48 protein-coding genes (1 of these 48 running past the window's edge) are annotated in these 57,671 nt (G+C 42.2%); 29 read left to right on the top strand and 19 right to left on the bottom strand.

The window, feature by feature from the left end:
- The 6 genes from HY063_01790 to gldN all read left to right on the top strand — a co-directional run.
- Positions 1–169: the 3' portion of a T9SS type A sorting domain-containing protein gene (locus tag HY063_01790; protein ID MBI3500498.1), read on the top strand. Its footprint begins 818 nt before the window's first position; the window shows 169 of its 987 coding nt (coding positions 819–987); the start codon falls outside the window, past its left edge; its stop codon occupies positions 167–169.
- A 285-nt stretch (positions 170–454) separates the two neighbouring features.
- Positions 455–1,396 carry a type IX secretion system membrane protein PorP/SprF gene (locus HY063_01785; GenBank protein ID MBI3500497.1) on the top strand — a complete coding sequence of 314 codons (942 nt, stop codon included), beginning with the start codon at positions 455–457 and terminating at the stop codon, positions 1,394–1,396.
- 157 nt (positions 1,397–1,553) lie between these two features.
- On the top strand, positions 1,554–3,041 hold the full coding sequence (locus tag HY063_01780; protein ID MBI3500496.1) for an SUMF1/EgtB/PvdO family nonheme iron enzyme: 1,488 nt from the start codon (positions 1,554–1,556) through the stop codon (positions 3,039–3,041).
- A gap of 56 nt (positions 3,042–3,097) precedes the next feature.
- On the top strand, positions 3,098–4,126 hold the full coding sequence (gene gldL, locus HY063_01775) for a gliding motility protein GldL (GenBank protein MBI3500495.1): 1,029 nt from the start codon (positions 3,098–3,100) through the stop codon (positions 4,124–4,126).
- A gap of 45 nt (positions 4,127–4,171) precedes the next feature.
- Positions 4,172–5,827 (top strand): gliding motility protein GldM, encoded by a 1,656-nt coding sequence (gldM, locus tag HY063_01770; GenBank protein MBI3500494.1) that lies wholly within the window; start codon positions 4,172–4,174, stop codon positions 5,825–5,827.
- Positions 5,828–5,849: 22 nt separating this feature from the next.
- Positions 5,850–6,782 carry a gliding motility protein GldN gene (gene gldN / locus HY063_01765; protein ID MBI3500493.1) on the top strand — a complete coding sequence of 311 codons (933 nt, stop codon included), beginning with the start codon at positions 5,850–5,852 and terminating at the stop codon, positions 6,780–6,782.
- Positions 6,783–6,901: 119 nt separating this feature from the next.
- Here the strand turns inward: gldN and HY063_01760 are convergent, their stop codons facing one another.
- Positions 6,902–7,102, bottom strand: a complete 201-nt coding sequence (locus tag HY063_01760; protein ID MBI3500492.1) for a hypothetical protein — start codon at positions 7,100–7,102, stop codon at positions 6,902–6,904.
- Between the two features lie 188 nt (positions 7,103–7,290).
- Here HY063_01760 and HY063_01755 point away from each other — a divergent pair, with 188 nt between their 5' ends.
- The 7 genes from HY063_01755 (at position 7,291) to tsaB (ending at position 13,775) form a co-directional block, all read left to right on the top strand.
- Positions 7,291–7,896: a superoxide dismutase gene (locus HY063_01755; protein MBI3500491.1), complete on the top strand. Its 606-nt coding sequence runs from the start codon at positions 7,291–7,293 to the stop codon at positions 7,894–7,896.
- 45 nt (positions 7,897–7,941) lie between these two features.
- Entirely contained in the window at positions 7,942–8,637 is a 696-nt protein-coding gene (locus HY063_01750; protein MBI3500490.1) for a 50S ribosomal protein L25/general stress protein Ctc, read from the top strand.
- Between the two features lie 66 nt (positions 8,638–8,703).
- Positions 8,704–9,288, top strand: coding sequence for an aminoacyl-tRNA hydrolase (locus tag HY063_01745; protein ID MBI3500489.1), 585 nt, complete (start codon positions 8,704–8,706; stop codon positions 9,286–9,288).
- Between the two features lie 44 nt (positions 9,289–9,332).
- Positions 9,333–10,118, top strand: a complete 786-nt coding sequence (locus HY063_01740) for a T9SS type A sorting domain-containing protein (GenBank protein ID MBI3500488.1) — start codon at positions 9,333–9,335, stop codon at positions 10,116–10,118.
- Positions 10,119–10,208: 90 nt separating this feature from the next.
- Positions 10,209–11,630 (top strand): TolC family protein, encoded by a 1,422-nt coding sequence (locus tag HY063_01735; GenBank protein MBI3500487.1) that lies wholly within the window; start codon positions 10,209–10,211, stop codon positions 11,628–11,630.
- A gap of 3 nt (positions 11,631–11,633) precedes the next feature.
- A complete protein-coding gene (locus HY063_01730) occupies positions 11,634–13,001 on the top strand; it encodes an efflux RND transporter periplasmic adaptor subunit (GenBank protein MBI3500486.1) in 1,368 nt (455 codons plus the stop codon).
- Between the two features lie 18 nt (positions 13,002–13,019).
- Entirely contained in the window at positions 13,020–13,775 is a 756-nt protein-coding gene (tsaB, locus tag HY063_01725) for a tRNA (adenosine(37)-N6)-threonylcarbamoyltransferase complex dimerization subunit type 1 TsaB (GenBank protein MBI3500485.1), read from the top strand.
- Here the strand turns inward: tsaB and HY063_01720 are convergent.
- From HY063_01720 to HY063_01705, 4 genes are all read right to left on the bottom strand, one after another.
- Positions 13,739–14,941 (bottom strand): sigma-54-dependent Fis family transcriptional regulator, encoded by a 1,203-nt coding sequence (locus HY063_01720; protein ID MBI3500484.1) that lies wholly within the window; start codon positions 14,939–14,941, stop codon positions 13,739–13,741. The two genes, tsaB and HY063_01720, sit on opposite strands and share 37 nt — an antisense overlap.
- A 1-nt stretch (position 14,942) precedes the next feature.
- Positions 14,943–16,397, bottom strand: coding sequence for a tRNA (N6-isopentenyl adenosine(37)-C2)-methylthiotransferase MiaB (gene miaB / locus HY063_01715; protein MBI3500483.1), 1,455 nt, complete (start codon positions 16,395–16,397; stop codon positions 14,943–14,945).
- A 103-nt stretch (positions 16,398–16,500) separates the two neighbouring features.
- Complete coding sequence (mscL, locus tag HY063_01710) at positions 16,501–16,902, bottom strand: large conductance mechanosensitive channel protein MscL (protein MBI3500482.1); 402 nt, start codon at positions 16,900–16,902, stop codon at positions 16,501–16,503.
- A gap of 74 nt (positions 16,903–16,976) precedes the next feature.
- Positions 16,977–17,966 (bottom strand): aspartate-semialdehyde dehydrogenase, encoded by a 990-nt coding sequence (locus tag HY063_01705; protein ID MBI3500481.1) that lies wholly within the window; start codon positions 17,964–17,966, stop codon positions 16,977–16,979.
- 195 nt (positions 17,967–18,161) lie between these two features.
- Here HY063_01705 and HY063_01700 point away from each other — a divergent pair, with 195 nt between their 5' ends.
- From HY063_01700 to uvrC, 5 genes are all read left to right on the top strand, one after another.
- Positions 18,162–18,752: an RNA polymerase sigma factor gene (locus HY063_01700; GenBank protein MBI3500480.1), complete on the top strand. Its 591-nt coding sequence runs from the start codon at positions 18,162–18,164 to the stop codon at positions 18,750–18,752.
- 3 nt (positions 18,753–18,755) lie between these two features.
- Positions 18,756–19,712 (top strand): gliding motility-associated C-terminal domain-containing protein, encoded by a 957-nt coding sequence (locus tag HY063_01695; GenBank protein MBI3500479.1) that lies wholly within the window; start codon positions 18,756–18,758, stop codon positions 19,710–19,712.
- 86 nt (positions 19,713–19,798) lie between these two features.
- On the top strand, positions 19,799–20,380 hold the full coding sequence (locus HY063_01690) for a sigma-70 family RNA polymerase sigma factor (protein MBI3500478.1): 582 nt from the start codon (positions 19,799–19,801) through the stop codon (positions 20,378–20,380).
- A complete protein-coding gene (locus HY063_01685; protein MBI3500477.1) occupies positions 20,377–21,099 on the top strand; it encodes a hypothetical protein in 723 nt (240 codons plus the stop codon). Before HY063_01690 ends, HY063_01685 begins: the two co-directional genes overlap by 4 nt.
- Positions 21,100–21,119: 20 nt before the next feature.
- Positions 21,120–22,931 (top strand): excinuclease ABC subunit UvrC, encoded by a 1,812-nt coding sequence (gene uvrC / locus HY063_01680; GenBank protein MBI3500476.1) that lies wholly within the window; start codon positions 21,120–21,122, stop codon positions 22,929–22,931.
- An 11-nt stretch (positions 22,932–22,942) separates the two neighbouring features.
- Here the strand turns inward: uvrC and HY063_01675 are convergent, their stop codons facing one another.
- The 6 genes from HY063_01675 to HY063_01650 form a co-directional block, all read right to left on the bottom strand.
- Positions 22,943–24,544, bottom strand: a complete 1,602-nt coding sequence (locus tag HY063_01675; GenBank protein MBI3500475.1) for a S41 family peptidase — start codon at positions 24,542–24,544, stop codon at positions 22,943–22,945.
- A gap of 53 nt (positions 24,545–24,597) precedes the next feature.
- Entirely contained in the window at positions 24,598–25,029 is a 432-nt protein-coding gene (locus HY063_01670; GenBank protein MBI3500474.1) for a dCMP deaminase family protein, read from the bottom strand.
- A 107-nt stretch (positions 25,030–25,136) separates the two neighbouring features.
- Positions 25,137–26,093 carry a methylenetetrahydrofolate reductase [NAD(P)H] gene (gene metF / locus HY063_01665; GenBank protein MBI3500473.1) on the bottom strand — a complete coding sequence of 319 codons (957 nt, stop codon included), beginning with the start codon at positions 26,091–26,093 and terminating at the stop codon, positions 25,137–25,139.
- Positions 26,094–26,116: 23 nt separating this feature from the next.
- Positions 26,117–27,118 carry a PorP/SprF family type IX secretion system membrane protein gene (locus HY063_01660; GenBank protein ID MBI3500472.1) on the bottom strand — a complete coding sequence of 334 codons (1,002 nt, stop codon included), beginning with the start codon at positions 27,116–27,118 and terminating at the stop codon, positions 26,117–26,119.
- Positions 27,115–28,668, bottom strand: coding sequence for a PD40 domain-containing protein (locus HY063_01655; protein ID MBI3500471.1), 1,554 nt, complete (start codon positions 28,666–28,668; stop codon positions 27,115–27,117). Before HY063_01655 ends, HY063_01660 begins: the two co-directional genes overlap by 4 nt.
- A 9-nt stretch (positions 28,669–28,677) precedes the next feature.
- On the bottom strand, positions 28,678–36,729 hold the full coding sequence (locus HY063_01650) for a PKD domain-containing protein (GenBank protein ID MBI3500470.1): 8,052 nt from the start codon (positions 36,727–36,729) through the stop codon (positions 28,678–28,680).
- A 709-nt stretch (positions 36,730–37,438) separates the two neighbouring features.
- Between HY063_01650 and HY063_01645 the strand changes: the two genes are divergently transcribed.
- Positions 37,439–37,618, top strand: coding sequence for a T9SS type A sorting domain-containing protein (locus HY063_01645; protein MBI3500469.1), 180 nt, complete (start codon positions 37,439–37,441; stop codon positions 37,616–37,618).
- 136 nt (positions 37,619–37,754) lie between these two features.
- Here the strand turns inward: HY063_01645 and HY063_01640 are convergent, their stop codons facing one another.
- The 5 genes from HY063_01640 to HY063_01620 all read right to left on the bottom strand — a co-directional run bounded on the left by HY063_01640 (position 37,755) and on the right by HY063_01620 (position 46,192).
- Positions 37,755–41,594 carry a gliding motility-associated C-terminal domain-containing protein gene (locus HY063_01640; GenBank protein MBI3500468.1) on the bottom strand — a complete coding sequence of 1,280 codons (3,840 nt, stop codon included), beginning with the start codon at positions 41,592–41,594 and terminating at the stop codon, positions 37,755–37,757.
- A gap of 250 nt (positions 41,595–41,844) precedes the next feature.
- Positions 41,845–43,656, bottom strand: a complete 1,812-nt coding sequence (locus HY063_01635) for a tetratricopeptide repeat protein (GenBank protein ID MBI3500467.1) — start codon at positions 43,654–43,656, stop codon at positions 41,845–41,847.
- 4 nt (positions 43,657–43,660) lie between these two features.
- Positions 43,661–44,299 (bottom strand): MBL fold metallo-hydrolase, encoded by a 639-nt coding sequence (locus tag HY063_01630; GenBank protein MBI3500466.1) that lies wholly within the window; start codon positions 44,297–44,299, stop codon positions 43,661–43,663.
- A gap of 119 nt (positions 44,300–44,418) precedes the next feature.
- The gene (locus tag HY063_01625) at positions 44,419–45,186 is read right to left on the bottom strand and encodes a thiazole synthase (protein ID MBI3500465.1); all 768 of its coding nucleotides are present in this window, start codon (positions 45,184–45,186) and stop codon (positions 44,419–44,421) included.
- A gap of 103 nt (positions 45,187–45,289) precedes the next feature.
- Positions 45,290–46,192 (bottom strand): T9SS type A sorting domain-containing protein, encoded by a 903-nt coding sequence (locus tag HY063_01620; GenBank protein ID MBI3500464.1) that lies wholly within the window; start codon positions 46,190–46,192, stop codon positions 45,290–45,292.
- Between the two features lie 275 nt (positions 46,193–46,467).
- Between HY063_01620 and HY063_01615 the strand changes: the two genes are divergently transcribed.
- Positions 46,468–48,111, top strand: a complete 1,644-nt coding sequence (locus tag HY063_01615) for a T9SS type A sorting domain-containing protein (GenBank protein MBI3500463.1) — start codon at positions 46,468–46,470, stop codon at positions 48,109–48,111.
- 40 nt (positions 48,112–48,151) lie between these two features.
- Positions 48,152–48,757 carry a 16S rRNA (guanine(527)-N(7))-methyltransferase RsmG gene (gene rsmG, locus HY063_01610; protein MBI3500462.1) on the top strand — a complete coding sequence of 202 codons (606 nt, stop codon included), beginning with the start codon at positions 48,152–48,154 and terminating at the stop codon, positions 48,755–48,757.
- Here rsmG and HY063_01605 read toward each other — a convergent pair.
- Both HY063_01605 and HY063_01600 read right to left on the bottom strand, forming a co-directional pair.
- A complete protein-coding gene (locus tag HY063_01605; GenBank protein ID MBI3500461.1) occupies positions 48,739–49,284 on the bottom strand; it encodes a hypothetical protein in 546 nt (181 codons plus the stop codon). The two genes, rsmG and HY063_01605, sit on opposite strands and share 19 nt — an antisense overlap.
- 9 nt (positions 49,285–49,293) lie before the next feature.
- Positions 49,294–51,111 carry an ATP-binding cassette domain-containing protein gene (locus HY063_01600; GenBank protein MBI3500460.1) on the bottom strand — a complete coding sequence of 606 codons (1,818 nt, stop codon included), beginning with the start codon at positions 51,109–51,111 and terminating at the stop codon, positions 49,294–49,296.
- A gap of 77 nt (positions 51,112–51,188) precedes the next feature.
- Here HY063_01600 and rpmH point away from each other — a divergent pair, with 77 nt between their 5' ends.
- From rpmH to HY063_01565, 7 genes are all read left to right on the top strand, one after another.
- A complete protein-coding gene (gene rpmH / locus HY063_01595; GenBank protein ID MBI3500459.1) occupies positions 51,189–51,347 on the top strand; it encodes a 50S ribosomal protein L34 in 159 nt (52 codons plus the stop codon).
- A 43-nt stretch (positions 51,348–51,390) separates the two neighbouring features.
- Complete coding sequence (locus tag HY063_01590; protein ID MBI3500458.1) at positions 51,391–51,924, top strand: DUF177 domain-containing protein; 534 nt, start codon at positions 51,391–51,393, stop codon at positions 51,922–51,924.
- Between the two features lie 41 nt (positions 51,925–51,965).
- Positions 51,966–52,151 carry a 50S ribosomal protein L32 gene (gene rpmF, locus HY063_01585; protein MBI3500457.1) on the top strand — a complete coding sequence of 62 codons (186 nt, stop codon included), beginning with the start codon at positions 51,966–51,968 and terminating at the stop codon, positions 52,149–52,151.
- Positions 52,152–52,230: 79 nt separating this feature from the next.
- Positions 52,231–53,175 (top strand): phosphate acyltransferase PlsX, encoded by a 945-nt coding sequence (gene plsX / locus HY063_01580; GenBank protein ID MBI3500456.1) that lies wholly within the window; start codon positions 52,231–52,233, stop codon positions 53,173–53,175.
- A 54-nt stretch (positions 53,176–53,229) separates the two neighbouring features.
- On the top strand, positions 53,230–54,342 hold the full coding sequence (locus HY063_01575) for a ketoacyl-ACP synthase III (protein MBI3500455.1): 1,113 nt from the start codon (positions 53,230–53,232) through the stop codon (positions 54,340–54,342).
- Between the two features lie 72 nt (positions 54,343–54,414).
- Positions 54,415–55,140 (top strand): DNA repair protein RecO, encoded by a 726-nt coding sequence (recO, locus tag HY063_01570; GenBank protein ID MBI3500454.1) that lies wholly within the window; start codon positions 54,415–54,417, stop codon positions 55,138–55,140.
- A 48-nt stretch (positions 55,141–55,188) separates the two neighbouring features.
- On the top strand, positions 55,189–55,785 hold the full coding sequence (locus tag HY063_01565) for a T9SS type A sorting domain-containing protein (protein ID MBI3500453.1): 597 nt from the start codon (positions 55,189–55,191) through the stop codon (positions 55,783–55,785).
- 25 nt (positions 55,786–55,810) lie between these two features.
- On the opposite strand, the gene HY063_01560 is transcribed toward HY063_01565, so the two are convergent.
- Positions 55,811–56,845 carry a dipeptide epimerase gene (locus HY063_01560; protein MBI3500452.1) on the bottom strand — a complete coding sequence of 345 codons (1,035 nt, stop codon included), beginning with the start codon at positions 56,843–56,845 and terminating at the stop codon, positions 55,811–55,813.
- A 107-nt stretch (positions 56,846–56,952) separates the two neighbouring features.
- On the opposite strand from HY063_01560, the gene HY063_01555 reads away from it, so the two are divergent.
- The gene (locus tag HY063_01555) at positions 56,953–57,486 is read left to right on the top strand and encodes a hypothetical protein (GenBank protein ID MBI3500451.1); all 534 of its coding nucleotides are present in this window, start codon (positions 56,953–56,955) and stop codon (positions 57,484–57,486) included.
- Positions 57,487–57,671: the final 185 nt, after the last annotated feature.

Here is a 57,671-nt window from a genome sequence, read left to right as displayed (position 1 = left end):
AGTTGTTTTTGATTTAACCGGCCGTGTGCTTTTCAGTTCATCTGAAAATCTGAGCGAGGGCACGCACGAACTAAAAGTTCCGCTGAAAAATCTTTCCGCAGGAAATTATTATTACACTATTCGAACAGATAAAGGAACGCTCACCAGCAAATTTTCGGTGGCGAAATAAAAACACATTGGAAGAAGAAGGGAAGAGTGGAAGATTGGGTTGTTCCCAACTTTCCATTCTTCCATTCTTCCATTCTTCCGTTCTTCCATCCTTCCTTATTATTAATAGACGCAAATTGCAAAATTCTTTAAAAACCAAATAAAAAAAAGAGGTTAAAAATATATTTGCACAGAATTTTCAAAATACTTACCTTAGCCCCCTGATTAAAATTGGGTGTGTAAGGTTGCATGCTCACAAAAAAGTTTTTAACAAAAATTAGTAATTAACAAAATTGCTTTTTACACCATGAGAAAAATTTTACTGTCGCTTAGTTTATCTTTTGCAGCAATGCTCGCCTTTGCTCAGCAAGACCCGCAGTTCAGCCAGAACATGTTTATCAAACTTCCGATTAATCCCGGCTTTGCAGGAACCAATGGCGCTATTTGCGCTACTGCCGCTTACCGCACGCAATGGGTGGGATTTCCCGGTGCGCCCAAGTCCATTTTATTTACTGCCGATGCTCCCGTTGCCGCGTTGCATGGCGGAGCCGGATTAACGGTGATAAATGATAAACTCGGAAACTTTAATTTCATTCAGGCGCGCGGTGCGTATTCTTTTCATAAGCCAATCGGGCAAACCGGATTGCTCGGCATCGGGCTTGAGTTGGGAATTCTTCAAACCTCTGTTCAATACAACTGGCTTGCTCCCGATGGAACGAACGGGCAAAGCGATAATGCAATTCCTGCAGCCGCTTTGGGAAAAATGACATACGATTTGGGTTTAGGCGCGTATTACAGAACCGACCAGTTGTTTGTGGGAATTTCTTCTTCGCATCTTCCGCAGCAAAGCATCCAGGCTAAAAAATTTGATTACCAGGCAGCGCGCCATTACTATGTGTTAGCCGGATATGATTTTATTCTTTCAAGCAAAATAAAACTTTGTCCTTCGGTGCATGTGAAAAGTGATGCCGCAGTTACCACCTTCGATGCAAACCTTCGCCTTATATATAATGATATGTTATGGCTTGGCGCATCCTACCGCCTGCAGGATGCCATTGTTCCGCTGGTGGGATTTGCATGGAGCCCCAATGCAAGGTCAACCCTGAAAATAGGATATGCGTATGATTTCGGAATTTCAGGATTAAAAACATATCACAGCAACACGCATGAAATACTTCTTAACTATTGCGTGAAACTTGCTCCCAAATCCAAAACACAAAGTCATATCAACCCAAGATTTTTGAGATAAAAAATTAATTTTCCCAAGAAGTATATGAAATTATTTCATGCTGATTTTCCGCATTGTATGTTTGGTAACAAATTTTTTTTTTAATCGAGTAAAATAAAGTTCCGTCTTCTCCGTTGGCATTAAAATTACGGGGAAGATGAAACAAAAAAATATAACTATGAAAAAGATTCTTTTCGCTGGATTGTCGGTGCTGTTTCTTGCCGCCTGCGATTCGGGCGACCACGGAGAATTGATTGGCGTGCAGGGCAGAGACCCCTGGTTTCAACCCGACCCTTACGGAACATTGTATTGCCCGATGGGAAGTTATCACATGGGACAGAGCGACCAGGATATTCCCTACAACTACACGCAAAAAGCAAAGATGGTTTCTGTTCAGGCGTTCTACATGGACCAGACAGAAATTTCAAACAACGAGTACCGCCAGTTTGTTAACTGGGTGCGCGACTCTCTTGCGCGCGAATTGCTCGGAACATTAGACGAAGAAAAATGGAGAAATAAATTAGATGAATACGGAGCGGAGCGCGAAGCGGCTTATGAAGACAAAGGATATAGTTTGAACTGGTCGGAGCGTTTGGATTATGGCGACAAAGATGAAGAGGTAAGAAATGCGCTCGCGGATATGTATCTTCCGGTGAAAGAACGGTTTTATACCAAAAAAGAATTTGACACCCGCAAGTTTAATTTTCTTTATTATAGAATTGATTTGAGAAAAGCCGCGCGGAAAGTAAACCGTTTCCAGCCGAATAAATCTACTGACCCGAATGACCCCAATCGTTCCTTTATAAATGGTACTGGTCACCCGGCATTTAACGATATGGATTCTGCTTCGTCAAAAGATGCGCTCGGCTATTATATGATTGACAACAAAGCGCCCAAAAAAGACCGGAGCGTTTTCATTGTGAAAGATGTAATTAATGTTTATCCCGACACGCTCGCATGGGTGCATGATTTTACGTATTCATTCAATGAGCCCATGACGAATAATTATTTCTGGCATCCTGCCTACGATGATTATCCTGTTGTTGGAATTTCATGGAAGCAGGCGCGCGCCTTCTGCGTGTGGAGAACCCAGTACATGGATAGTTACCTGCGAATGATCGGGCATACTATTGTAAATGATTTCCGCCTCCCCACCGAATCGGAATGGGAATATGGCGCCCGCGGAGGATTGGATATGTCACCCTATCCGTGGGGCGGTCCGTATATCCGCAACGCACGCGGATGTTTTCTCGGAAACTTCAAACCCATGCGCGGAAGTTATATTGACGATGGAGGATTTCACACCGTGCATATTTTTTCTTATTCACCCAACGAATGGGGCTTTTACAACATGGCAGGAAACGCTGCAGAGTGGACCAGCAATGCATTTGAAGAAGATGCGTATGATATGGACCATGATTTGAACCCTGACTATGTATATGAACCAACCGAAGATGAAAAATACCAATCCGTTCGCCAGCGAAAAGTTATTCGTGGCGGCTCGTGGAAAGATGTAGGGTTTTATCTTCAAACCAGCACCCGAACATACGAATACCAGGATACCGCTAAATGTTACATAGGTTTCCGATGCGTTATGACGTATCTCGGACGTGCAAAAGGCGATGATCCCACTGCACAAGAAGGAGCAAAACTCGGTGTGAAATAAATTTATAACTTAAATAAATTAAACTATAAAACAACCAATCTAAAAAATCAATTCTTATGACATTCTCAGAATTTGCAGAGACGAAAAAGTTCAAGACCATCATGAACTACATTTACAGTTTAGGTGCCGCAGTGGTTATTGCAGGCGCTCTATTTAAAATACAGCACTGGAAAGGCGCTGACCTTATGCTTAACGTGGGCATGGGAACCGAAGTGTTTGTGTTTACCGTATTCGCCATTGACCCCACGCAGGTGCACATGGAGTTGGATTGGTCATTGGTTTATCCTGAATTAAAACTGGGCGCAGACCCGGATAAGGCAAAAGACGAAAACCTTTCAGTTACCGAGGAGTTAGACAACATGCTGGAAGAAGCAAAAATAGGTCCTGAACTGATAGAAAGTTTGGGCTCGGGATTGAAAAGTTTGAGCGACAACACGGCAAAACTTTCCAACTTGTCTGATGCCAGCGTTGCCTCAAATGAATTTACCAACAATATGAAAACCGCTTCTCAAAAAATCGGAACTCTTTCCGATGCATATGATAAAGCATCCACATCCATCAGCGGCTCCATCAGCGATTTGGAAAAAGCATCGAGCAAAACCGCGCAGGCGCTTGACGTTATTACCAATTCCACGCAGCAGCAGGCGGGCACTTACAGCGAACAGTTGAAAAGCGTTTCAAAAAATCTTACTTCGCTGAACAGCGCCTATGAACTTCAACTGCAGAATTCGCAGGAGAATATCAAAGCGGCCGCAAAAGCAAACGAAGGAATTCAGAAACTTGTTTCCTCGCTCGAAGCCAGCATGCAGGCAGCGCAGCGCGATGCGGTTTCTTATAACGAGCATCTCAAGAAAAGTTCCGGCAATATTCAAAACCTCAACTCTGCTTATGAATTGCAGTTGCAAACCATGAGCAGCGCAAACAAATCGTACCAGGGTTTTGAAAAAGCCATGGCAAGTTTGGGTTCAACGGTGGAAGATGCCACCCGTTTCAAACAACAGATTGCTTCACTCACCGATAATCTTGCTGCCTTAAATACCATTTACGGAAACATGCTTACCGCAATGAGCATTGGCAGAAAATAATTTTATCAAAGCAAAACATTAACCGAATAAAACGATTATAACTATATGTCAGGAGGAGGCACACCGCGGCAGAAAATGATTAATCTGATGTACCTTGTACTATTGGCGCTGCTCGCAATGAATATTTCCAAAGAAGTTCTTAACTCCTTTGCGCTTGTAAATAACGGCTTGGTAAAAACCAACACAACCTTTGCCGCGAAGAACGAAATTACCTACAATAATTTTGAACTCGCAATGCTGAATGACCCTGTAAAGGTAAAGCCCTATTATGACAGAGCATTGGGAGTGAAAAAACGCTCGCAGGAAATGTTTGATTATATTGAAACGCTGAAAGTTTCCCTTGTTAAAGAAGTGGAAAACGCGGACAGCATTGAAGTGGAAGGAAAAAACGGTAAAGACAGCATTGTAAGAATTATCAGCGATGTGCTTAACATGAAAAATAAAGAAGACAATGCAACGCCCACGCGGTTTTTCATGGGCACCTCCGATGCCGAAGCAGAACCCGGCACAAGAGCGTTTGAGTTGAAAGAAAAAATAAAAAAGTACAAAGAGGATTTGCTGACCTATATTGATACCAGAGACAGAGCCAACATCCGCCTGGGGCTTGACATAGCGAATGTATTTAACCATCACGAAAATAAAGAAGTGACCTGGGAGAATAATATTTTCTATCACAACGCTTCCATTGCCGTAATGTGTTTGCTCACAAAAATGCAGAACGATGTAAAGAACGGAGAAGCAGATATTATTAATACACTCTTCAACCGCATTGATGTTAACTCCTTCAAGTTCGATACGCTTTCAGCCCGCGTAAATGCCGAATCAAAAATTGTACTTATCGGAGACCAGTACAGAGCAGAAATTTTTGCAGCGGGATTCAGCACCACTGCCAATCCGCAAATCTGGCTCGGAACGTATGATTCAACTACCGGAAACATTAAAGGTCCCATTGATTCTACTTCGGTAAAAGTTAGTAAAGGAGTAGGAACCTATACCATTGCTCCCGGTGCAGAAGGCACAACGGAGTATACCGGTATTATCCGCATGAAAAATCCTGCCGACCCCAAAGCGTCACCGAGAGTTTTCCCATTTAAGGGAGAATATAAATCTCAAAAACCGGCCATTGTGGTTTCGCCTGATAAAATGCTTGTGTTTTACGCGGGAGTTGACAACCCCGTTACTATTTCAGTTCCGGGAATTCCATCGGAAGATTTGCGTCCGTCTATGTCGGGCGGAAGCATCAGCGGCTCGAAAGGAAAATATACTGTAAAAGTCAGCGCTTCTACCAAAGAAGCAACCATTAATGTGTCTGCACAGGTGAAAGGCGGAACCAACAGGTCAATGGGACAAGGAGTGAAATTCCGCGTTAAGCCAATTCCTCCTCCCGTTGCAACAGTTTACGGAAAACGCAATGCCGATTTTATCAAACAGGGCGAGTTACAATTTGTGAAAGCAGTAGTGCCCGTGCTTGATAACTTCGACTTTGATGTAAAATTCCAGGTGGTATCGTTTGATGTTTCCATGAACATAAATGGATTGGAAGTTAGCGAGTCGGCTTCCGGTCCTTCTATGAATGAGAAACAACTATCTCTTCTTAAGAAAGCAAAAAGAGGAAATAAAATTTACATTGAAAAAGTAAGAGTAAAAAAGCCCGATGGAATAGTAGTGGATGTGCCGGGTGTTAACTTGAAAGTCACTTGATTTGTCATAAATCATACTAACTATGAAAAAATTATTGAACGCATCAAAGTTTTTGTGGATGGCAGCATTTTGCACTGCAGTTGCTCTTGCATCTGCTCAGCAGCCCACGCAAGGCAATCCCACATTAACCTCCGGCTCGGGTGGAATTTTAGAGCCGCCCGGTGGAGGAGTTCTCGATGGAGTGTATACTCCTGAACATTTGCCTTTCAGAAAACCAATTCCCTATGTATACGAACGGGAGGCGGACATCATGTGGCAAAAAAGAATCTGGAGAACAATTGACCTGCGCGAAAAAATAAATCATCCGCTGTATTATCCCGATGATGATTTGGCAAAACGCCCTTCTCTTTTCCGTATTCTTCAGAAAGGAATTTATACAGGAAAGATTAATACAGTTTTTGACTTCGACCCCTCTACTATGGAGTTTGGCAGTACCTTAACTGTGCCTGAAATAGTAAAGACCATGACCGAGCAACTTGCAATGAAGGATTCTGCCGGCAATCCGCTTATGGATTCATTAGGAAATCAAGTATACAAACCCGATACCATCCGGCCCGACAAGGTTCTGCAATATCTGATAAAGGAAGATTGGTTTTTTGACAAGCAGCGTTCGGTAATGGATGTACGCATAATTGGAATTGCTCCTCTTATTGAATCGAGCGACCCGGTAAGCGGAAAGTTTGGCTACAAACCATTATTCTGGTTATACTATCCCGCCATTCGTAACATATTAGCGCAAAGTTATTGCTACAATCCCTATAACGATGCCGAATGGAGAACGTTCGATGAAGTTTTTCAAAAAAGATTATTCAGCAGTTACATATCAATGGAATCGAACGTATACAACCGCACCGTTACAGCATATTTACCCGGGCAGGGAATGGATCAATTGCTGGAATCGGAGAGAATCAAAGATGATATTTTCAAATTCGAGCACGACATGTGGCATTTTTAACCGCCATGCATGCAAAAGAAAAAACCCGGGCAAAAAAATGTTCCGGGTTTTTTATTTCAAATAAAAATAAGTACCCGAAGAATTACTCAACAGGTACTACTCAATAAAAAAAATTGGAATTACTTCTTAGTAGTGTCTGCAGGTGCTTTTGTTGAATCAGCAGTTGCAGCGCTTGATGCTTGCTGCAAAAGAGCGTTAGCAGCAGAGTCAGCGGCTTTTTGAAGCGCTTCTTCCATTTTCTTTTGTTCTTCAGCAGAGGGTCCGCAGGAAATGAGTCCTAAGAATGCACATGCTGTTACGATTGCGAATAACTTTTTCATTTTGTTTGTTTGTTTTTAAAGGAATATGGGCGCAAATGTATATAAATTTATTTTGGAAGGGCAAGTATCTGCAAAAATATTTTTTTATCTTTGCCTCCCTTTTTGAAAAACTGTTAAAAGCTTTGATTCATCGGACATAATTTTATAGAGAAGACGAATAAAAACAATAACAATTAACCTGAAAGAAAATGGCATTCGAACTACCAAAATTACCTTACGCATACAACGCGCTTGAGCCGCATATTGATGCGCGCACAATGGAAATTCACCATACCAAGCATCACAATGCATATGTCACTAATCTGAATAATGCAATTGCAGGAAAGCCCGAGGAAAAACTTTCCATAGAAGAAATTTGCAAGAGCGTTTCAAAATATGCTCCGGCAGTCCGTAACAACGGAGGCGGGCATTACAATCACTCCATGTTCTGGACAATTATGAAACAGGACGGAGGCGGTGAACCAACAGGAATTTTATCAGATGCAATTAAATCTGCTTTCGGTTCTTTCAACGATTTCAAAACACAGTTTAATAATGCAGCAACAACCCGCTTTGGTTCAGGATGGGCTTGGCTCGTTTCGCAGAATGGAAAATTGGCAATCGGCTCAACTCCTAATCAGGATAACCCGCTGATGGATGTTTCCGACCTGAAAGGATTTCCCGTTATCGGGCTGGATGTTTGGGAACACGCTTATTATCTCAACTATCAAAACCGCAGGCCTGATTACATTAATGCATGGTGGAATGTGATTAACTGGGATGAAGCGGCAAAAAGATTTTCTTCAGCAAAATAATTTTTATCGGTGTAATCAAAAATAAATCAGTGTAATCTTAATAAAATGAAAATGCTCACACTCTCCGGCTCGCAGCGGAAATCTCTCGGCAAAAAAGGAACACATGAACTTCGCAAAGAAGGAAAAGTTCCGTGCATTCTTTACGGAGGAAAAGATGTTCTCCATTTCGAAGCAATTGAAAAAGATTTCAAGCCGCTCGTTTATTCTCCCGATATTCATCTTGTAAAACTGGATGTGGCAGGAAAAAAAGTTGATGCCATTGTGAAAGAAATTCAATTCCATCCGGTAACTGACGGAATCATGCACGTTGATTTTCTCGAAGTGATTGCTGACAAACCTGTGGTGATGGATATTCCTGTGAAGTTCAACGGAACCGCGGCAGGCGTAAGAGAAGGCGGACAAATGCTGAAGAAACTCACGAAGATTCGTGTGAAAGGATTAATTTCAAAAATCCCCGCAACGATTGAATTGAATGTTGAATCATTGAAAATTGGCGACTATATCCGAATCAAAGACATTAAATACGATGGCGTAACTTTTCTTCATGAACCAACAGTTACTATTGTTGCTGTGAAAACAACTCGTGTTGTTGTAGAAGAAACCCCGGTGGCAGCCGCAACTACGGCAACCGCAGCAACGCCAGCAGCAGGAGCAGCAGCACCCGCAGGAACAACGCCTGCCCCCGATGCGAAAGCCGCAACTCCAGTCAAAGAAGAAAAGAAAGAAGAAAAGAAAAAATAATTTTCTTTTCCCTGAAAGAAGAAATCACAGTTCGTATATTCGGGCTGTGATTTTTTCTTTTTAAGAATGTCAAATAAATTTCTCATACTCGGTTTAGGAAATCCTGGCGAAGAATACGATAACACGCGCCATAATATCGGATTCAAAATTTTAGATTCGTTTGCTCATTCACTAAAAGTTCAGTTTGAAAATTCCCGGTTGGCTTTTATTGCGGAGGGGAAAATTAAAAACAAACTTTTTTTTCTCATCAAGCCAACCACATTTATGAACCTGAGCGGCAAAGCGGTAAATTATTATCTGCAGAAAGAAAAAATTCCCCTTCAGAATTTATTGGTGATAACCGATGATGTGGCGCTTCCGCTTGGTGCAATCCGCATTCGCGCGAAAGGAAGCGATGGCGGCCACAATGGATTAAAAAGCATTAATGAAATTTTAGTTTCAGGTCCCGATAGCTATCGGGATTATGCGCGGCTTCGTTTCGGAATCGGCAATGAATATCCCAAAGGCGCACAGGTAAATTACGTTCTTGGAAAATGGACAAATGATGAACTGAAAATTATTTCTCCGAGAATTGAACTTGCTTCCGAAGCCATAAAAGATTTCGGGTTAATGGGAATAGAAAAAACAATGAATGCTTACAACAGCAAATAGAATTTTTTATCTTTACAATTCAAATTCACAAATAAAATTTATACATGAAAAATATTTTTACTCTCGCTTCGCTTCTTGCAATTTTTACTTCGGCATTTTCCCAGGTAACCGTTTTGCAAAACGATTTCAATTCCTATGTTGGCACAACTGCAACTGTTCAGCAGGGATGGTATTATTCGTGGAACACTGCCGCTTCTACTTCTGGGGGACCTTCTTACTATACAAGCGCATCCTATTCGGGAGCAGCGCCCAACGCATATAAATTAGGAGGCGTGAATGGACAAAAAGATACCATCATTACTCCTTCTTTCTGGGGGGCTGACTCGGTTTCTTTCTGGTGCCGAGGTGCAGGTGTTCCTTACAAGCAGCAGGACACGCTTGATATTTATGAATCGCCTGACAGCAGCAGTTGGACATTGGTAGTTGAAAAAGATTCTCTTCCAACTGCAGGAACAACGCTCACGTATTCCATTCAGCCCACCACAAATCATTTGATGTTTATTTATAAGCGCGCAACAGTTAACGGAGGAAGTGTTGCTTTTGATGATGTGATGGTGCTTTCAAATGCTGTGGGAATTTCTGCTCCGCAATCAATTTCAGAAATAAATATTTTCCCAACAGTATCGAATGGTTTTTTCAGGATTGAATCGTCAGAAAAAATTCAGAGCATAGAAGCATATACTATAGCAGGAGAAAAAATATTTTCCTTCCTTCCTTCTTCTCAACGTTCAATTCCGGTTGATGCTTCGTCTCATCCCGATGGAATTTATCTTCTGTCATTGAAAACAAATTCCGGAATTATTACAAAAAAAATAATTATCAGCCGATAATAAAAAGTAATTTCCTTCTTTCATAGAGAAGATTTTCATAGGGAGACACCAGAAATCTATTTTTCTATCTTTACTGTTCTTAAAACAGGTATGAGGATTCTTCTTTTTCTTTTTCCGATTTTTCATTTTTCATTTTTGTTTGCACAAGAGCAAGCACAGCCATGGAATCTTCAGCAATGTATTGAATGGGCATTGCAGCACAATATTCAAGTAAAACAAAATATTCTGAATGAAAAATCTTCGGAAGAATCGCTTCTTCAAAGCCGGGCGCAGCTTCTTCCCAGCTTAAACGGCAATGCTTCCAATTCCTACAACAGCGGAAAAAAAATTGATCCGTTCACCAATCAATTTACCAGCAGCGGATTTACTCTTTCGCAAAATTTTTCCCTCAGCACAAGCATGACTTTGTTTAGCGGATTTTCAAATCTGAATACTATAAAGCAGAATCAATACACCACGCTCGCCAGCCAATACGATGTTCAGAAAATGCAGAATGATATTTCCTTGCAGGTTGCCTCTGCCTACTTGCAAATCCTGCTGGCACAGGAACTTCTTTCCGTTGCCCAGAATCAGCAAGACATTACAAAACTTCAGGTGGAACGCACGCAAAAATTAGTAGATGTGGGAAATCTTCCGAAGGGAAATTTGTTCGACATTCAGGCGCAATTTGCCAGCGAAGGCGTGAATGTGGTGAATGCCGAAAATAGTTTGGCTCTTGCTTCGCTCAATCTTGTTCAAATGCTGAATCTCGATACGATAAAAAATTTTTCTATTGCGAAACCCGAAATCACTTTGCCAGCAGATGTTATTTTAAACACAACACCCGCCCAAGTATATGAGGCCGCATCTTCAAAAATGCCGGAAATCAAAAGTGCAGAATTCAAACTAAGAAGTTCTGAAAAAAGCATTGCGGTTGCGCGTGCAGGAATGTTTCCCAAATTAAGCGTGAGCGCATCCTACGGCACGGGTTATTCTGGCGCAAGCAAAGAAATAAAATCTGTTGTGCCCGATGGCTATGACACAACCGGCTTCACCACCGGAGGTCAATATGTTCTTGCTCCAAAATTTTCTTACGATTATCAGCCGATTCCTTATTCCACGCAGTATAAAAATAATGTGAACAAGAGTGTGGGATTTTATCTTTCCGTTCCGCTGTTTAATAATATGCAAACGCATACTGCAGTTCAGCGCGCAAAAATTTCTATGCAAAGTGCGCAACTTACTTTGCAATTACAAAAAGATAATTTGCGGAAAACCATTCAACAATCGTATAACGATGCCATGTCTGCTATGAAAAAATTTTCGGCAACACAAAAAGCAGTCAGCGCCATGGAGGAATCTTTCAAATATATGGAACAGCGATTTACAGTGGGCGCAGCCACTTCCACCGAATACAACGATTCAAAAAATAAACTCATCAAAGCAAAATCGGATTTGCTGCAATCAAAATACGATGCAGTTTTCAAAATGAAAGTTTTAGATTTTTACCAGGGGAAACCCATAACTCTTTAGCAAATGAAAAAGCCACTCATATTAATAGGAAGCGGAATAATAATTATCGCAACCATTCTGGGAATAAAAAGCTGCTCGAACAGCGGTGCAACGGAAGTTACCATCGAAAAAGTTCAGCGCAGAACAATTGTTGAAACTGTTTCTGCGAATGGGAAAATTCAGCCGGAGGTTGAATTGAAAATTTCTTCAGATGTATCGGGAGAAATTGTTGAGTTGAATATAAAAGAAGGCGACCATGTGGAGAAAGGCGACATTGTTGCAAAAATAAAACCGAACACGTATCAATCTGCACTTGACCGCGCGCAAGCGAGCATGAACACCATGCAGGCAAATCTTGCCAATTCAAAAGCGCAACTTACACAAATCAAAGCGCAGTTCGCAAACGCAGAAGCAACTTTTGAGCGCAATAAAAAATTATTTGACCAGGGAGCCATTTCACAGGCAGATTTTCTGAATGCAAAATCTTCCTATGAAACTGCCAAAGCGCAAGTGGAAGCATCGGAAGAAAATGTAAAGGCATCTGCCTTTAATATTGGCAGCGCGCAAGCATCAGTGAATGAAGCGCAGGAAAATCTGAACAAGACATCTATTTTTGCTCCCGTGAGCGGAACGGTTTCGAAACTCAGCAAGAAAAAAGGCGAGCGCGTGGCAGGAAATCAGTTTGCAGAAGGAACAGAGATTATGATTCTCGCCAACCTGAACGAAATGCAGGTGAATGTGGATGTAAATGAAAATGACATTGTGCGCGTGCATCTGCACGATACTGCCGATATTGAAGTGGATGCTTATCTTGGCAGAAAATTCAAAGGTATTGTTACCGACATTGCAAATTCCGCAAACACTTCAACCACCACTGTTGCTACTGACCAGGTTACAAATTTCACAGTAAAAATCCGAATACTGCAGGAGTCGTATAAAGATTTGATGAAGGAAAATGTTTCGCCTTTTCGTCCTGGAATGTCTGCCACCGTTGATATTCATACCAAGCGCGCTGTGAATGTTTTTTCGCTTCCAATTCAGGCAGTGACTACTCGCAGCGATTCGGCTATGAATACAAGTGAAAAAAAGAAAGAAGAAAACTTTGATGCAAAAGTTGTTGATGAAAAACAAAAAAAGTTGGAAGAAAATAAATTGCAAAAAAGTTTTAAGACGCAAGAATGTGTTTTTGTTTTTGAAAACGGAAAGGTTCGTCTGCAAAAAGTGAAAACCGGGATTCAGGATAACCTGGCAATTGAAATTACAGAGGGAATTAAAGAAGGCGATGAAGTGGTGAATGGACCGTACAACGCAGTTGCAAAAACTCTGAAAGACGGAATGGCTGTGAAAAAATCTGAGAAGAGCGAAATTGTTTCTAAGTGGAAGCAGCAATAATTTGTCATTGCGAATGAAATGCCAAAGCAATCTCCCCTTATACTTTGTTTAGAAACTTCCACTAAAATTTGCTCCGTTGCACTCGGACAAAATGGAAACGTAGTTGCGCTGAAAGAATCTTCTGAAGAAAAATATTCTCACGCAGAAAATCTCACAGTTTATATTCAGGAAGTTTGTTCGCAAGCAAAAATTTCTTTAAAAGATATTGATGCCGTTGCAGTAAGCAAAGGCCCCGGCTCATTTACCGGTTTACGTATTGGAGTTTCAACTGCGAAGGGATTGTGTTATGCGCTGGAGAAACCGTTGATTGGAATTAATTCGTTGGAAGCAATAGCGGCCGGGCAAGTCAAAAGTCAAAAGTCAAAAGTCAAAAGTTTATTTGCCCCGATGATAGATGCCAAACGAATGGAAGTTTATTGCGCAGTATACGATAAAGAGTTAAATGAAATCAAAAAAACTTCTGCAGAAATTATTGACGAGAATTCATTTTCCGGTTTATTGGGAAAAAATAAAATCTATTTTTTCGGAGACGGTTCTGCAAAATGCAAATCACAAATCAAACACTCAAATGCTGTTTTCATTGATGATGCAACTCCTTCTGCGGAATTCATGATTCCGATTGCGAAAAAATATTTTTTGGAAAATAAATTTGAAGACCTTGCGTACTATGAGCCGTTCTACTTAAAGGATTTTGTAAGCCCTTCGACTTTGCTCAGGGTAAATTCAGCGCGAAGTAATTATTCTTCTAATCCGTATCGAGTAATTTTCCTGTAAAGCGTGCGCTCTGAAATTCCCAATTCCTTTGCCGCTTTGTTTCGTCTGCCTTTGTATTTGCTGAGCGCTTTTTTAATCATCTCAATTTCTTTTTCTTCAAGCGAGAGTGGCTCTTCCACTTCTTCGTGTTCTTCCACATGCTCGTCAATATGCGCAGTTGGTTTTTGATGAAGTATTACTGGCTTATCATTTAGAATAGTTGTTTCGTCCGAAAGATTTTCTACTGTTTCAGGATGGAAATCATTTCTTCCCTGCAGCATTCCAAAAACAATTCTTTTTAAATCAGAAACATCTTTCCGCATGTCGAATAAAACTTTGTAGAGAAGTTCCCGCTCATTGAATTCTCCGTCACCTCCTTTGTAAAGTGTGGGATGTTTTGTGACTTGGGTTTCGGGTAAATATTTTTGAAGTGTTTCAGAATTGATGTCTCGTGTTTTCTCAATGATGGAAATCTGTTCGGTAATATTTTTCAACTGGCGCACGTTTCCCTGCCAGGAATATTCCTGCAGTAATTTTTCTGCTTCCGCATTCAATTTCACAGGAGGAATCCGATGCTTGCCTGCAAAATCTCCTGCGAATTTTCGGAAGAGCAATGGAATATCTTCCCTGCGTTCGCGCAAAGATGGAACAGCAATAGGAACGGTATTCAACCGATAATATAAATCTTCGCGAAACCTTCCCTTCGCAACCGCATCAGGAATATTTACGTTCGAAGCGGCCACCACACGTACATTCGTTTTCAAAACTTTCGAGGAACCCACTTTAATAAACTCCCCGCTCTCCAGCACGCGGAGCAAACGCGCCTGCGTAGCCAATGGCATTTCGGCAACTTCATCCAAAAAAATTGTCCCGCCATTCGCCACTTCAAAATATCCTTTGCGCGCCTCGTGCGCTCCGGTGAACGAACCTTTCTCGTGCCCGAACAGTTCCGAATCAATCGTGCCTTCGGGAATTGCACCGCAGTTCACCGCGATGTACGGCCCGTGCTTGCGTGCGCTGAGTTGATGAATGATTTGCGGAAACACTTCCTTGCCCGTTCCGCTCTCGCCCGTAATCAGCACGCTCAAATCGGTAGGCGCAACCTGCATGGCAACATCAATCGCCCGGTCAAGAAGCGGAGAACTTCCAATAATGGAAAATCTATTTTTTATATCTCTGATGTCCATTTTAAATAACTTCTCCCAACATTGTTGCTGGTGTCACTTCATTTATCAAGACGTTTACATACTCACCTTTATTGTGATTTCCTCTTGGAAAAACAACCACCGTGTTCTGAGAATTTCTTCCGTACAATCTTTCAGAAGATTTTTTTGAAACCCCTTCGATTAAAACCCTGTGAATTTTCCCCAAACCTTTTTTTGTGCGCTCGGAAGAATGTTCCATTTGCAAGTCAATCACCTCCTGTAATCTTTTTTTCTTGAGTTCTTCCGGAACATCATCATTATATTTTTTTTGAGCGAGTGTTCCCGGTCGTTCGCTGTAAGCAAACATATATGCAAAATCAAATTTTATTTCTTTCATCAGTGAAATTGTATCGGCATGTTCTTCATCCGTTTCTCCGCAGAAGCCCGTAATGATATCGGTAGAAATTCCGCAGTCGGGAATAATTCTTCGGATTGCAGAAATGCGTTCTAAATATTTTTCTCTTCTGTAGCCACGGTTCATTCTTTCTAACATGGTTGAACTTCCGCTCTGCACGGGAAGATGAATATAGTTGCAGATGTTTTCGTTTTTCACAATCGTGTGCAGAACATCATCGGTCATATCCTGTGGATTGGAAGTAGAAAAACGAATTCGCAAATCGGGAGAAACTTTGGCGACCATTTCTAAAAGTTGAGCGAATGTTACACAACCTTCAAGGTTTTGAAAACCTTGAAGGTTTAATTCTTTTTTCGCTTTTCCACCCGCCCATAAATAAGAATCCACATTCTGCCCGAGAAGAGTTACTTCTCTGTACCCTTGCTCAAATAAATTCTTCGCTTCGTTCACAATGCTTTCGGGCTCACGGCTTCTTTCTCTTCCGCGCGTGAACGGTACCACACAAAACGAACACATATTATCGCATCCGCGCGTGATGCTGATGAAGGCGGTTACTCCGTTTGAATCGAGGCGAACGGGATTTATATCGGCATAGGTTTCTTCAAGCGAGAGCAAAACATTCACGGCTTTTTGTCCGCCTTCAACACTTTCGATTAAATTAGGCAAGTCGCGGTATGCATCGGGACCAACAACGATATCTACAATTTTTTCCTGTTCCAGAAATTTTTCTTTCAGTCGTTCTGCCATGCATCCCAAAACGCCAATCATTAGTTTCGGGTTTTTCTTTTTGAGCGTGTTGAAAGTTTTTAATCTTCCACGCACACGCTGCTCGGCTCCTTCGCGGATGGCACAGGTGTTTATCAAAATTAAATCGGCTTCGTTGAAATCTGCGGTGGTGGAATATCCCTTTCCCGAAAGAATACTCGCCACAATTTCGCTGTCGGAAAAATTCATGGCGCATCCGTAGCTTTCGAGAAATAATTTCTTGACCTCACCCCGACCCTCTACCAAAGGAGAGGTAGAAAGCATCAGTGCTTCGCCTTGCTTTGCTTCTTCAATTACTTTATTTCCGTAGATATCCATAAAAGTGAACAAAGATAATCAAAGGAGGGCGTGTGACAAACTGTCATCACGCATAAATGTTTGTTAAAAAAATTATAAAAATTAGAATTTAGATAGGATGTTTTTACTTTTTCTCTTTAATTGAATCGCGAATTTCAGTTAGAAGGATTTCTGTTTTAGTGGCTGAAGTTGATTCTGTTTTTCGTATGCGATTCATTGCCTTTACAAGCAAGAACAGCGCGAATGCCACAATGGTGAAATCAATTATTTGCGTCATAAACCCTCCAACCTGAATAGCAACTTCGGGAGTAATAATTTTATCTCCATCCTTCACTTCGTGCTGAAGAATATATTTCACTTTTGATAAATCTATTTCAAGAAACAATTTTCCTATAAGCGGCATTACCATTCCATCAATAAATGCAGAAACTACTTTATTGAATGAAGCTCCGATTACCACTGCAACCGCCATATCAACCAAATTGCCACGCATGGCAAACTGCTTGAATTCTTTTATGAGCCCCATTTTATTTTTTGATTAAATAAAAACAGCCGGCTAATATTTTTAATACTGGCGGCTGTTTATTAGAATAAAATTTATCAAACTAATTTTTTCGCAACCATATATTCTGCAATCTGAACTGCATTAGTGGCAGCGCCTTTGCGAAGGTTATCGGCACAGTTCCACATGTTTAGCGTTTTGGGTTGCGTGTTGTCTCTGCGGATTCTTCCCACAAACACATCGTCCTTATTCTGAACATAAATAGGCATGGGATATTTGCTGTTGCGAAAATCATCTTGCAGCGCTACTCCTTTTGTATCGGAAAGAATTCTGCGTACATCTTCTATTTTGAATTCTTTTTTGAACTCCACATTTACTGACTCGCTATGACCTCCGACTACAGGAATGCGCACGCAGGTGGCAGTAACCTTCACTTTTTTATCATCCAGAATTTTTTTAGTTTCTTCCGTCATTTTTACTTCTTCTTTGGTGTAACCTTCTTCATTGAAATCAGCAATCTGCGGAATAATGTTCAGGTCAATCGGGAAAGGATAAACTTTTTCAGAAGGAATATTTTTCCGCTCATTCATCAATTGTTCAACGGCTCTCATACCCGTTCCTGTTACAGATTGATAAGTAGAAACAACAATTCTTTTTATTCCATATTTTTTATAGAGCGGATACAAAGGCATCAGCATTTGAATGGTTGAGCAATTCGGATTTGCAATAATGCGGTCTCTTTTCTTAATCACATTCGCATTTATTTCAGGAATCACGAGTTTGATATCGGGGTGCATTCGCCATGCAGAAGAATTGTCAATCACCACTGCACCCGCGCTCGCAAACTTATGTGCCCATTCCATGCTAGTTGCCGAGCCGGCAGAGAACAACGCAATCTGCGGTTTCTGAGTAATTGCTTCATCCATACTCATTACTTTATAAGTACGTCCTCGAAAACTTACATCCCTTCCAACGGAACGTTTGGATGCTACGGGAAGAAATTCAGTTACACGAAATGTTCTTTCCTCAAGAACTTTTACCATTACATTTCCAACTAATCCTGTTGCACCTATAATTGCTACTTTCATTTGATTTTTTGAATAAAAATGAGGTTTTTATGATTTAAGCGTGCAAAGGTAATTTCAGAATAGAGATTGTCAAGTAATCTAATAAAATTTATTTACTCTTTTAGGTTTATTTAACAAAACTCAATTAAAATCGGTAGATTTGCATTATTCCATGCAACCAAATGCTTCCAAACTGCATCTAAAACTCAGAGTCGGATGACGGATGAAGAACTTCTCAAAGGATGTGTTTCAAAGAACCCAGCGGCTCAGAAAGCCCTCTTTGAAAAGTTCAGTCGCAAAATGATGGGTATCTGCCTCAGGTATGCCGAACGAAGCGAAGAAGCTGAAGACATGCTGCAGAACAGTTTCATCCGCGTGTTTGAAAAAATAGAAACCTTTCGCGGCAGCGGCTCGCTCGAAGGATGGATACGGAAAATTGTGATGAACGAATCGCTTACGCTGTTGAGAAAAAACAAACCGATGCAAATGAACATAGATATTGAAGATGCAACCTATATGATTCCGGGAAATAATCACATAGGAGAAAAAATAAATGAAAAAGATTTGCTCAGGATGATTCAGAAATTGCCCGTTGGATTCAGAACCGTTTTTAATATGTATGCCATTGAAGGATATTCGCACAAAGAAATCGGAGAGTTACTTGGAATTACAGAAGGAACATCTAAATCGCAATACTCGCGCGCAAAAGTTCATTTGCAGAATATGCTAAAAAGCGAAGTGGCAATGGCAGGAGCAGTAATAATGGAAATCAAAAACGAAGCGACACAACTATCAACTGACAACTAACTAATGACGAATCAAGATAACATAGAAAAACTTTTTAAGGAGAAGTTCCGGAATTTTGAAGCGGATGTAAACCCGAATGTGTGGGCAAATGTTCAAAGCGGAATTTCTTCTGGAGTTGGAAGCGCTGCAGGAACTGCTGCCAAGTTTGCGTTGGGAAAAATTATTGCCGGAGCGGTCGCTGTTACAGGAATTGCGGGCAGCGTTTGGTATTTTTCACATACGGAAAATAAAACTACAACCGCTCTGCCGGAACGTAAAAACAAAACCGAAGTTGTTTCACCTTCTCCAAACACAGAAAATAATTTAACGGCTGAAAATAATCCAACAGCGAATTCTTCCGCCACACAATCTGAAAAGAAAAATTCTCCGGTTGTTCATTCCTCCAATCAATCTGCTAATGATAACTCTGTAAAAAACAATTCTTCTTCCGGAGAAAATGCTTCCTCAACGGTTCCCTCTTCCGATAATTCTTCTGCAACTTTGTCTGCAGAATCGCATAAATATGGAAACGCCTCAAAAGATGATGGAGGAATGGTGCGATGGAATAAGTATCAAAGCCCTAAAACAAATTCCTCAAAAGATAATTCCTCTGCAAGCGGTAAAGAAAGTTCAAACAATGTAAATGAAAATAATTCTTCAGAGCCGGAAGATATTTCCAAAACCGAATCCAAACCCGTTTCAAGAATTGATTCTATTCCCAATGCATTTACTCCGAATGGAGACGGATACGATGATTATTTTTATCCGCTTGTAGTAAAAAACATTTCATCCATTGAAGTAACAATTACTGATACAAAAGGACGGTTTGTTTATAAATGGAAAACAATTGATGGAAACTGGAACGGAAAATTAATGAACGGAAGCGATGCGCCAGAAGGTGTCTATCTTTATTTTATTCAGGCATCCGGAACCGATGGCATTCCACATGTAAAAAAAGGTTCGGTAACCTTGTACAGGTAATTTACCCATGCTTTCTAAAGCCCTGAAATTTATTTCGGGGCTTTTTTATTTTCGCCAATAGGAAATTCGATAACTTCGTGAAGCAGATGAGCGAAGAAGAAATCATACATGGTTGTATGAAACATGAGCGCGCCAGCCAGCGCGCACTCTGTGAAATTTATTCCGAAAGAATGATGGAGATATGCATCCGCTATTCAAAAAATCACCCCGATGCAAAAGAAATTTTTCTGGATGGGTTTAAAAATATTTTCAACAACTTTTCTCATTTTGCAGGTGAAAATGCAAAAAGAAAAAAAGACGGCAACGAAATTTCTCTCGAAGAATGGATACAAAAGGAAATAATTTCTTCAGCCATTCGCCACATGCACGCAAACAAACGGGAATATTTTGTGAGCAGCACGGTGAACGCCCGCGATTTGGAAAAACCGGTGACTGCCGAAATTTCCGATGAACAAATTATGAAATCGGCAGACAGAAAAATTATCGTGAAAGCGCTTCAGCAATTATCTCCTTCATATCGTGCAGTATATAATCTTTATGAAATGGACGGCTATTCGTATGGAGAAATTTCAAAACTGCTCGACATCAGCGAATACACGGCAAAAGACAGTTTATCAAAAGCAAAATTTAATCTCAGAAAAAATATTGCGCGAATGATTCCGCAATGATGAAAATGAAAACACCCGGGCAGTTAGATAAGTTTATAATTGAGACATTGAAATCTTCCGAAAAAAATATTCCATCGGCTGACTGGAGTGAAGTAGAGGTTTTGTTGAAGCACGAACGTCAAACATTGCAGGTTAAAGTCAGCAAGAAAACTATTTTAATTTCTTCCGCTGCCGCGATGTCAGTAATTCTTGTCTTCGGAATTTTTAAACTCATCCAATATTATTCTTCTCTTCCTGCAGAAAATGAAGTTCCTGTTTCTGCAAATACATTAATGGCGGATACGCAAAAAATTGTTGCCGATTCTTCGCCCGCAATTGCAAATGTAAAAATTGATACTCCGAAAACTTCTGCCGAAACAGAAGTTGATACCATTGCGCTTTCTGCGCAGGAAAGAAAAGCAGATTCTCTCATTGCGGATTTTAAAGAGAAAGCCAAAATCAATCCGGCAGAATCAAAGAAAGAAAAGAAAATTAAAATCTCTTTGCTTGCGCCAACTATTTCAGATACAGTTCCCGCTCCCGCAACTATTCTTCCGCCCGATACATCCGGAAAAAATAAATCATCTGCAAAGCCGGATTCTCCTGTTTCATCTGATTCCTCAAAAGCAAATAAAAATGCTTTTGAAAAGAAACTCAGGAAAAACAAGAAAGGGAAAACCTCTTCCGATTCTTCTAAAGTAAAAACTCCTGCTCCGGCAAAACCTGATTCATTGAAATAGTTTTGGTAAATTAGTGCTTCATGCCAAAAGAAGCAAAAGATAAATTTTCTCACCTGAGAAATACGCTTTCAAATCTTCCTGCCAACCCCGGAGTTTACCAGTATTTTGACAAGCGCGGGAAAATTATTTATATAGGAAAAGCAAAGAGCTTACGGAAACGAGTTTCATCTTACTTCACAAAAAATCATTCGTACGGAAAACTTCTTTATCTCGTAACAAGCGTTGCAGAAATAAAATATATAGTTGTAAGCACGGAGTTTGATGCGTTGCTTCTGGAAAATAATCTCATAAAAAAATATCAGCCGCGCTATAATGCCGCGCTCAAGGATGATAAAACATATCCGTGGATTTGTGTGAAGAACGAACGCTTTCCGAGAATTTTTCAAACAAGAAATTTTATCCGTGATGGCTCGCAGTATTTTGGCCCGTATCCTTCGCTGCGAACAATGTATACCATTCTCGATTTAATCCGTAAACTTTATCAGCTGCGCAACTGCAACCTGAATCTTTCGAAAGAAAATATTGGGAAAAAGAAATTCAAAGTTTGTCTGGAGTATCATTTGAAAAATTGCAAAGGTCCATGCGAAGCATTTCAATCGGAAGAGGAATACAACAGCGACATTGCCCAGATTAAACAAATTCTCAGAGGAAATATTTCTTCGGTGATAAAACAACTGAAAGAATTAATGTGGAGCTATTCTGAAAAATTTGATTTCGAGAACGCACAGTCGCTGAAAGAAAAAATAGAGTCGCTTGAAAAATATCAGAGCCGTTCTGTTATAGTAAGTCCTACGATTGAAGATGCGGATGTATTCTCAATCATCACCGATGAAGAAGCCGGCTACGTAAATTATTTAAAAGTTGTGAACGGAGCGGTGGTGCAGGCGCATACTCTTGAAATAAAAAAGAAATTGGAAGAAACAAAGGAGGAATTGCTTCTCCTTTCCATTGCCGAATTGCGACAGCGTTTTCACAGCGAGACGAAAGAAATTATTGTCCCGTTTCCGCTGGACCTTAATTTTCCCGATGGAGAAATTACAGTTCCTAAAATTGGTGACAAGAAAAAACTTCTTGAACTTTCTGAGCGCAATGCGGAATATTACAGGAATGACAAGATGAAAAAATATTCCGAAAGCAAAAAAGAAACGCATCCTGAAAGAATTTTACGGACAATGATGAATGACTTGCGCCTGAAAGAATTACCTATGCACATTGAGTGCTTTGACAATTCAAATATTCAGGGAACCTTTCCGGTTTCTGCCTGCGTGGTTTTTAGAAATGTAAAACCGAGCAAAAAAGATTACAGAATCTTTAATATAAAAACTGTAGAAGGTCCCGATGATTTTGCTTCGATGCAAGAAGTAATTTATCGCAGATACAAACGAATGCTTGAGGAAACTCCAAATGATTTGCCGCAATTAATTATTATTGACGGAGGCAAAGGGCAAATTTCTGCTGCAGCAAAGAGTTTAGAAACGCTTGGGCTGTCAGGAAAAATTCCTGTGATTGGAATTGCAAAAAAACTGGAAGAAATTTTTTACCATGGAGATTCGCTTCCGCTTTATCTCAACAAAAAATCTGAAACGCTGAAAGTTATTCAGCAGATGCGCGATGAAGCGCACCGTTTCGGATTAAAACATCACAGGGGAAGAAGAGTGCGCGAAAGTATTGGCTCAGAACTTACGCAGATAAAAGGAATCAGCGATAAAACTGCTAAAAAACTTTTGCGCGAATTCAAATCCGTGGCCCAGATTAAAGAAACATCTGAAGAAAAAATTGCGGAAGTGATTGGAAAGGCAAAAGCGAAAAAAATTTTCCAACACTATAAATAAATCAGAGTTTTCTACTGTTTATTAAAAAATTCAATTGCTTTTGAAATGGCTTTGTCATCCTGGTTTAGTATTGGATAGAAACCATCATTGCCCCAGATTTGCCGGGCAATGCTTGCTTTCAGAAGATTTTTGATAAGCGTTTTAGAAATTTCTGCTTCATGCGGATTTAATTTTACTCCTAATTTTTCCGAGTAAGTAATAAATTCATTGAAAAGATTTTCATCAATGGTAAATGATGATTGAAATTTTTTCATATCCATTTTCGAAAGCGATTTCCTGTTTTTATCCGCGTAATCAAAACCGAATTGATCGAACGCGCCTTTCACAAAAAGTTCGGAGAGATAAGGAGTTCTTCCGGTTGTGTCAAGCGAAACAAAAATATCGGGCGTAATTCCTCCGCCACCGTAAACAATTTTTCCCTGCGAAGTTTTATACTTCAGCGTATCTTTCTGATGAATGCTGTCGGCATGCATGAGCTCGCCTTGCTGATAGCGGTTGTACTCTTCGCTGTAATAATCTTCCAAATCTTTTCCGTAAGGTTTCTGAATGCATCGGCCGGTTGGCGTGCAATAGCGGGCAACCGTTAAACGAATGGCAGAACTATCAGCAAACATAGTTTCGCGCTGCACCAATCCTTTTCCGAACGAACGCCTGCCGATAATTCTTCCTCTGTCATTATCCTGAATTGCGCCTGCAACAATTTCACTTGCAGAAGCCGATGATTCATCAATGAGCACAATTAATTTTGTATCGGTGAGAATTCCTTTATCGGTTGCTTCAATGGTTTCTTTCGGATGAGATTTTCCTTCGGTGAAAACAATTACTTTTCCTTTTTCCAGGAACTCATCACAGATTTTTATGGCGGAAGAAAGCAATCCTCCTCCGTTGCCGCGCAAATCCAAAATTAAATTTTCCATTCCCTGCGAGCGGAGATGCGATGCTTTCTCTAAAAATTCTTCGTGCGTGTTTTCGGCAAAACGGCTCACTTTTATGTAGCCGGTTTTTTTGCTGAGCATATAGCCGGCATCAACACTGTAGATTGGAATTTTTCCGCGCGTGATGGTATAGTCAATTAATTTTTTTGAAGTGCCGCGCATAATGCTTATGGAAACTTTTGTTCCGCCTTTGCCGCGAAGTTTTCCAAGCACCTCTTTGTTTTTTATTTTTGTTCCGGCAGCATTTTTTCCTTCAATCCTCACAATTTTATCTCCCGCCTGAATGCCAAGCGCTTCGGAGGGTCCTCCGGCAATAACGGAAATTACTCTGATGGTATCTTTGATAATATTAAATTCAATTCCGATTCCTTCAAAATTTCCTTCGAGCGGCTCGCGCATTTCTTTTACTTCCTGCGGAGTGAGATAAACCGAATGCGGGTCGAGATTCTGAAGCATGGAAACAATCGCCTTCTCCACCAAATCGTTTTTCTTCACCGTGTCCACATATTCCTCTTCGATAAAATTCAGAACGCTGTTCAGTTTATCGGAAGATTTTTTTTCCGGCTGAAGAAAATGAATTCTCGTTTCCGAAAAATTTAATTTGGAGCCGATGAAAATTCCGGTAGCAAGGAGAACTCCAAAAATTATCGGGAGAATTATTTTTAATTTGTTATTCATAAGAAAAAGTTGGCAGCGGCAGCAGGCAGCAGCGGACTGCCAACTGCAACTGCCTACTGCTGCTTTTTGTATTTCACGACTTCTATTCCGAAACGCTGCAAAAAATCTATTCCTTCATCACTTTTCAATCCTTTGTATTCCGCGTAACTGTTCAGGTAAATTATTTTTTTAATTCCCGAAGCAAAAACTATTCTCGCGCAGGCAAGGCAAGGTGCAAGTGTTATGTACAATACACAGTTTTCAAGCGGCACATTATTTTTCGAAGCGTAGATGATTGCATTTTGTTCCGCGTGAAGCGCAAGCGAACAACCTCCTTTGCTGTCGCGCGGGCAGCCCTCGTTCGGCCACTCTATATCGCAGTTGTGTGTTCCGGCAGGCGGACCATTGTATCCGAGCGAAACAATGCGCGTATCTTTCGTGAGCACCGCGCCCACTTTTATTTTCACGCAATGCGAACGCTCCGCAAGGTTTTGCGCTAAGTCCATATATATATCATCGAAACTCGGACGCACGGAAATAAAAATTTAGGATTGAGGATTTGAAAGGCAAAATACATTTTCGTATTTTTCGTATTGTTTCGTTTTTCGGAGGTTTAAAAAACTTTAGAAGCAACTCTTCTCACGGGTTCGGAACTTCCCATCGTATAAAAATGAAGAACGGGCGCGCCAAACTTTACAAGTTCTTTCGACTGCTTGATGCACCATTCAATGCCGGCTTCTTTCGCTTCAGAATCATCTTTGCAATTTTCAATGGCTACTAAAAGTTCTTCGGGAATGTCTATGTAAAAAGTTTTCGGAAGAAGCATTGCCTGGTTTTTTGAAGTCAGAACTTTTATTCCGGGAATAATCGGAACATTAATTTCCATTTCGCGGCATTTTTTCACGAAGTCAAAATATTTCTGGTTGTCAAAAAACATTTGTGTGACTATATAATCTGCTCCGGCATTTACTTTTTCTTTCAGATGACGCAAATCAGAAATCATGTTGGGCGCTTCAAAATGTTTTTCGGGATAGCCGGCAACGCCAATGCATAAATCGGTTGGCGCAACATCGAGCACATCATCTCCGTGTAAATATTTTCCCGAATTCATTTTCACTATCTGCTGAACTAAATCTACCGCGTACGGATGTCCGCCCGGTTCAGGAATAAAACTTCGTTCATTCTTCACCGCATCTCCGCGAAGCACGAGCACATTATCGATTCCAAGAAAATGTAAATCAATGAGCGCGCTTTCGGTTTCTTCTTTGGTAAATCCTCCGCAGATAATATGAGGCACCGTATCAATTTTATATCTGTTCATTATTGCCGCGCAGATTCCTACCGTTCCCGGGCGTTTGCGCACAGAAACTTTTTCGAGAAAACCTCCTTCGCGTTTTTTGTAAACGTATTCTTCGCGATGATACGTTACATCAATGAATGCCGGTTTGAACTCTTGCAGCGGGTCAATAATATTGTAAATGGACTGAATGCTTTTCCCTTTCAGCGGAGGAAGAATTTCTATAGATAAAAGCGTGGACTTTGCTTGCTTAATACTATCAACAACTTTCATAAGGACGGCAAAGGTAATTAAATCTAAAACTTCGGGCAGGCAAATGCTTTTTTCGGCTGCTGCTTGCAGAACTGGTAGGACAAAGAAATTTCATGCGAGCCGCCCGTATTTTTCCAGAGGCGCGAAATAGTTACGTCATAACTATAACCGAACTTGAAACGGTCAATGGCAACTCCGGCAATCAGTGAAATCATATCATTATTCTGATAGCCGCGCTGATAGGATTTGAAAAGCGGAATGCCGCGGTACCACATTCCGAGCACGAGCGGAAGGCGGGCGTAATAACATCCGATATCTGCCTGGTCAAATTTATTTTCATGGCGGTAATTAAATGCAGGCGTGATGCTTTCCTGCGGATTATTATCATTTGGGTCAATTTTTTTCCCCACAGGAATTTTTGTTCCCATGTGAACCGAATATAAAACCGGCAAGCGGCTATCCGAACTTATCACCGCCTGATTTGGCATGTTCATGTGATGTGCAGAAAGCCCAATCCAGTTTCTCCGGTTGTAAAATAAAACTCCCGATGATAAATCAAGATAATGCACACGCAGCGCATTGGGCTGTTCCACCGAGACGGAAGTTCCATACGCAATCATGTCGCCAAAAACAAATTTTGAAAAGTTATAATCGCGAATCACGTATCCTGCTTCGGCACCGGCATTCGCACTCCATCCATGCCCGAGTAAAAACTGGTGCGAGTACTGCCCGGCAAAAGAGGAGGAGTGAAGATTTCCGCTTCCGGCTTTATCGTTGGTAAATAAAAATCCAAGACCGGTTCGGTTTTTAAAAAGCTGATGGTCGAAGGAAACGAGCGTGGTAACGAATGCTCCGGGAATTTCGGGCCATTGAACGCGGTAATTTGTATTTACGCGCGAGCAGGTTCCAAGCCCGGCAAAAGCGGGATTAAGAAAAGTTGGCGCGGCATAAAACTGTGTGAAGTGCATCAACTGCGAGAAACTTTTTTCTTTTCCGCTCAGCAGGACGGCAAAAAAACAAAAGATATAAATCAGAAACTTTTTCATTTCGCTTTCAGTTTGATTACTTTGGTTTCTTCTTCAGTTTTTCCGGGAGAAATTATTTCAGAAAAAGAATCATACTTTTTTGAAATGGCTTCTACGTCTATCGAATAATTTTTTTCCGGAGGCACAATCATTACAAACTTTCCTGTGTGCGGATTCGTGCTGTAAATGCCCTGCAACTTTTCCGATTCTTTTTCCTTCACAGTTATTTTTGCATAAATGGGTTTGGAAGAATCTGCGCTCAGCACCATTCCTTTCATCACAGAGAAATTCAGATTTTCTTCCGGGAAATAAATGGTGTAAATATCGCTTTCGCCATAGCCGCCTGCGCGCGCGGAAGAATAATAACCGCGCTTGCCATCTACCGACAGAACAAAAAAAATGTCATCATCGGGTGTATTGATTGGGCAGCCGAGATTTTCCGGCTCCGACCATTTTTGTTCTTCCTTATTATAAGTTGATTTAAAAATATCGTAGCCGCCCATATTCTTGTGCCCCTGCGAACTGAAGAATAAAATTTTTCCATCGGGATGAATGAAAGGCGCGTCATCGTCTTCGGGCGTATTGATAGTTGAACCCAAATTCATCGGCTTGCTCCAGTCACCGTTCGAGAGGCGCGTAACACGGTAAATATCTTTTTTGCCGAATCCGCCCGCGCGGTTGCTTGAAAAGTAAAGCGTGTTGCCATCGGCAGTAAGCGAAGCGCTGGACTCTATGGAATTATCCATGTTAACCGGGTAATTTAATTTGATGGGCGCCATCCAATCGTTTCCCGCATAGGTGGAAAAATATAAATTGCCTGTGCGGAAATCTTTGCTCGGCTTGTAGAGAAAAAGAAGTTCGCCATCGGGTGAAAGCCCCACGCAGGCATCGTGCGTAGGCGTGTTGAGCGAACTGATTCCTTCGGGCGAAGACCACTGCCCGTTTTTTTTGTACGACACGTAAATGTCTTCAAAAAATTCTCCGTTGGCATCGCGCAATCCGCCTGTGCTTCCGGCTCTGCGCGAAGTGAAAATCAATTCTGATTCATCGGCAGAAATTACCGGAACATATTCCGGATATTCAGAATTAATGACAGAACCCATATTTTCAATTTTCACATTCACGGGATGCGCAGTCATTTCCATAGCGCTTTTTGATTTTTCAATGAGCGAATTTATTTCTGCATCTTTTATTTTTTTCTTCTCTATGTTTTTATAATCGGTGAGCATATTGATTGCTTCCTGAAAATCTCCGTTGAGATGATAAAGATTTCCCAAATAAAATTTAGATTCGGGATTTGCGGCTTTTGCTTTTTCAAAATAGCGGAGTGATTGCATTTTATACTGCCTGAGATTATACATGCTCACTCCTAATCTGAACGCAAGCGTTGCATCGGAAGAATCCAGTTCCCACGCATCTTTGTAATATTTCCGCGCACTTGCATAATCGTTGTTATAAAAATATTCATCGCCTTCGCGGATTTTTTGCTTAGCGGTTTTCTGGGAAAACGCTTCGACTCCGCTCAGCGTGACAAGAATAATTTGGATTAAAAAAAATATCTTTGTTTTCATACTATCCTATTATCGTAATAAAGTTACATCGCCTGCTTTAGTTAAAGTTCTTCCGTCAATAAATTTTACAGATGCCTTCCAAACATACACATCCTGCTGGCAAAGTTTTCCGCGGTAATATCCGTCCCATCCAATTTTAATATCCTTGGTTTCAAAAATCAGTTCTCCCCATCGGTCAAAAATCTGCATATTGAAATCCTCCACATACGCGGCATACGGGAAGAACACATCGTTGTCAAGATTATACCAACTGTATCCTCCTCCGTTAGGTCCGTTCGGATTTGGAGTAAATGCGTTGGGAAAGATAATATCGCCTTCTGCGGTGGTCTTCATCCGGAATGTGTCCGTGCAGCCATACTGATTCGTGGCGATGAGCGTAATTACATAATCTCCGATGGTTGCATAAGTATGTTGAGGGTCTGTATTGTTGGAATTGCCTCCATCTCCAAACGCCCAATAATAACTCGTGGCGCCAGAGGATTGATTGCTGAAGTCAATCGTGTTATGAAAGATGGTCATCGGATTAACCGAAGGACTTGTTGTAAAGTCGGCCACCGGGTGTGGATAAATAGTGATGGGAGGGTTTGCTACCACAATGGTTGAACAGCCATCAGCCGTGATGACTGTAACGGTTGCATAATAAGTTCCGGAAGTTGTGTAGATGTGAACCACGGTATCTCCCGATGCAGTGGTGCTGTCTCCAAAATCCCAGAGGTAAGTAACACCAATATCGCTGGACGCCATAAAAGTTACTGAGGCGGGCACCGCGCAGCCATCTATAATACTGTAATTCAGAGAGACCACTGCCAAAGGATTTACAGTAACCGTAATATCATCCGTGTTGGTGCATCCGTTTGCATCCGTAACCGTAACAGTATAGTTTGTAGCAGACGAAGGAGACGCGGCAGGATTAGAAATGTTCGCATTGTTTAATCCGCTTGCGGGTGACCATACATAAGCGCTGCCACCGCTTGCGTTAAGCGTAGTGCTGTCGGAAAAACAAATGGTCGCATCGGCACCGGCATTCGCTGTGGGCAGCGGGTTCACTGTTACTGCAACGGTATCCAACGCTGCGCAGCCGTTTGAAGCGGTAACGGTAACAATGTAAATAGTGGTTACGGTTGGATTTGCTGTTGGATTAGAAATGTTCGGATTGCTCAATCCGTTGACTGGCGACCAGGTGTAACTAATTCCTCCGCTTGCATTCAAAGAAGCGGAACTGCCAAAACAAATACTCGCATCGGGACCGGCATTTGCCACAGCGCTGCCCGTGTAATTAACCGTTACCGTAGTTGAAAAAGTGCAGCCGTTAGCATCCGTAATCGTAACCGAATAATTTCCCGGCAAAAGTCCGGTAGCGGTGGAATCAGTTTGTCCGTTGTTCCACAAATAAGAATAAGAAGGTGTTCCACCCGAAACAGAAACGGTTGCTGTTCCATTCCCCTGCAGGCAAGTGTCGGGCGCGGAATTTGTAACCGCGCTGAGAACTGGCGGCTGTGTAATGAATGCCGAATCAATAGTCACGCATCCGTTTGTATCCGTAATTGTAACAAAATAATTTCCTGCTGATAAATTTGTTGCCGATGAAGTGGTTTGTCCATTACTCCATAGATAAGAATAGGGAGAAGTTCCTCCGCTTGCATTTGCTGCTGCTGTTCCATCGCTTCCTCCATTGCACGAAACATTTGTTTGCGAAACGGTGGAGGTGAGAAGAGCGGGTTGAGTAATTAAAATTGTATCCGTTGTTGTGCAGCCATTCGCATCAGTAATAGTTACGGAATAGATTTGAGAAGTGAGATTTGTGATTTGAGAAGTTGTCGCACCATTGCTCCATAGATAAGAATACGATGGCGTGCCTCCTGCCGCTGCCACTGCCGCTGTTCCATTGCTCCCTCCGAAACAAGAAACATTTGTCTGCGAAGTATTGGGAAGGAGAACAGCGGGCTGCGTGATGAAAATGGTATCTGTTTTCGTGCAGCCATTTGTATCGGTGATGGTTGCTATGTAATTTCCCGCTGATAATCCCGCAATAGCAGAAGTAGTTTGCCCGCTGCTCCAGAGATAAGTAAAACCCGGTGTCCCGCCAAAAGCAGAATCCGTTGCCGAACCATTGCTTCCTCCAAAACATAAAACATTCGTCTGAGAAGTGGCGGATAACACAGCAGGAAATGGTATAATGGTAATGACGGTTGCCGTGGATGAACAGCCGTTGGCATCGGTGGTCGTAACGGTATAACTTCCCGCTGACAATCCCGTGATGAAAACAGTGGTTGCTCCTGTGCTCCACAAATAAGAGTAGGGCGCAGTTCCGCCCGAAGCAGAAACCGCTGCTATGCCGGTGCTTGCACCGCTGCATACATTCGTTTGCGCGGCAGTGGAAGCGAGGACAGCGGGCTGCGTAATAGTAATTGTTTGCGTATTGCTGCATCCCAATACATCAATAACTGTTAAGGTGTAGGTGCCTGCAGAAAGTCCTGTTGCCGAAGAAGTGGTCTGTCCGTTGCTCCACAAATAAGTGTAAGGCGAAAGACCTCCGGTGGCTGTTACTGCCGCTGTTCCATTGCTTCCTCCGTTACACGAAACATTTGTCTGAGAATTGGTCAGAAGTGTTAATTGCCCGGTAATGGTAACCGTTTGAGAAGCGGTGCATCCGTTCGCATCGCTGACCACATAAGTATAAGTTCCCGCGCACAGTCCTGTTGCCGTTTGTGTGGTCTGCCCCGTTGGATTCCATAAATAATTATAAGGAGAAGTTCCTCCCGATGCATTTGCAGTGGATGTTCCTGTGCAGGAAGAACATCCCGATGCTGTTACACTGGTGGATGCTGCTAAGAGAAGGGGCTCAGTAATCGTTATCGTATTTGCAATCGTGCAGCCGTTGGCATCGGTGATGGTTGCCGTGTAATTACCCGCAGTCAATCCTGTGATGGCAGAAGTTGTTTGTCCGCTGCTCCAGAGATAAGTAAAAGGAGAGGTGCCGCCAAAAGCAGAGTCCGCTGCTGAACCATTGCTTCCTCCGAAACAAGAAACATTTGTTTGAGAAGCGGAGAATGATACGGCAGGAAATAATGTGATGGTAATGGTTGTCGTTGTCGTACATCCATTGGCATCGGTAATGGTTGCTGAATAATTTCCTGCAGGCAATCCCGTAGCCGTTTGAGTAGTTTGTCCGTTGCTCCACAAATAAGTATAGGCAGGCGTTCCGCCCGAAGGAGAAATCACGGCCGAACCATTACTTGAGCCGCTGCAGGTATTGATTTGTGAAGCAGTGGAAGTAAGAAGCGTTGGCTCGGTGATGGAAAAAATATTTGTTGTGGTGCATCCATTGGCATCGGTAATCGTTACGGAATAATTTCCCGCTGATAAATTTGTTGCCGTTGAAGTTGTCTGCCCGTTGTTCCAGAGATAAGTATAAGATATTGTTCCGCCAGAAACAAAAACCGTTGCTGTTCCATTGCTTCCTCCGTTGCAGGAAACATTTGTCTGCGAAGCGGTGGATGAAAGCGGAGCCGCGGGCTGCGTGATGGAAACCGTATTGGTTGTTGTGCATCCATTCGCATCGGTAATGGTTACAGAATAATTTCCGGCAATCAACCCGGTTGCAGTAGAAGTTGTTTGTCCGTTATTCCAAAGATAAGTATAAGATATTGTTCCACCCGAAGCAGTGACAGTTGCTGTTCCATTACTTCCACCGAAACAGGAAACAGCAGCGGCAGAAACAGAAGCGGTAAGCAGCGCGGGTTGCGTGATAGAAACAGTTGCAGTGGTTGTGCATCCTTTAGAATCGGTAACAGTAACAGTATAATTTCCTGCGGGCAATCCGGTTGCAAAGGCAGTGGTTTGCCCGTTGCTCCAGAGATAGGAGTAAGATGGAGTTCCGCCCGAAGGAGAAACTGCGGCTATGCCATTATTTCCTCCGAAGCAGGAAACATTTGTCTGAGAAACAGCAGCAGTAAGCAGTGCAGGTTGAGTGATGGTTACTGTCTGAGAAGCAGTGCATCCGTTTGCATCGGTAACCGTTACGGAATAATTTCCTGCCGATAAATTTGTTGCCGATAAAGTGGTTTGTCCGTTGCTCCAGAGATAAGAATAAGCAGGCGTTCCGCCCGAAGGAGAAACCGTTGCCGAGCCGTTGTTTCCTCCGAAACAGGAAACATTTGTTTGAGAAGCGCCAGCAGTAAGAATGAATGGCTGCGTGATGGAAATCACCCCTGTGATGGTGCACCCATTCATATCGGTAACTGTTACGGTATAATTTCCCGAGAGAAGTCCGGTAGCAGTGGAAGTGGTTTGCCCGTTGCTCCAGTAATAAGTATAAGGCGAAGTGCCTCCTGCGGGCATCGCGGTTGCTGTTCCATTGCTTCCTCCATTGCACGAAACATTGGTTTGCGAAGCGCTTGCAATAAGAATACCGGGTTGTGTGATGGAAAAAGTTGAAGTGATTGTGCATCCTTTGGAATCCGTAATGGTTACCGAATAATTTCCTGCTGTGAGATTTGAAATAGCAGAAGTTGTTGCGCCAGTGCTCCACGAATAAGTATAATTCGGTGTTCCTCCCGAAGTGGAAACATTTGCTGTTCCGTTATTCCCTCCATTGCACGAAACATTATTTTGCGAAGCGGAAGAAGAAAGCGGAGCGAATGGCTGGGTGATGGAGAAAGTTGAAGTGGTGGTACATCCATTCGCATCCGTAATCGTTACAGAATAATTTCCTGCAATCAATCCGGTTGCTGTGGATGTAGTTTGCCCGTTCGTCCATAAATAAGTGTAGGATGGAGTTCCTCCGGAAACTGTTGCTGTTGCTGTGCCATTATTTCCTCCAAAACACGAAACGCCCGTTTGAGTAACGGTGGATGTAAGTATAGTTGGCTGTGAGATTGAAAATGTATTTGTGGTTGTACAACCTTTGGAATCCGTAACAGTGACAGAATAATTTCCTGCAATTAATCCTGTGGCGGTTGAAGTGGTTTGTCCATTACTCCACGAATAAGTGTAAGCAGGCGTTCCGCCCGAAGCGGAAACGGTTGCGGTTCCGTTACTGCCACCGTTGCACGAAACATTTGTTTGCGAAGCGGACGAAGATAAAATTACCGGCTGTGTGATGGAAAAAGTATTTGTGGTGGTGCATCCATTGGCATCGGTAATTGTTATGGAATAATTTCCTGCTATGAGATTTGAAATTGCAGAAGTGGAATTTCCGTTGCTCCACGAATAGTTATAATTCGGAGTTCCGCCAGAAACAGAAACGCTCGCACTTGCGTTGCTTCCACCGAAACACGAAACATTATTTTGCGAGGCAGACGAAGATAAAATTACCGGCTGAGTGATGGAAAAAGTATTTGTGGTGGTGCATCCATTCGCATCGGTGATTGTAACAGAATAATTTCCTGCCGATAAATTTGTTGCCGATGAAGTGGTTTGTCCGTTGCTCCACAAATAAGTATAAGCTGTTGTTCCGCCAGAAGCAGTGGCGGTTGCATTTCCATTGCTTCCTCCATTGCAGGAAACATTATTTTGCGAAGCGGAAGATGAAAGCGGAGCGACTGGCTGTGTGATAGAAAAAGTTGAAGTGGTTGTACATCCTTTTGAATCAGTAACAGTGACAGAATAATTTCCTGCCGATAAATTTGTTGCCGATGAAGTGGTCTGCCCGTTGCTCCATGCGTATGAATAATTCGGAGTTCCGCCCGAAACAGAAACGCTTGCGCTTGCGTTGCTTCCACCAAAACAGGAAACATTATTTTGTGAAGCGGAAGAACTCAAAGGAGAAACGGGCTGCGTGATGGTGAATGTATTGGTAGTGGTGCATCCATTCGCATCGGTAATGGTTACTGAATAATTTCCCGCAATGAGATTTGAAATGGTTGAAGTAGTTTGAGAATTATTCCACAGATAAGTGTAAGCCGTTGTTCCGCCAGAAACAGAAACGGTTGTTGAACCATTGCTTCCACCGAAACAGGAAACATTATTTTGCGAAGCGGAAGAAGCGAGCGGAGCGGCTGGCTGCGTGATGGAAAAAGTATTTGTAGTTGTGCATCCTTTGGAATCGGTAATCGTTACCGAATAATTTCCTGCTGATAAATTTGTTGCCGATGAAGTGGTCTGCCCGTTGCTCCAGGAATAAGTATAAGCCGTTGTTCCGCCCGAAGCAGTGGCAGTTGCTGTTGCATTACTTCCTCCATTGCACGAAACATTTGTTTGAGAAGCGGAAGATGAAAGCGGAGCAACCGGCTGTGTGATGGAAAAAGTTGAAGTGGTTGTACATCCTTTGGAATCCGTAACAGTGACAGAATAATTTCCGGCAATTAATCCTGTTGCTGATGAAGTGGTTTGTCCGTTGCTCCACAAATAAGTATAAGCCGTAGTTCCGCCAGAAACAGAAACGGTTGTTGAACCATTGCTGCCTCCGAAACAGGAAACATTATTTTGCGATGCAGAAGAAGAAAGCGGGGCAGCGGGTTGCGTTATGGCAACCGTAGAAGTTTTTGTACAACCGGCAGCATCGGTGGTGGTGACAGAATAATTTCCCGCAATCAATCCGGTTGCCGATGAAGTGGTTTGTCCGTTGCTCCACGAATAAGTGTAAGCAGGTGTTCCGCCCGATACGGAAACCGTTGCCGTGCCATTGCTTCCTCCGAAACAAGAAACATTATTTTGCGATGCAGTTACAGTAGGCGGAGCGCTTACACTAATCGTAACCGCACCGTTAGAAGTGCATCCGCCATTATCTGCAACTACCGTATAAAGTGTGGACGATGTTGGCGTGGCAATTGGATTTGGAGAGGTGTTGTTGTTCAGAGATGAGGCAGGTGACCATATATAGGTTGCTCCGACAGGACCTGTTGGTGAACCGCCAAGCGTAATGCTGTTGCCCTGACAAATAGTGGTATTGCTTCCGGCATTAACGGTAAAAGCCGTTGGTCTTGCTGAAGGAATAAGAGCGGCATTGAGATAAAGGCGCGCTGCGTTAATTTGCAGCAGCGAAGTGTAGGGTTTGTAATTGTGTCCACCGAGATAAAAAACATTTCCTCCTATGGAATCGGGAGGAGCAAGATGAGAGCCGGTTGCAATCACCGTATCCAATGAATTTTGTGTGCTGACAGCATGGTAAACACCGGTGTTCCACGAAGAGCCGGCATGGAATGTCCAGTTTTTTCCTGAACCATTTTCGTTGGGCTGCATCAAACCTTCAAACTGCATAAATGCCAAATCGGGATTGTAATACTCATTGGAAGCATTGCCAAGACCTAATTCTTTCAATCCGGTCGTGGTTTGAAATTTCTCATTGCGTTCATATCCTTCCAGATTATCTCCTCCTTCTACTGCATGGCACTGCGCAAAAAAATTTCCTCCCTGATTTACAAAGTCCGTAACCTTTTGCGTAATGACGGTATCTGCATCCGTCATTTTCCAGTGCATTTCAGAACAAAAAGTATAACACTGCGCCAGACCTGGAAAAACGCCTGCGCTAATCACTACATAGTTTGTAAACTTTGCCGTATCTAATATTGTTTCGGCAATGGCTTCGTTTCCGCCATTGTTGAAGAGAGCAATTTTCGGGCGATGATCCAATGTATAGCGGACATCCACTGTGGTATTCGTTGTGAGGCGATACACAGCCACTTTCCATTGGTTTGCGAATGTGGATATAACCTGTGTGGCGGTTTGTCCTGTTGTGGGCGAGGGATTATTTACCCAAAAACTGTCAACAATAAATTCACTTGCGCGGAAATCCTGTAAGGAAGCGGCAACAAAAGAAGGATAAACTCTTTCCACCGTTGCAGAAAAATCAATTCCGTCTTTTGCTTTGCCGGCTTTTATCACCCACTTCACGGGAATATCATTTTGTAAAAGTTGATTCACCAGCCCGTATGCTTTCAGATTAAACGGATAGGTGAGAAATAAATTCTGATGCGCGTTATCCATTGGAATAACCAGCGAGCCCTGCGGAATGGTTTGTAAATCGGAAGGTGGATTGGGCAAATCTTTGTATTGAGAAAATACATTATTACTCCCTATTCCTAAAAAAATCAGAAAACATATTCTGTAGAATTTTTGCATACATGTTTTTTTACTTGTGTTAAACCTAACGTTTATACTACGAATTCTGCTTCATTTTGTTTCGCTTTTTTTAAAAAAGTATTGACAAATCGTCCAATCAGCCAAAAATACAGATGAATGCAGTAAAATAACAGATGTTATCCTGAAAAAATTTCAGGCAAAACAAAAAAATGCGCTCCGGAATTTCGAAGCGCATTTTTTATTGCCGCACCGCCCTCAGAGCGAGGGTTCAACAGGATAAATGTTAAAAATTTCGATTTTCTGCTATGAAACACCGCGGTACGAAAAAGGGCGCGCGGTTGCCGAGAAAGGTAAGGCGCGGTACGAAAAAGGGCGCGCGGTTGCCGAAAAAGGGAAGGCGCGGTACGAAACACGGAAGGCGCGGTACTAAAAAGGTAAGGCGCGGTACGAAACATGGAAGGCGCAGTACTAAAAAGGGAATGCGCTGTACTCTTTTCGGCATGCGCCTGCGCAGTTTCGGAAACCGCGTTGCTTTTTCCGGCAGCAGTTGCGGATGCCTTTATTTGCGCTGTGTATGTTTTGATATTTCTCATTTTTTTATTTGAGGTTGTTTCCTGATTCTGGATATTAGACGCAATAAGCGGAGAAAAGGTTTTATTTTTTCTCGTGAACTCGGGTAAATTCTCGTGAGCGCGGGTGTTTTCTCGTGAACAGGGGTGCGGATAGCGAATCGGCTGCGGATATTCGAATGAGCAGCCAAAGAAAAAAAACAATAACAGCCGCTATGCAGCCGAAGAAGGAGGAATGCCTGCCTGACCGGCAGGCAGGGAATCTCACTATTGATTTGAGTTCCCAGCCCAAAGGAATTTATTTTGTGAAGGTGCAGAGCGAGAGCAAGATTTATACTGAAAAAGTGGAGATACAGTAACTCACCCTGTCCGTCAGTTGCCGGACATCCCTCTCTTTGCAAAGAGAGGGAAAGAGGGAGAGTTTGTTTGAAGGTTTTTATGGAGAAAGTATGCCTGTACCGATGAATATCGGGAGGGTGCAGTAAGAGTTTTAAATCATTTGATAAGGTTTACATTTCCCACGTAGTTATGTTCTTTGTTTTCAAAATCGCGGAGTTGGACTTTGTAAACGTACACGCCTTCGGGAGAAATTTCGCTGCCGCCTTTCGCAGTGCCGTCCCATCCTTTTTCCAGTTCGGTGGTTTCAAAAATAATTTCTCCCCAGTGGTCAAAAATCTGCATGTCGTATTGGGTAATCTCCATTCCCTTTCCGCTGAACACATCGTTCAGATGGTCTCCGTTGGGAGAAAAAGTATTCGGAATATAAAACGCGAATTCAGGTTTCACTTCCACCGTTTTAATTATGGAGTCAATGCACCCGCCATTGTTCAGCGTAATAAGTTTCACAACATAGATTCCTGTTTGGGCATACGTATGCACAGGATTTTCGAGCGAAGAGTTCGCGCCATCGCCAAAACTCCATTTCCACTGCGTTGCATTTTTTGAAGCATCGTAGAAATGAAAACCGGGATTGATAATCGAAGTTTCGAGCGGGGGGTCGGAAGTAAATTCTGCATCGGGCGAAGGAATGACAGTCACCGTGCAATAGGTTTGCGCGGAAGAAGAACATCCGTTATGCGTGGTCACTGTTACCGTAACGGCATAATTGCCGCTTGATGAATACGTATGCGAAGGATTCGCTTGCGAAGAAGTGAAGCCGTCACCAAAATTCCAGAAATAAGTTGAGCCCGCATTTGCGGAACTTGTATCGCTGAACTGAAGCGCAACATTATCGCATCCGCTCGCGGATTGCGGAGCAAGATGTATTTGCGGCAACGGATAAACAATCACCGTTGCCGATGCAGTGGCAGTGGCCCCGCACATATTTGTAACCGTTACAGAATAGGTCGTTGTTCCCGAAGGAGAAACCACATAAGGTCCCGCACCGTTTCCAAGATTATTGCTCCAGTAATAATTTGTAATATAATTTCCGGTTACCGAAGCAGAAACAGTTGCCACCTGCCCTTCGCAGATATGAGGCGTTGCATTCACGGCAAGCGCAATGGTTAAATCGTACACAAGAATATTTACGATTCCTGTGTTCGTGCAGCCGTGCGCATCGGTTACAATCGCAGTGTAGGTAGTGGAAGAAGTGGGATGAACGATTTGAGAATTTCCGAAGCCCACACTCGGCTGCCAGAAATAAGTGAACGGAGAAGTTCCGCCCGAAGCGTTTGCGCTGATGGTTGTATTTTGTCCGGGACAAACAGTATCATCGGGTGAAACAGAAACTGCAATCGCATTGGGTTGAGAAATAGTTACGGTTGCAGGTGCAGTGCATCCGTTTGCATCAGAAATCATAACAGAATAATTTCCGGCAGAAAAATTAGTTGCCGAAGAAGTGGTTTGTCCGTTGCTCCATTGATAATAATAGGGAGAAGTTCCTCCGCTCGCATTCACCGAAGCCGAACCGTTTTGCATTCCATAGCAGGAAACATTCTGCACGTTTGCAACAACCGCATTCAAAACTGCCGGCTGAGAAATAGAAACCGTGTTCGTGTGCGTGCATCCGTTCGCATCGGTAATTGTTACAGAATAATTTCCTGCAGAAAGATTTGTTGCCGAAGAAGAAGTTTGATTGTTGCTCCACGAATAAGAATACGGAGGAGTTCCGCCCGAAACACTCACAGATGCCGAGCCGGAATTTGTTCCGTAACATTTTGCATTCACCCAATTCATGATTAAAGAAAGCGCAGGCGGTTCCGTAATATTTACAGCAATCATCATGGAACATCCGTTGCTGTCCAAAACAGTTACAATATAATTTCCGGCAGAAAGTCCGGTGGCATTTGCGGAAGTTTGTGAAGGCATTGTATTCCACATATACGTGTAAGGCGGAATTCCTCCGTAAGTAACTGCTGTTGCTGTTCCATTGCTTCCCCCGAAGCACGAAACATTTACCATTGAAAAAATACTCAGCATCACCTGCGATGGCTGGCTGATAAAAATATTCTGAACATTTATACAGCCCTTACTGTCAGTCACAGTCACAAAATAATTTCCGGATGAAAGCCCTGTGATTGACGAAGTAGTTTGCCCTGTATTCCACTGGTAAGAATAAGGAGATGTTCCTCCGTTTGCAGAAACAGAAGCCGAGCCGTTGCTCATTCCGTAGCATTGCACATCCTGCTGCGAAACTGAAACTGCAAGTGTTGAAGGCTGAACAATGTTTATCACATCTGTTTTTGTACAACCATTGTTATCAGTAATAACTACAGAATAATTTCCGGCAGTTAATCCGCTCACGGATGAAGTCGTTTGTCCGCTGCTCCACGAATAAGTGTAAGGAGAAATTCCTCCCGATGCCGATACAGAAGCCGAACCATTGCTTCCGCCATAGCAAGAAACATTTCCATTCACCGATGCTGTAGCAGAAAGAACAGATGGCTGAGTAATTATTGTAGGAGCGGAAGAAGAACATCCGTTTGCATCGGTAACAATTGCCGTGTAAGTTCCTGAATAAAGATTTCCAAGCGGATTAACAGTGCATCCGCAGGGAAGCCATTGATAAGTATAGGGCGGATTTCCTCCGCTCACATTTGCAGTTGCCGAACCGGTGTTCATTCCATAGCATAAAACATTTGTCGGGCTCACTGAAATATTCGGGCTCACCGCAATGTGGATTACAAGTGTATCAGAATCCGGAGGACAGGTTCCGTTTCCGGTCGTGATGAGAATCAGCATTGCAATTCCATTATTTATTTCTGAAGAAGAAGGAGTATAACTTGCATTCAGCGTGGTGTTATTCGGATTAAAAGTTCCGGAACCGTTGGTCCAAATTCCTCCGCTGGCACCGGTTACATTTCCGTTCAGTACAACAGTTGGATTCTGCCCACAAACAGTTATGTCATTTCCTGCATTGGCAGTAATAGGATTTGCAAATGAAGTTACGGTTACGGTCGCAGTTGTTGGCGGGCAGTTGGTTGCATCGTGAACTGTTACGGTATAACTTCCCACTCCCACAGTGATTGTTTGCGATGTTGCGCCTGTGCTCCACAAATATGTGTAGGGAACTGTTCCCCCGCTTGCGCTTGCCGTAATGGTTTTGGATGTATATCCGAAACATATTGTAGGATTTGCCGGAATAATATTTGCAAACAATGTGGGATTAAAAAATACGCGCACTGTATCGCATACAGGCAAAGTGCTGCATCCGCCTGCAGGAATTCCGCAAACCATATAATCCACATAAGGCGGGTAACCCGGTTGTGCGGTGACAATAGTTGTGTCGCATGCGCTTTTGCAACTCAGGTATGAATCATAACTTCCCTGCGGACCGGGATAAACAGAAGTCCAGGTGATGGTTGAAATATTGTATCCGGTCGCATATATTTTTCCGGAGCATCCCTGGTTGAGAACAATATTTGCTGAAACTGATGGTTTAGCAATTGAAGTGATAATATACTGGTTTGAATTATTTCCCGGCTTGCAGAAAGTAAGATAGAATGGACCTACTCCGGTAAGGCAAAGTGGCGTTCCGACTGCTACGGGCGGACCGCAATTCACCTGGTAGTACATCGCTCCGGAAGGAATTGCACCTGAATAAATATTGAAAGAAATTCCCTGTGAAGCGGAGTCAAGCGTAATTTCAAACTGAACGCAGGCATCAGGTGCTTGTGCACCGCAGCAAGTATCGTTGCGCACCACATAAGGGCTTATCCAGCTTCCGTTTGGATTTCCGGTAAGGTTCACTACAAAGCTTGGAGTGTTTTGCCCGCAGTTATTTTGTGCAATAATTTTGTCAGAAAAAATTTGTAAGCAAAAAAGGCAAAATAATGAAATCAAAAATTTCTTCTGTTCAATGAGGATTTTCGATTTGGTGTAAATTCTTTTCATAATTATTTATTTTTGGCATTGCTTTCTTATACATTGAACGTGAATAAAAAATTGCGGTTGGAATTAATCTGCTTATTTAGACGAACCGGCAGTTTTCTGAAACGAATAAAACAAAAACATGGACGAATGGGAGGATTTCTTCGTCTAATGAAATTTCATAGGGAAAATCCCCAAAAAATCTGGAAAGAAATAGTTTTCAGGCAATTTTTTCCACACCCATTGGGGTTTACTCACGGCTTTTTTATTTTTTTCAATTGTGTTCGTGAATGCTTCGCATTTCGCTGCGCTCAACAAAATACATCTCAATTTCTCCTTTGTTTTTGGCAGGAATTTTTCCGCGGAACTTGAATTCTAATCCTTCAAGGTTTTGAAAACCTTGAAGGATTTGGTAAGTTGTCCCCGAAATATTTATTTTCCCTGGTTCGCCTGATGATTCCATGCGCGATGCAGTATTCACTGTATCTCCCCAGATATCGTAAGCAAACTTTTTATCGCCAACCACTCCGGCTGTGACGGGGCCTGAATGGATTCCCATTCTTAAACTCCATTTATTGTTCTGCTCTTTCATCCATGACTGGATTTCGATTCCGGCTTTTACAATTTCTTCTGCATGATTAGAATTAGGAGTCGGCAATCCGCTGGCGCACATGTAAGCATCTCCAATGGTTTTTATTTTTTCAATGTTGTATTTTGAAATTATTTCATCAAACTTTTTGAAAAGAAAATCCAGTTCGGAAACCAATTCTTCTGCCGAAAGTTTTTCGGCAATGTTGGTGAATCCTTTAAAGTCGGTGAACATTACGGTTACGCTCTCATAATATTTTGGCGATGCTTTGCCTTTTGCTTTTAATTCTTTTGCTGTTTCTGCTGGCAAAATATTCAGCAAAAGTTTTTCGCTCTTTCTTCTTTCGCGGAAAATGAAAATGGAAAGTGTCAGCACCACTAATAATCCTCCTGCCACCGACCAGATAATTATTTTCTGGCGATTCAGCTGCGCATCCTGAAGTTGTTTGTCCTTATTCAGCAAAGTGATTTGTTGTTCTTTCTTTTCGGTTTCATACTTGGTTTGCATTTCGGCAATCTGTTTCGCGCTTTCTTCGTTCAGCAAACTGTCTTTTACATCGCTGAATTGCTTGTGATATTCATAGGCGGATTTATAGTCGTGCAGCGAATCATACAACTGCGCCAGCGCGCCCGAAGCATCACGCAAATGCTCTTTGTGAAAAATTTCTTTTGAAATTTTTTCAGCCCTCTTAAGATATTCTTCCGCCTCTTTGTATTTTCCCTGCTTGAAATAAATGGTGCCGATGTTGGAACTATGCAGCGCCATCCATCCCTTGTCGCCAAACTCTTTGTTCATCTCCATGGAGAGAAGAAAATATTTCAGCGCTTCGGATAAATTTTTTTTGTCTTCATAAATTGCTCCGATGTTGTTGTAATTAAAGAGAAGCCCTTTTTTATTTCCTGCCTCTTTAAAAACTTTTGCCGATTGAAAAAGATTTTCCAGCGCCTTGTCCAAATCTCCCAAATCCTGGTACGCGAGCCCGATGTTATTGTAACACCATCCGATTCCTATTTTATTACTGGTTTCTTCATACAACTTTAAAGCTGACTGCTGGTATTCGAGAAACTTTTTATTATTTCCCTGCGCGCGGTAAACGCTTCCGATATTCGAATAACTTCCCGCCATCCAGTTTTTGTCGCCAAGTTTTTCACTGATGCCAAGCGCGCGGAGTTCAAACGACAATGCCTTGGGAAAATTTCCCAGGTTGCGATATGCTTCTCCTGAATTGTTGAGTGCTTTGATAAGCCCGAGGTCGTAAGAAATTTTTTCAGCGAGCGCAATTCCTTTTTCTCCATATACAGCCGCGCTGTCGTATGCTCCCACGTGCATCAATTTCGCGGAAAGGTCTGCCAGGTGAAGAACCTGATTGGTGTCTTCTTTATCTGTTTTAATAACCGTGAAGAGGGAATCTATTTTTGCGCGCTGCGCGAAAGATGCTTCGACTGCGCTCAGCACGACAATTGAAAAAAACAAAAGCGCAAAAAAGATTTTTCTCATCGCGCTAAATTAAAAAAGGATTGTTCTTTTTCTCAAACCCAATAGTGGTTTCTCCTCCGTGCCCGGGAAAAACTGTATAGTCATCATCCAGCGTAAATAATTTTTCGCGAATGTTTGCAAGAAGCCCTTCGTGATTTCCTCCCGGCAAATCCGTTCTGCCGATGCTTCCCTGAAATAAAACATCTCCGCCAATCACAAATTTATCTGCGTGTGAAACAAAACAAACGCTTCCCGGAGAATGACCGGGAATGAAAAGAATATCCAGCGAAGAATTTCCAAAAGTTAATTTACTTCCTTCTTCCAGAAACTTTGACGGCTCTACTGATTCTTCGGCATTCAATCCATATAAGTGTGAAACCTGCGGAAGCGAATGAAGCACTTCCAAATCTTCTTTATGGATTTCCAGTTCGAGATTATATTTTTTTGCGATGAAGGAATTTCCGAACACATGGTCAATATGGCAATGCGTGTTCAGTAGCCGGACCGGTTTCAGATTTTCTTCTGAGATAAAATCAGAAAGTTCTTTTTGCTCTGATGGGTTGCTGCAACCCGGGTCAATGAGGATGCACTCTTTTGTTTCGTCAAACAAAATATAGGTGTTCTCTTCAAAAGGATTGAACGTGAAACCCTGAATTGAAATCATAAATTTCAAATTACAAAAAAACAAATATCAAACAAATCACAAAATCTAAATTTCAATTTTCGAAATTTGAATTTGGTCATTGGAAATTATTTGGGATTTGAAAATTGAGATTTGTTATTTCAGTCAAGGAATGCTGTGAGCGGGCTGGATGCTTCTGCAGTTTTTTTCTTCGCACCTAATTTTGATTCATAGGCAATTCTTCCTGCTTCCACTCCAAGTTTGAAAGCAATTCCCATTTGAACAGGATTGTTCGCAATAGCGATTGCTGTATTCACAAGAACTGCATCCGCACCCAGTTCCATTGCTTCTGCCGCATGAGATGGCGCGCCAATGCCTGCATCCACCACAACAGGAATTTTACTTTGCGAAATAATTATTTCAAGCATGGCTTTTGTCTGCAATCCGTTGTTGCTTCCGATAGGAGAACCGAGTGGCATCACCGCAGCGCAGCCAACTTCTTCCAGTCGTTTGCACAGTACGGCATCGGCTCCGCAATAGGGAAGAACAATGAAACCAAGTTTTACCAAGTCCTCAGCGGCTTTCAATGTTTCAATCGGGTCGGGCAAAAGATATTTCGGGTCGGGGTGAATTTCAAGTTTGAGCCAGTTTGTTCCGAGCGCTTCGCGCGCCATTTGTGCGGCAAAAATTGCTTCGCGTGCGGTGCGCACGCCTGAAGTATTCGGAAGCAAAGTAAACTGCGGATGTGAAAGATGTTTCAGTATGTCATCGTTTTCGTTGTGCATGTCCACGCGTTTTAAAGCAACAGTTACTAATTCCGAGCCCGAAGCAAGCAATGCTTCTTCCATTAAGGCATTTGCACCGAACTTGCCGGTGCCGGTGAAAAGGCGGGAAGAAAAAATTTTATCTGCTATTTTTAATTTGCTCATGGCACGAATTTAAGAATAATTGCAAAAGAGAAATTCACAAAACAAAAAACCCCCTCCGAATTTTTCAGAGAGGGCGATTTGCAAAACCTCAATCAACCAACAACTATTTCTGCACTATGAATTTTCCGCGCTGAATTTTTCCCGCTTCTCCGGAGAGTAGTTCATAAAAATAAATTCCTTTGGGAAAAGTTGACACATCCAGTTTATAATTCCGGCTATCGCTTTCTGCAATCATAATTTGTTTTCCCATTTCGTCAGAAATCTTCAGCATGAATTTTTGGCAAGTACCGGAAAAAATTACAAACTCGCTGGAAGGATTCGGATAAACAGAAACAGAAGCATTTAAAATTTGTTCATTAACTGCTGTTGTATTATAAATCAAATCGAGATCATCATAATATGCGGTGCTGTTTGTGTTGGCGCTGGTTGCACCTCCGTAACTCGACATTAAAACAATCACCATCGTATCGGGCGTGTTGGGCACTGCATAAATAAACGGCACTGAAAACCGCGCATAAGAAGAAACAGCAGTTGTTTTTTCAAACCGCGCCTCTGCCACCTGCACACGCGAAGTCCCGTTCCAGTAACTTAACCGCACATCCACAGAAGCGGTATCAACTCCCACCGGAGAATATTTATACCAGCCCGCCATTGAATCGGGTTTCAGGTTAAATAGAACTCCGCCATCAACTCCCATTGTTGACTGGTTGATGGTTCCGGTTACCACAATGCCGGGGGCTTCGCCCTGGAAAGGAATATTTTTTGTAATAAGTTTGCAGGCGTAAGTTCCGCTATGCATATCGGGGCTTGGAGCTTTATAACAATTCACCACAAATCCTCCCGATATATCTGCAATGGTTCCCCAGCCACCGCTTGGGTCATCGTAACTTCCCTGGTTCGTCCAGTTCTCAAACCCCGGATTGGGAATGGCGTTTTGCGCAAGCGCTTCGATTACGCTCAGCGTGACAAAAATTGTTGATGCGGAAAAAAGTAAAAGTTTTTTCATGATAAAATAATTTTTGGTTTGGATTTTAATTTCATTGTAAAGGAAAGGCAGTTGCAAGGATAAAACAATTTTTTGTTCGGGGGATTATTAGCAATCTAATTTTCTTTTTATGCCTGATTTAATAGCATAGAATCAACTGTGGATTCCGAAAAAGTGAACCATAAATTAGTTCCCTACTCAATTTTGAAGAGAAAAAATTTCTGTGATTGTATTTGCAAAATCATTTTTGAAGAGTACCTTTGGGAAAAAATTCAAAAAAAAATAACTTATTATATATGATGAAAAAAAATTTACTCCTTTCAGCAATCATTTTTTGCGGTGCACATTTTTTAAATGCGCAAAGCACATGGCAGCAGGTATACAATATTTTTCAGGCGAAATGTTCCGGCTGCCATAACCAAAGCAATTTTTCCGGGCAGTTAAATCTTTCTGCCGGGCTTGCGGCAACCTACACTGCCATTGTAAATAAAAATCCGGTGAACCCTGCCGCGCTCAGTAAAGGAGATAAAAGAATTGCACCTGGCGATCCGCACCGTAGTTTTCTATTGAGAAAAATCAATGATTCGCTTGACATGGATAATGGAATTGTAAAACCGCAGGAAGGAGATGTAATGCCTTCGCCTCCGAATCCTGCGCTTTCAAAATATGAAATTGAACTGGTGCGCCAGTGGATATTTGCAGGTGCACCGCAAACAGGTATGTTAGTTGACACGGCTGTCATTAATGAATACTACACTATAGGTGGAATCAATAATGTAACTGCTCTTGCTCCTCCTGCAGCCGGCACCGGGTTTCAGGTGCATCTCGGAAAAATTTTTGTTCCGAAGGGAACCGAAACAGAAATTTTCATCAAGTACAATCCAAAACTTCCTGATACTACTGAAGTAATACAACTCGCGTTGGCGCAGCCGCCACAATCGCACCACTTTGTTATTTATAAGTTCTTCCCCGGCCAGGATATTAATTTTGCTCAGGGATTCAGATACAACAGCGGCACCGGACCCAATGGACCTTCTCATGGAAGCGCGGATGCGTTATGTGCTTTTGCGCCACAACAAACGCTTCACACCCTTCCTCCAACCACCGCTTATTTGCTTGAGAAGAAAGCCATCTTTGATCTGAACCTGCATATTTTAAATCCAAGCCCCGATTCTGTTCTCGCGGCAGAAATTTATTTTAACATGTACACTCAACCTGTAGGCACCGCGCAAAAATATATGTACAGGCGCAACTTTCCCGATCTTTCCATAGTGCTTCCTCCGGGCGACACCACTTCTTATAACGATATTGCTACCGATTCATCTGCAAGCAACTTATGGGAAATCTGGATTCTCTACACGCACACGCACCGCTTCGGAATTGATTACGATGTGTGGCAAAGAAATCCGGACGGCTCGCAGGGAAACCAAGTGTATGAAGGATGGATGGACTGGAGTTACACTTTCAATCAGGGATATTACGGATGGGGCATTCATGCACCGCAGGAGCATTTTCAAAATCCATTCTTAGAAATAAATCCGCTGGAAGGATTAATACACAAAGCCACCTGGTACAATTACGGAACCGATACGGCTTACTTCGGACTGACCTCTCTGGATGAAATGATGGTGATGGGATTTGAATATACCAATGGTCCGCCCATTCCTCAATCGGGAATAAATGAGATGAATAAAAATCAGTTTGTAAAATTTTTTCCGAATCCGTTCACTGAAATTTCAAATGTGCTCATTAATAACACGGGAAATTACCAGTTGAAATTATACGATATGTTCGGCAAAGAAGTTTCTTCTTACGCAATTCATAATTCCAATTCTGCAGTTATTCACAGGGGAAATCTGGCAGGCGGAATTTATCTTTACAAACTTTTTGACGAAAAAAATTCTTCTCTTTCTTCAGGGAAAATTGTAATTGCCGAATAGAAAAAATTTTGTCGTAGGTTTGCGGGCATTCATTTTAACTATGGATAGCCCGCAAATTATTTTTAAGTACTTTCCAAATCTTTCCGAGAAACAGAAAGAACAGTTTTCCCGAATGGGAAAGTTATATTCGGATTGGAATTCAAAAATAAATGTCATATCGAGGAAAGACATTAATAACTTTTACGAACGGCACGCGCTTCACTCGCTCGGTATCGCAAAAATAATTTCATTCAAGCCGAAAACAAAAATTCTGGATGTGGGAACCGGAGGAGGATTTCCCGGAATTCCACTGGCAATATTATTTCCCGATTGCGAATTTCATCTGGCAGATTCAATCGGTAAAAAAATAAAAGTAGTGAATGCGGTGGCGGAAAGTTTAGAATTAAAAAATGTAAAAGGAATCTGGTCGCGGGCAGAAGAACTGAAAGAGAAATATCATTTTATAGTGAGCCGCGCAGTTGCTGAACTTTCCGAATTTCAAAAATGGGTGAAAGGAAAATTTATTTCTGAAAGTTTCAATGATTTGCCGAATGGAATTTTATATCTGCGTGGAGAAGGAGAGGGTAATAAAATTTACGAACTGAAAAATTATTTCTCGGAAGATTTTTTTGAATCGAAGAAAGTAGTTTACATTCCTAATTCGTGAAACTGTTCTAACTCTTTCAATTCCTTTTTGACTTTCTCATCCCATTTCTTCAATTCTTCAATGTTTGCACCTTCATCGGTTTCATCGCGGAAGTCATGCGTGTCTTCGGTGAGCGAGGCATCGGCTTCATTATACTTTGCGCGAAAAGTTTTTTCCGGATCAATTCCGAATTTTGTTTCTGAAAATTCTTTGCGCAGTTGCCGCGCATGAACTTCATAAATATTGAAGAGTACTTGATAATATAAAAGTTCATCCGCAGTTTTTGAAGCAGGCGCAACCCACGATTTGCTTTTATCCCACACGGCAAAAATTTTAAACTTGGTTTTCTTCAACGGATTTGGTTTTTCATATTTCGCATCAATCAGGCAGAACGCTTCTCCGCTCATTCCGTTTTTGGGTTTGCCTTTAAAATCCCCCCACGCAAGCGGTTTGTTTTCTTTCCAGTGAAGCGTATCGGCAGGTTTTTGCGCAAAAGATGCTTCGACTACGCTCAGCATGACAATTAAAGGAAGTAAAAATATTTTCATTAGAAATTTTTAGTTGAGTTCAAATTGTAATTTGCTCAAACTTCTGTAGAGTCCATCCGTGATGGTGATTAGTTCTTCGTGTGTCCCGCTTTCTTTTACTTCGCCATGGTCAATCACAATTATTTTATCCGCTTTGCGAATTGTGCTGAGGCGGTGAGCAATTACAAACGAAGTTCTTCCCTCCATAAGTTTTTCCAGCGCTTCCTGCACAAGGCGCTCACTTTCGCTGTCGAGAGAAGAAGTGGCTTCGTCTAATAAAAGGATAGAAGGATTTTTCAGTACCGCACGCGCGATTGCGATTCTTTGCCGTTGCCCGCCTGAAAGTTGAATTCCTCTTTCTCCCACGCGCGTTTCAAATTTATCGGGAAAACTTTCAATGAAGGAAAGTGCATTTGCTTTTCGCGCAGCATCCATAATTTCTTCCATCGAAGCATTTGGTTTTCCATAGCCGATATTTTCTTTTATGCTTCCGCCAAAAAGCAAAACATCCTGCGGAACAATTGCCATCTGAGAACGAAGTTCGGTGAGCGAATATTCTTTTGAATCTTTTCCGTCAATGAAAATATTCCCCGACTTGTCGGGGTCATAAAATCTTAAAATAAGATTTGTGATGGTGGATTTTCCTGCACCGCTCGGTCCCACAATTGCAATGGTTTCTCCTTTCCTTGCTTTGAATGAAACATTTTTCAGCACCTGGAAATCTTTTCGCGATGGATAAGAGAAAGAAATATTTTCAAAAATAACTTCGCCATCAAAACGAGGCGCTGGTCGGGATTTCAAATCCCGACCAACTTCTAAATTTATTTCTTCAACCGGTTCATCCAGCAAATCAAAAACCCGTTCGGTTGCGCCCACCGCGCGCTGAATCTGTGCGTATTGTTCGGGCAATCCTCCTATGGAAGCGGCAACCATCACGCATAAAAATAAAAATGTCATCATGGATTCGGGCTGAATGCCGTGATGAATTTTTAAAGTGACAACATAATAAACCAAATAAACAATTCCACCGCCAAGAAAAAAAAGAATGAACGCGAAAAAAGAACCGCGCGCAAATCCGCCTTTGATTGCCTGCTTCACAATTTCAACCGTTGTATTTTTGTATCGCCTGTTTTCGTACGATTCATTCGTGAATGATTTCACATTGGCAATTCCCTGCAGCGTTTCTCCCACAATAATATTTGAATCGGCAACTTTATCCTGAACGCTCCGGGAAATTTTCCGGATTTTTCTTCCGAAAAAAACCGCGAGCAGCGCCAGCACCGGAATAATGGCAAGCATGACCAGCGCAAGATTCAGCGAGGTGATACATATAATAGTGATTCCTCCTATGACAATTATCGTCTGGCGGATAAATTCCGCAATGCCGGTAGTGAATGTTTCCTGTATCTGCGAAATATCTGCGCTCACACGGCTGTTCAATTCTGAAACCTGCCGGCTCGAAAAAAAACTCATCGGCATCCGGATGAGCCGGTTGTAAGTTGCCTGCCGGATTCCTGCCACCATGTTTTCCGTTACGTTCACAAAAAATAAAACCCGGAAAAAAGAACACACCGCCTGGAAAGAAAAAAGAACAAGTAGTTTTATTCCGACTTCGTTGGCAGTTTTCAAAAGCACTTCGTCCGATTCATTTTTTCCGACCAGCCCCATTAAATCTCCCATCAATCGCGGAAAAATCAGCGCGACTGCTCCTGTGCCTGCAAGAAAAAATAATCCCCAAACAAATTTCCATTTATGCGGACCGATGAATTTGAAAATGCGAACTGCTTTTGAAAGCGATTCCTTCGTCAGTTTTGCTTTGGGTAAGTCCTCTTTTTTTACTGCTGCCATAGGAGATTGCAAATGTATCTGAAATCGGCTTTGGTTGGAAAACATTTCTATCTTTGCTCCCCTTAAAAACGAATATTATGAAACGCACATTTCAGCCCTCGCGCAGAAAAAGAAGCAACAAGCACGGATTCCGTGAGCGCATGTCAACTCCCAACGGCAGACGCGTTCTTGCCGCGCGCAGAAGAAGAGGAAGAAAACGCCTTACAGTTTCAAGCGAGAAGCGCCATAAACGCTGATTGTTTGTGATAATTTTTTACACGATTCTTATTTTCAATTCAAGTGAAAAAATTAAGCAATCCATATTTGATTCCGTTCGCGGGTTTAAAAACTGGCGAGCATGTTTTCAATTATCTGATTGATGATTCTTTTTTCAAAAGCCGCGACTATTCTGAAATTCAGAAGGCGAAAATTAGTACGCAGGTAACGCTTCGCAAAGAAACGAACCTTCTTGTTTTCGATATTAAAATGGAAGGCGCTATGAATGTGATGTGCGACCGCTGCGGAGAAAATTTTGATTTGCCTGTGTGGGGAGAAAATAAACTGATTGTGAGTTTGACCAATGATAGATTCGAAGGCGAAACAGATATTATTTCGATTCCGATTGATTCATCTGAAATTGACATCTCGCACTATTTATACGAATATATTTACATGCTTCTTCCGCAAAGAAGAGTTCATCCTGACAAAGAAGACGGCACCCCCGCCTGCAATCCTGAAGCGCTTAAAATGCTGAACAAACTTTCGGAAGAAGAACAGGAGAAAAAAATAAATCCCATCTGGGAAGAACTTAAATCTAAAATCAAGAACAACTGAATTTATAATTCATAATTTTAAATCTATAATTTCTATTTCCCATGCCAAATCCAAAACGAAGACACTCAAAAAGCCGCTCGCGCAAACGCAGAACACATTACAAAGCATCTGCACCAACATTAACAAATTGTTCCAACTGCGGAGCGCCCATCCTGATGCACCGCGTGTGCCAGGCATGCGGCTACTACCGCGGCAAGCAGGTGATTGAAAAAACAATTGCAGCGTAATTAATTTCGGATTTCGGATTGCCAAAATTTCGGATTCAAAAATCCGCAATCGCAAATCCGCAATCCGCAATATTTTTCTATGCGAATCGGTCTTGATGTAATGGGCGGTGATTATGCGCCACGAGCGGTAATTGCAGGCGCTGTTCTTGCCATGAAAGAACTTCACAGGGGTTCCGTCATCGTGCTGATTGGCGATAAAAAAAGAATTCACGAAGAATTAAAAAAGTTTGACGCGCCTTCCGATAAATATGAAATTGTTCATGCGCCCGATGTAATCGGCATGGCGGAATCTCCCATCAAAGCATTTACGCAAAAACCCCATTCGAGCATTGCCGTTGGGTTTCATCTTCTGATGGAGAAAAAAATTTCTGCATTTGCAAGCGCGGGAAACACCGGAGCAATGTTAGTCGGCTCCATGTATTCCATCAAAACAATTCCGGGTGTGATTCGCCCGTGCGTAACCTCTATTCTTCCAAAAGAAAATGGAAAAATGGGAGTACTCCTTGATGTGGGCGCCAACGCAGATTGCAAGCCCGATGTGCTTTACCAGTTTGGAATTCTCGGTTCTCTTTTCGCGGAACATGTTTACGGAATAAAAAATCCGCGCGTAGGGTTAATGAATATTGGCGAAGAAGGCGGAAAAGGAAATTTAGTTACGCAGGCAGCGTATGAAATAATGAAGACGACCAAACAATTTCATTTCGCGGGAAATATTGAAGGAAGAGATTTGTTCAACGCGAAAGCCGATGTGGTGGTGTGTGAAGGCTTTGTCGGAAATGTAATTATTAAGCAGGCAGAAGCAATTTTTGAAATCATGAGCAAGCGCCATTTGCTCGATTCATTTTTTCACCGCTTCAACTATGAAATTTACGGAGGAAGCCCGATTCTTGGCGTGAATGGCGCGGTGGTGGTCAATCACGGCATTGCGAATGAAGTGGCGATTAAGAATATGGTCATGCTTTCCAAAAATCTTGCGGAGACAAAACTTTCTGAAAAAATCCGCAATGCATTTGAATACGTTTAAGATTTTTCTTTCCCTTTTCATTTCCTTTTTGTTATTACATTCGTGCTTCTTACTATGAAAATTCAAGCCGCAATAACCGGAGTTCAGGGATACGTTCCGGATTTTGTTCTTTCGAACAAAGAACTGGAAAAAATGGTGGACACCAACAGCGAATGGATTGAAACCAGAACCGGAGTTAAGGAAAGAAGAATTCTGAAAGGCAAAGGGCTTGGCTCTTCCGATATGGGCGTGGAAGCCGTGAAGGAGTTGCTGAAGAAAAAAAATATTTCTCCCGAAGAAATTGATTTGCTCATTGTCGGCACCGTTACGCCCGACCATATTTTTCCTTCCACTTCAAATATCATCAGCGATAAAGTTGGCATCAAGAATGCGTGGGGTTTCGATATTTCTGCCGCGTGTTCGGGATTTCTTTTTGCGCTGGAAACGGGAAAACAATTTGTTGAATCGGGAAAATATAAAAAGGTAATCGTGGTGGGTGCGGATAAAATGTCTGCCATTGTAGATTATTCCGACCGCGCCACCTGCATAATTTTTGGCGATGGAGCGGGAGCCGTTCTTCTTGAACCGACTACTGAAAATTTCGGAATCATGGATTCCATTCTGCATGTGGATGGAAGCGGGAAAAAATATCTTCACCAGAAAGGCGGTGGCTCCGTTCAGCCGCCCACACTTCATTCAGTTGCCAATAAAGAACATTTTATTTACCAGGAAGGACAGGCGGTTTTCAAATTTGCAGTGAAGGGAATGGCTGATGTGTCGGCAGAAATCATGGCGCGAAATAATCTGAAAGGCGAAGATGTGGCGTGGCTTGTTCCGCACCAGGCGAATAAACGAATCATTGACGCAACGGCAAACCGCATGGGCGTGGGTTCCGAAAAAGTTATGCTGAACATTCAGCGCTACGGGAACACCACTGCCGCCACCATTCCGCTTTGCCTCTGGGATTATGAAAAACAACTCAAGCGCGGAGACAATATTATTCTCTCGGCTTTCGGAGGAGGATTTACCTGGGGAGCAATTTATGTGAAGTGGGCTTATAATAGGATAACATCATGCGAAAAATGCGAATGTATGCGAACACTGCGAACAAAATGCAAAGAAAAATTCGCGGTGTTCGCATTTGTTCGCGGCATTTGCATTATTTTATCAATTCCTATCATTCAATAGGTGGCAACTTACATTATTAGTACAGATTGGTAAATTAGTAGATGTCTCTCAAATCTAAATTCTCAAATCTGGATGTTGTACAAAACAAGAGGCATCGTTCTCCGCACCACAAATTTTTCCGATACCAGCATCATTGCAAAAATTTATACCGAGCAGTTCGGCATTCAGAGTTATTTGATAAAAGGCGCGAAGCGGAAAAAAGCAAGCGTCAAAGCAAATTTGTTTCAGCCGTTATCGCTTCTCGATTTGGTAGTATATAAAAAGGAAAAGAAACAATTGCAAACGCTGAAAGAAGCAAAGCCCGAAATTCATTTCGTTTCCATTCCGCATGACTTTTCAAAGACATCCATTCTTTTTTTTCTGGATGAAGTTTTAGTAAAGTGTTTGCACGAAGAAGAACATAATCCTGAACTTTTTTCTTTCCTGCACGAAACCATTCAAACGTTGGATTCTTCGGAAAAACATTTCAGTCATCTGCATTTGATTTTCCTTGTACGCTTCTCGCGGTTTTTGGGATTTTATCCGCAGGGAAAATTTTCCGAGACGAATTCCCTGTTTGATTTGCGAGAAGGGAAATTTACAAACGCAGAACCTTTGCATCACGATTTTCTCTCAAAAGAAAACAGCAAACTCCTGAGCAAACTTATCCTCAGCAATTATTATTCAATGGAGAAATTGACGCTGTCTGCCAGGGAAAGAAAAACCCTTCTTGATATTTTACTGCGCTATTACGAACTGCATCTTTCGCAGTTCGGAAAAATTGTTTCGCATAAAGTGCTGGAGCAAATTCTTGCATAAGGAAAATTTTATGTAGGTTTGCACAAACAATCACTAACAACTTTTACCATGAAAAAAATTTTTACTCTCCTTTCATTTTCGTTCATCGCTCTTCTCGGAAACGCAACGATTCATTTCATTACTGTTGGCACTCCGACCAGCAACGTATTCAACCCTGCAAACATTACCGCTGTATGCGGAGATACAGTTATATGGCAATGGGGTGCCGGTTCACACACTACCACTTCGACTAATATTCCTGCCTGCGCCACTGCCTGGAACGCCAACATTAATTCAACCAGCACTGTCTACGCTATTACGATTCCCTGCGCGGGCACGTATAGTTATCAGTGCACGCCTCATGCTGCTATGGGAATGGTGGGAACCATTGTGGCGACCTGCACGAACAACGTGCCGATTATTGCAAGCCATTATTTTTCTGCCGCCTATCCGAATCCGTTTTCGTCAAAACTAACGATTGAAACTTCGCAGGCGAATTTAATTTCCATTTACAATGCAGTGGGAGAAAACATTAAAAGCATTGCTGTGCCGCAGGGACAAATCAAAACCGAAATTGACATGCAGGATTTGCAGGCGGGAATTTATTTTTACGCGGTGCTCAAAGAAGGAGTAATTATTGAAACGAAAAAAATTGTGAAGCAATAACCTCACCCCACTGCCGGTCGGGATTTTAAATCCCGACCAGCCCTTTGGGTTTCACGCCTATTCCCGGCAACTCATTCAGGATAATTTTTCCTTCTGAAAAATTTACGCCTTCAAAATAATCTTCTTTGATAAGTAGTGGTCCGTCCAAATCAATCCAATCGGCAAAGTGAGCAATCTGCGCTGCGGCAGAAACCGCGCACGAAGTTTCAGACATGCAGCCGAGCATGATTTTCATTTTATAGTCGCGCGCGAGTGAAATCATTTTCAGCGCTTCGTTCAGCCCGGTGCACTTCATCAGTTTAATATTTATTCCGCTGTAAACATTTTTTGCTTTTTCCAAATCGGCTGCACGCTTCACCGCTTCATCGGCAATAATGGGAATGGGAGATTTTTCCGTGAGCCACGCGGTTTCATCTGTCATTTCTTTGGGCAGGGGCTGTTCCACGAGCAAGACATTTTTCTCTGCCAGCCAATGAATCCTGTCGAGTGCAAAGTGCTTGTCAGTCCATCCTTCGTTTGCATCGGCAATAATTTCTTTGTCGGAATGTTTTCTGATTTCTTCTATGATTTTTTTATCATTCGCAGCGCCCAGTTTCACTTTCAGAATTTTATATTCCTTCGCTTCTTCCAATCTTTTTTTAATTCCTGCGGGTTCATCCATAGGAATAGTATAAGCGGTGAAAAGATTTTTTGTTTTATCCGCTCCGAAAATTTCACGACAGGGTTTGTTTTGTATTTTTCCGAGCAAATCGTGAAGCGCAATATCCACCGATGCTTTTGCAGCCGTGTTTTCTTTTTCAATTTGATCCACCGCTGAAAGAATTTCTTCTGTATTTTCTGAAGGAGAAAATTTTTCAAGAACCTTTTTCGCCTTCGACAGAAACTTCAAAACCGATTCATGGTTTTCTCCGAGATAAGGCGGCATGGATGCTTCGCCATATCCTGTAATTCCATTATATATAAGTTTTGTAAAGACAACAGGCGTTGAATTTCTGCTTCCGTGCGCAATGGAAAACGGGCGCTTGAATGTTAAGGTATGCGGAATAAAAGAAAGGTTCATTTTCTGCTGGAAGAATGGAATAGCGGATGAATGGGAAACAGCCAACTTTCCATCGTTCCCGTGTTTGCTTTTTTGTAAGTTTGCACAAAACAACAATAAATATAGATATGAAAAAAATATTTTTATCATTCGGAGTTTTTTCTCTTTTCATTTTTGCTTCCTGCGGTGGCGCAAAAAAAGAGGATGTGAATGCAAATGTTCCCAAAGGAATGGTGGCGGCCGATTTAAGCGCGGTGAGCGAAGGAAGAATGCCCGTGCTGATGAATGTTCCCGATTCAACGGTGGGACCGCTGCAGGTTTCCGCCAACTCGCAGGGCGGAGCCGATGTGAAAGTGGGAAAGAGTTTTCAAATGGCGGTGATGGAAGGCGCAGGCGATATGGAGACAAAAAAGAAAGATGTTACACACGATGACGTGAGAAAATTTGTGAAGTACGTAATGGAAGACGCGAACGCAATTATATGGGAATGGCAGATTGAAGGCATGGAACCCGAGTTTCATTTTTATGCCGTGGTGAAAGCGGGCGCTAAATCGTTTGAAGTGCGCGATGTGGAAGGCGAAGTGTTTTCCGAAAAATCAGCCGTGCAGATGCTCGATGCCGCAAAAACCATTCGCATGAAAGAAGTGAAGGCGGCTTCCTGAAATTTTTTCCACATAAAACTAAAAAAGCCCTGCAAGATTTTTGCGGGGCTTTTTTATTGCAGAGTGCCTCAAATCACAATCGTAATCAGGTTATTTGCCGGACCTATGCGGTTCGGGTTTTTAGAATCATTCCACTGCAGGAACATATAAAGAATTTTTCCTTTGTTGTTCATTCCTAAGTGAAG

This window comes from Bacteroidota bacterium (assembly GCA_016195025.1).
GTDB lineage: Bacteria > Bacteroidota > Bacteroidia > Palsa-948 > Palsa-948 > Palsa-948.
Note: the sequence above shows the minus strand (reverse complement) of the source record. Positions and strands in the feature narration are given on the sequence as shown.

Bases quoted from the DNA above. Each gene is read 5' to 3' on its own strand.
- HY063_01630 (MBI3500466.1), bottom strand. From the start codon at position 44,299: ATGATTTCAATTCAGGGTTTCACGTTCAATCCTTTTGAAGAGAACACC.
- HY063_01625 (MBI3500465.1), bottom strand. From the start codon at position 45,186: ATGAGCAAATTAAAAATAGCAGATAAAATTTTTTCTTCCCGCCTTTTC.
- HY063_01700 (MBI3500480.1), top strand. From the start codon at position 18,162: ATGACGGATGAAGAACTTCTCAAAGGATGTGTTTCAAAGAACCCAGCG.
- HY063_01645 (MBI3500469.1), top strand. From the start codon at position 37,439: ATGAGCAGCCAAAGAAAAAAAACAATAACAGCCGCTATGCAGCCGAAG.
- miaB (MBI3500483.1), bottom strand. From the start codon at position 16,397: ATGGATATCTACGGAAATAAAGTAATTGAAGAAGCAAAGCAAGGCGAA.
- HY063_01690 (MBI3500478.1), top strand. From the start codon at position 19,799: ATGAGCGAAGAAGAAATCATACATGGTTGTATGAAACATGAGCGCGCC.
- recO (MBI3500454.1), top strand. From the start codon at position 54,415: ATGTTGTACAAAACAAGAGGCATCGTTCTCCGCACCACAAATTTTTCC.
- HY063_01785 (MBI3500497.1), top strand. From the start codon at position 455: ATGAGAAAAATTTTACTGTCGCTTAGTTTATCTTTTGCAGCAATGCTC.
- HY063_01730 (MBI3500486.1), top strand. From the start codon at position 11,634: ATGAAAAAGCCACTCATATTAATAGGAAGCGGAATAATAATTATCGCA.
- tsaB (MBI3500485.1), top strand. From the start codon at position 13,020: ATGCCAAAGCAATCTCCCCTTATACTTTGTTTAGAAACTTCCACTAAA.
- HY063_01575 (MBI3500455.1), top strand. From the start codon at position 53,230: ATGAAAATTCAAGCCGCAATAACCGGAGTTCAGGGATACGTTCCGGAT.
- HY063_01705 (MBI3500481.1), bottom strand. From the start codon at position 17,966: ATGAAAGTAGCAATTATAGGTGCAACAGGATTAGTTGGAAATGTAATG.
- rpmH (MBI3500459.1), top strand. From the start codon at position 51,189: ATGAAACGCACATTTCAGCCCTCGCGCAGAAAAAGAAGCAACAAGCAC.
- HY063_01560 (MBI3500452.1), bottom strand. From the start codon at position 56,845: ATGAACCTTTCTTTTATTCCGCATACCTTAACATTCAAGCGCCCGTTT.
- HY063_01605 (MBI3500461.1), bottom strand. From the start codon at position 49,284: ATGAAAATATTTTTACTTCCTTTAATTGTCATGCTGAGCGTAGTCGAA.
- HY063_01760 (MBI3500492.1), bottom strand. From the start codon at position 7,102: ATGAAAAAGTTATTCGCAATCGTAACAGCATGTGCATTCTTAGGACTC.
- HY063_01780 (MBI3500496.1), top strand. From the start codon at position 1,554: ATGAAAAAGATTCTTTTCGCTGGATTGTCGGTGCTGTTTCTTGCCGCC.
- HY063_01685 (MBI3500477.1), top strand. From the start codon at position 20,377: ATGATGAAAATGAAAACACCCGGGCAGTTAGATAAGTTTATAATTGAG.
- HY063_01695 (MBI3500479.1), top strand. From the start codon at position 18,756: ATGACGAATCAAGATAACATAGAAAAACTTTTTAAGGAGAAGTTCCGG.
- rpmF (MBI3500457.1), top strand. From the start codon at position 51,966: ATGCCAAATCCAAAACGAAGACACTCAAAAAGCCGCTCGCGCAAACGC.
- HY063_01640 (MBI3500468.1), bottom strand. From the start codon at position 41,594: ATGAAAAGAATTTACACCAAATCGAAAATCCTCATTGAACAGAAGAAA.
- HY063_01635 (MBI3500467.1), bottom strand. From the start codon at position 43,656: ATGAGAAAAATCTTTTTTGCGCTTTTGTTTTTTTCAATTGTCGTGCTG.
- HY063_01735 (MBI3500487.1), top strand. From the start codon at position 10,209: ATGAGGATTCTTCTTTTTCTTTTTCCGATTTTTCATTTTTCATTTTTG.
- HY063_01750 (MBI3500490.1), top strand. From the start codon at position 7,942: ATGAAAATGCTCACACTCTCCGGCTCGCAGCGGAAATCTCTCGGCAAA.
- gldL (MBI3500495.1), top strand. From the start codon at position 3,098: ATGACATTCTCAGAATTTGCAGAGACGAAAAAGTTCAAGACCATCATG.
- mscL (MBI3500482.1), bottom strand. From the start codon at position 16,902: ATGGGGCTCATAAAAGAATTCAAGCAGTTTGCCATGCGTGGCAATTTG.
- HY063_01620 (MBI3500464.1), bottom strand. From the start codon at position 46,192: ATGAAAAAACTTTTACTTTTTTCCGCATCAACAATTTTTGTCACGCTG.
- metF (MBI3500473.1), bottom strand. From the start codon at position 26,093: ATGAAAGTTGTTGATAGTATTAAGCAAGCAAAGTCCACGCTTTTATCT.
- plsX (MBI3500456.1), top strand. From the start codon at position 52,231: ATGCGAATCGGTCTTGATGTAATGGGCGGTGATTATGCGCCACGAGCG.
- HY063_01670 (MBI3500474.1), bottom strand. From the start codon at position 25,029: ATGGACTTAGCGCAAAACCTTGCGGAGCGTTCGCATTGCGTGAAAATA.
- HY063_01745 (MBI3500489.1), top strand. From the start codon at position 8,704: ATGTCAAATAAATTTCTCATACTCGGTTTAGGAAATCCTGGCGAAGAA.
- gldM (MBI3500494.1), top strand. From the start codon at position 4,172: ATGTCAGGAGGAGGCACACCGCGGCAGAAAATGATTAATCTGATGTAC.
- HY063_01600 (MBI3500460.1), bottom strand. From the start codon at position 51,111: ATGGCAGCAGTAAAAAAAGAGGACTTACCCAAAGCAAAACTGACGAAG.
- uvrC (MBI3500476.1), top strand. From the start codon at position 21,120: ATGCCAAAAGAAGCAAAAGATAAATTTTCTCACCTGAGAAATACGCTT.
- rsmG (MBI3500462.1), top strand. From the start codon at position 48,152: ATGGATAGCCCGCAAATTATTTTTAAGTACTTTCCAAATCTTTCCGAG.
- HY063_01660 (MBI3500472.1), bottom strand. From the start codon at position 27,118: ATGAAAAAGTTTCTGATTTATATCTTTTGTTTTTTTGCCGTCCTGCTG.
- HY063_01650 (MBI3500470.1), bottom strand. From the start codon at position 36,729: ATGCAAAAATTCTACAGAATATGTTTTCTGATTTTTTTAGGAATAGGG.
- HY063_01555 (MBI3500451.1), top strand. From the start codon at position 56,953: ATGAAAAAAATATTTTTATCATTCGGAGTTTTTTCTCTTTTCATTTTT.
- HY063_01720 (MBI3500484.1), bottom strand. From the start codon at position 14,941: ATGGACATCAGAGATATAAAAAATAGATTTTCCATTATTGGAAGTTCT.
- HY063_01655 (MBI3500471.1), bottom strand. From the start codon at position 28,668: ATGAAAACAAAGATATTTTTTTTAATCCAAATTATTCTTGTCACGCTG.
- HY063_01565 (MBI3500453.1), top strand. From the start codon at position 55,189: ATGAAAAAAATTTTTACTCTCCTTTCATTTTCGTTCATCGCTCTTCTC.
- HY063_01755 (MBI3500491.1), top strand. From the start codon at position 7,291: ATGGCATTCGAACTACCAAAATTACCTTACGCATACAACGCGCTTGAG.
- HY063_01740 (MBI3500488.1), top strand. From the start codon at position 9,333: ATGAAAAATATTTTTACTCTCGCTTCGCTTCTTGCAATTTTTACTTCG.
- HY063_01675 (MBI3500475.1), bottom strand. From the start codon at position 24,544: ATGAATAACAAATTAAAAATAATTCTCCCGATAATTTTTGGAGTTCTC.
- HY063_01615 (MBI3500463.1), top strand. From the start codon at position 46,468: ATGATGAAAAAAAATTTACTCCTTTCAGCAATCATTTTTTGCGGTGCA.
- gldN (MBI3500493.1), top strand. From the start codon at position 5,850: ATGAAAAAATTATTGAACGCATCAAAGTTTTTGTGGATGGCAGCATTT.